Annotated in this window: 61 protein-coding genes (1 of these 61 running past the window's edge); 51 read left to right on the top strand and 10 right to left on the bottom strand. The window is 55.2% G+C overall.

The annotated features are described in order from the left end of the window. Positions 1–1053 carry the 3' portion of an MFS transporter gene (locus C4318_07375; GenBank protein ID MER3454958.1) on the top strand. 243 nt of this gene lie to the left of the window's left edge, so only the last 1053 of its 1296 coding nucleotides appear in the window; the start codon falls outside the window, past its left edge; the stop codon is at positions 1051–1053. 31 nt (positions 1054–1084) lie between these two features. On the opposite strand, the gene C4318_07370 is transcribed toward C4318_07375, so the two are convergent. Next, positions 1085–2110 carry a hypothetical protein gene (locus C4318_07370; GenBank protein MER3454957.1) on the bottom strand — a complete coding sequence of 342 codons (1026 nt, stop codon included), beginning with the start codon at positions 2108–2110 and terminating at the stop codon, positions 1085–1087. A gap of 86 nt (positions 2111–2196) precedes the next feature. Here C4318_07370 and C4318_07365 point away from each other — a divergent pair, with 86 nt between their 5' ends. The 8 genes from C4318_07365 (at position 2197) to C4318_07330 (ending at position 10089) form a co-directional block, all read left to right on the top strand. Continuing rightward, positions 2197–3549, top strand: a complete 1353-nt coding sequence (locus C4318_07365) for a hypothetical protein (GenBank protein ID MER3454956.1) — start codon at positions 2197–2199, stop codon at positions 3547–3549. Positions 3550–3591: 42 nt separating this feature from the next. Further along, the gene (locus tag C4318_07360; GenBank protein MER3454955.1) at positions 3592–4530 is read left to right on the top strand and encodes a hypothetical protein; all 939 of its coding nucleotides are present in this window, start codon (positions 3592–3594) and stop codon (positions 4528–4530) included. A gap of 26 nt (positions 4531–4556) precedes the next feature. After that, positions 4557–5426 carry a hypothetical protein gene (locus tag C4318_07355; protein ID MER3454954.1) on the top strand — a complete coding sequence of 290 codons (870 nt, stop codon included), beginning with the start codon at positions 4557–4559 and terminating at the stop codon, positions 5424–5426. A gap of 125 nt (positions 5427–5551) precedes the next feature. Continuing rightward, positions 5552–5995, top strand: coding sequence for a histidine triad nucleotide-binding protein (locus C4318_07350; GenBank protein ID MER3454953.1), 444 nt, complete (start codon positions 5552–5554; stop codon positions 5993–5995). A 203-nt stretch (positions 5996–6198) separates the two neighbouring features. After that, positions 6199–7161, top strand: coding sequence for a phosphate starvation-inducible protein PhoH (locus C4318_07345; GenBank protein MER3454952.1), 963 nt, complete (start codon positions 6199–6201; stop codon positions 7159–7161). A gap of 12 nt (positions 7162–7173) precedes the next feature. Beyond that, entirely contained in the window at positions 7174–7707 is a 534-nt protein-coding gene (ybeY, locus tag C4318_07340) for an rRNA maturation RNase YbeY (GenBank protein ID MER3454951.1), read from the top strand. A 67-nt stretch (positions 7708–7774) separates the two neighbouring features. Beyond that, entirely contained in the window at positions 7775–9106 is a 1332-nt protein-coding gene (locus C4318_07335; protein MER3454950.1) for a hypothetical protein, read from the top strand. Between the two features lie 2 nt (positions 9107–9108). Beyond that, positions 9109–10089 (top strand): GTPase Era, encoded by a 981-nt coding sequence (locus C4318_07330; protein ID MER3454949.1) that lies wholly within the window; start codon positions 9109–9111, stop codon positions 10087–10089. 19 nt (positions 10090–10108) lie between these two features. Here the strand turns inward: C4318_07330 and C4318_07325 are convergent, their stop codons facing one another. Both C4318_07325 and C4318_07320 read right to left on the bottom strand, forming a co-directional pair. After that, a complete protein-coding gene (locus C4318_07325) occupies positions 10109–10396 on the bottom strand; it encodes a 4a-hydroxytetrahydrobiopterin dehydratase (GenBank protein ID MER3454948.1) in 288 nt (95 codons plus the stop codon). Positions 10397–10413: 17 nt separating this feature from the next. Beyond that, complete coding sequence (locus C4318_07320) at positions 10414–11394, bottom strand: hypothetical protein (GenBank protein ID MER3454947.1); 981 nt, start codon at positions 11392–11394, stop codon at positions 10414–10416. On the opposite strand from C4318_07320, the gene C4318_07315 reads away from it, so the two are divergent. The 7 genes from C4318_07315 (at position 11354) to C4318_07285 (ending at position 19928) form a co-directional block, all read left to right on the top strand. Further along, a complete protein-coding gene (locus C4318_07315) occupies positions 11354–12151 on the top strand; it encodes a DNA repair protein RecO (GenBank protein ID MER3454946.1) in 798 nt (265 codons plus the stop codon). The two genes, C4318_07320 and C4318_07315, sit on opposite strands and share 41 nt — an antisense overlap. 67 nt (positions 12152–12218) lie before the next feature. Continuing rightward, a complete protein-coding gene (locus tag C4318_07310) occupies positions 12219–12560 on the top strand; it encodes a hypothetical protein (GenBank protein ID MER3454945.1) in 342 nt (113 codons plus the stop codon). Between the two features lie 331 nt (positions 12561–12891). Then, positions 12892–13641 (top strand): di-trans,poly-cis-decaprenylcistransferase, encoded by a 750-nt coding sequence (uppS, locus tag C4318_07305; GenBank protein ID MER3454944.1) that lies wholly within the window; start codon positions 12892–12894, stop codon positions 13639–13641. Next, the gene (locus C4318_07300; GenBank protein ID MER3454943.1) at positions 13601–14260 is read left to right on the top strand and encodes a hypothetical protein; all 660 of its coding nucleotides are present in this window, start codon (positions 13601–13603) and stop codon (positions 14258–14260) included. Before uppS ends, C4318_07300 begins: the two co-directional genes overlap by 41 nt. 119 nt (positions 14261–14379) lie before the next feature. Then, entirely contained in the window at positions 14380–15702 is a 1323-nt protein-coding gene (locus C4318_07295) for a glycine--tRNA ligase (protein ID MER3454942.1), read from the top strand. Next, positions 15703–18366: a pyruvate, phosphate dikinase gene (locus tag C4318_07290; GenBank protein MER3454941.1), complete on the top strand. Its 2664-nt coding sequence runs from the start codon at positions 15703–15705 to the stop codon at positions 18364–18366. A gap of 107 nt (positions 18367–18473) precedes the next feature. Beyond that, entirely contained in the window at positions 18474–19928 is a 1455-nt protein-coding gene (locus tag C4318_07285; GenBank protein MER3454940.1) for a hypothetical protein, read from the top strand. Between the two features lie 25 nt (positions 19929–19953). Here C4318_07285 and C4318_07280 read toward each other — a convergent pair whose 3' ends face one another. Both C4318_07280 and C4318_07275 read right to left on the bottom strand, forming a co-directional pair. Continuing rightward, on the bottom strand, positions 19954–22338 hold the full coding sequence (locus tag C4318_07280) for a hypothetical protein (protein ID MER3454939.1): 2385 nt from the start codon (positions 22336–22338) through the stop codon (positions 19954–19956). Positions 22339–22530: 192 nt separating this feature from the next. Beyond that, on the bottom strand, positions 22531–22752 hold the full coding sequence (locus C4318_07275; GenBank protein ID MER3454938.1) for a DUF2905 domain-containing protein: 222 nt from the start codon (positions 22750–22752) through the stop codon (positions 22531–22533). Positions 22753–22854: 102 nt separating this feature from the next. Here C4318_07275 and C4318_07270 point away from each other — a divergent pair, with 102 nt between their 5' ends. The 3 genes from C4318_07270 to C4318_07260 are packed head-to-tail and all read left to right on the top strand — an operon-like array spanning position 22855 to position 25467. Then, on the top strand, positions 22855–24600 hold the full coding sequence (locus tag C4318_07270; GenBank protein MER3454937.1) for a fatty acid--CoA ligase: 1746 nt from the start codon (positions 22855–22857) through the stop codon (positions 24598–24600). Next, complete coding sequence (locus tag C4318_07265; protein MER3454936.1) at positions 24584–25099, top strand: hypothetical protein; 516 nt, start codon at positions 24584–24586, stop codon at positions 25097–25099. Before C4318_07270 ends, C4318_07265 begins: the two co-directional genes overlap by 17 nt. Then, positions 25096–25467 (top strand): hypothetical protein, encoded by a 372-nt coding sequence (locus tag C4318_07260; GenBank protein ID MER3454935.1) that lies wholly within the window; start codon positions 25096–25098, stop codon positions 25465–25467. Before C4318_07265 ends, C4318_07260 begins: the two co-directional genes overlap by 4 nt. An 89-nt stretch (positions 25468–25556) precedes the next feature. Here C4318_07260 and C4318_07255 read toward each other — a convergent pair whose 3' ends face one another. Then, complete coding sequence (locus C4318_07255) at positions 25557–25790, bottom strand: AsnC family transcriptional regulator (GenBank protein MER3454934.1); 234 nt, start codon at positions 25788–25790, stop codon at positions 25557–25559. A 216-nt stretch (positions 25791–26006) separates the two neighbouring features. On the opposite strand from C4318_07255, the gene C4318_07250 reads away from it, so the two are divergent. Then, positions 26007–26699, top strand: coding sequence for a phosphoribosyltransferase (locus C4318_07250; protein MER3454933.1), 693 nt, complete (start codon positions 26007–26009; stop codon positions 26697–26699). Positions 26700–26722: 23 nt separating this feature from the next. On the opposite strand, the gene C4318_07245 is transcribed toward C4318_07250, so the two are convergent. Beyond that, positions 26723–26932 (bottom strand): cold-shock protein, encoded by a 210-nt coding sequence (locus tag C4318_07245; protein MER3454932.1) that lies wholly within the window; start codon positions 26930–26932, stop codon positions 26723–26725. A 103-nt stretch (positions 26933–27035) separates the two neighbouring features. Here C4318_07245 and thiL point away from each other — a divergent pair, with 103 nt between their 5' ends. Then, complete coding sequence (gene thiL, locus C4318_07240; GenBank protein MER3454931.1) at positions 27036–28145, top strand: thiamine-phosphate kinase; 1110 nt, start codon at positions 27036–27038, stop codon at positions 28143–28145. On the opposite strand, the gene rpmB is transcribed toward thiL, so the two are convergent. Beyond that, a complete protein-coding gene (rpmB, locus tag C4318_07235) occupies positions 28142–28336 on the bottom strand; it encodes a 50S ribosomal protein L28 (GenBank protein ID MER3454930.1) in 195 nt (64 codons plus the stop codon). The genes thiL and rpmB overlap by 4 nt on opposite strands. Between rpmB and C4318_07230 the strand changes: the two genes are divergently transcribed. Both C4318_07230 and C4318_07225 read left to right on the top strand, forming a co-directional pair. Beyond that, positions 28277–29083, top strand: coding sequence for a DNA-binding response regulator (locus C4318_07230; protein MER3454929.1), 807 nt, complete (start codon positions 28277–28279; stop codon positions 29081–29083). The genes rpmB and C4318_07230 overlap by 60 nt on opposite strands. A gap of 7 nt (positions 29084–29090) precedes the next feature. Next, entirely contained in the window at positions 29091–31181 is a 2091-nt protein-coding gene (locus C4318_07225; protein MER3454928.1) for a DNA helicase RecG, read from the top strand. On the opposite strand, the gene C4318_07220 is transcribed toward C4318_07225, so the two are convergent. Beyond that, positions 31160–32758: a hypothetical protein gene (locus C4318_07220; protein ID MER3454927.1), complete on the bottom strand. Its 1599-nt coding sequence runs from the start codon at positions 32756–32758 to the stop codon at positions 31160–31162. The two genes, C4318_07225 and C4318_07220, sit on opposite strands and share 22 nt — an antisense overlap. Before the next feature lie 23 nt (positions 32759–32781). On the opposite strand from C4318_07220, the gene C4318_07215 reads away from it, so the two are divergent. The 23 genes from C4318_07215 (at position 32782) to C4318_07105 (ending at position 51716) form a co-directional block, all read left to right on the top strand. Continuing rightward, positions 32782–33006: a hypothetical protein gene (locus C4318_07215; GenBank protein MER3454926.1), complete on the top strand. Its 225-nt coding sequence runs from the start codon at positions 32782–32784 to the stop codon at positions 33004–33006. After that, on the top strand, positions 33007–34155 hold the full coding sequence (locus C4318_07210; GenBank protein MER3454925.1) for a hypothetical protein: 1149 nt from the start codon (positions 33007–33009) through the stop codon (positions 34153–34155). A gap of 152 nt (positions 34156–34307) precedes the next feature. Then, a complete protein-coding gene (locus C4318_07205; protein ID MER3454924.1) occupies positions 34308–34937 on the top strand; it encodes a 16S rRNA (guanine(966)-N(2))-methyltransferase RsmD in 630 nt (209 codons plus the stop codon). Between the two features lie 2 nt (positions 34938–34939). Continuing rightward, on the top strand, positions 34940–35413 hold the full coding sequence (locus C4318_07200; GenBank protein MER3454923.1) for a pantetheine-phosphate adenylyltransferase: 474 nt from the start codon (positions 34940–34942) through the stop codon (positions 35411–35413). An 11-nt stretch (positions 35414–35424) separates the two neighbouring features. After that, positions 35425–36159, top strand: a complete 735-nt coding sequence (locus tag C4318_07195; protein MER3454922.1) for a hypothetical protein — start codon at positions 35425–35427, stop codon at positions 36157–36159. A 101-nt stretch (positions 36160–36260) separates the two neighbouring features. Next, positions 36261–36437, top strand: coding sequence for a 50S ribosomal protein L32 (locus tag C4318_07190; GenBank protein MER3454921.1), 177 nt, complete (start codon positions 36261–36263; stop codon positions 36435–36437). Between the two features lie 17 nt (positions 36438–36454). Beyond that, positions 36455–37618 (top strand): phosphate acyltransferase PlsX, encoded by a 1164-nt coding sequence (gene plsX, locus C4318_07185; GenBank protein ID MER3454920.1) that lies wholly within the window; start codon positions 36455–36457, stop codon positions 37616–37618. After that, the gene (locus C4318_07180) at positions 37608–37916 is read left to right on the top strand and encodes a hypothetical protein (protein MER3454919.1); all 309 of its coding nucleotides are present in this window, start codon (positions 37608–37610) and stop codon (positions 37914–37916) included. The genes plsX and C4318_07180 overlap by 11 nt, the downstream gene beginning before the upstream one ends. After that, complete coding sequence (gene rnc, locus C4318_07175) at positions 37898–38656, top strand: ribonuclease III (protein ID MER3454918.1); 759 nt, start codon at positions 37898–37900, stop codon at positions 38654–38656. Before C4318_07180 ends, rnc begins: the two co-directional genes overlap by 19 nt. Further along, positions 38640–39476: a formamidopyrimidine-DNA glycosylase gene (locus C4318_07170; GenBank protein MER3454917.1), complete on the top strand. Its 837-nt coding sequence runs from the start codon at positions 38640–38642 to the stop codon at positions 39474–39476. Before rnc ends, C4318_07170 begins: the two co-directional genes overlap by 17 nt. Then, a complete protein-coding gene (locus tag C4318_07165; GenBank protein MER3454916.1) occupies positions 39404–39757 on the top strand; it encodes an acylphosphatase in 354 nt (117 codons plus the stop codon). Before C4318_07170 ends, C4318_07165 begins: the two co-directional genes overlap by 73 nt. Beyond that, positions 39754–40842, top strand: coding sequence for a hypothetical protein (locus C4318_07160; GenBank protein ID MER3454915.1), 1089 nt, complete (start codon positions 39754–39756; stop codon positions 40840–40842). Before C4318_07165 ends, C4318_07160 begins: the two co-directional genes overlap by 4 nt. A 118-nt stretch (positions 40843–40960) precedes the next feature. Further along, on the top strand, positions 40961–44539 hold the full coding sequence (gene smc / locus C4318_07155; GenBank protein ID MER3454914.1) for a chromosome segregation protein SMC: 3579 nt from the start codon (positions 40961–40963) through the stop codon (positions 44537–44539). 114 nt (positions 44540–44653) lie between these two features. Beyond that, positions 44654–45829, top strand: a complete 1176-nt coding sequence (locus tag C4318_07150; protein MER3454913.1) for a signal recognition particle-docking protein FtsY — start codon at positions 44654–44656, stop codon at positions 45827–45829. 17 nt (positions 45830–45846) lie between these two features. After that, entirely contained in the window at positions 45847–47289 is a 1443-nt protein-coding gene (locus C4318_07145) for a signal recognition particle protein (protein ID MER3454912.1), read from the top strand. Between the two features lie 111 nt (positions 47290–47400). After that, a complete protein-coding gene (rpsP, locus tag C4318_07140; GenBank protein MER3454911.1) occupies positions 47401–47754 on the top strand; it encodes a 30S ribosomal protein S16 in 354 nt (117 codons plus the stop codon). A 121-nt stretch (positions 47755–47875) separates the two neighbouring features. Then, positions 47876–48193, top strand: a complete 318-nt coding sequence (locus tag C4318_07135) for an RNA-binding protein (GenBank protein ID MER3454910.1) — start codon at positions 47876–47878, stop codon at positions 48191–48193. Positions 48194–48301: 108 nt separating this feature from the next. Continuing rightward, a complete protein-coding gene (locus tag C4318_07130) occupies positions 48302–48859 on the top strand; it encodes a ribosome maturation factor RimM (GenBank protein MER3454909.1) in 558 nt (185 codons plus the stop codon). Next, complete coding sequence (locus C4318_07125) at positions 48856–49674, top strand: tRNA (guanosine(37)-N1)-methyltransferase TrmD (protein ID MER3454908.1); 819 nt, start codon at positions 48856–48858, stop codon at positions 49672–49674. Before C4318_07130 ends, C4318_07125 begins: the two co-directional genes overlap by 4 nt. A gap of 103 nt (positions 49675–49777) precedes the next feature. Next, on the top strand, positions 49778–50125 hold the full coding sequence (locus tag C4318_07120; GenBank protein MER3454907.1) for a 50S ribosomal protein L19: 348 nt from the start codon (positions 49778–49780) through the stop codon (positions 50123–50125). Beyond that, on the top strand, positions 50122–50826 hold the full coding sequence (gene lepB / locus C4318_07115) for a signal peptidase I (GenBank protein MER3454906.1): 705 nt from the start codon (positions 50122–50124) through the stop codon (positions 50824–50826). The genes C4318_07120 and lepB overlap by 4 nt, the downstream gene beginning before the upstream one ends. A 209-nt stretch (positions 50827–51035) precedes the next feature. Beyond that, positions 51036–51326 (top strand): DUF2469 domain-containing protein, encoded by a 291-nt coding sequence (locus tag C4318_07110; protein MER3454905.1) that lies wholly within the window; start codon positions 51036–51038, stop codon positions 51324–51326. Positions 51327–51332: 6 nt separating this feature from the next. After that, the gene (locus C4318_07105; GenBank protein ID MER3454904.1) at positions 51333–51716 is read left to right on the top strand and encodes a YraN family protein; all 384 of its coding nucleotides are present in this window, start codon (positions 51333–51335) and stop codon (positions 51714–51716) included. Positions 51717–51776: 60 nt separating this feature from the next. Here the strand turns inward: C4318_07105 and C4318_07100 are convergent, their stop codons facing one another. Then, entirely contained in the window at positions 51777–52886 is a 1110-nt protein-coding gene (locus tag C4318_07100) for a hypothetical protein (GenBank protein MER3454903.1), read from the bottom strand. Positions 52887–53136: 250 nt separating this feature from the next. On the opposite strand from C4318_07100, the gene C4318_07095 reads away from it, so the two are divergent. The 5 genes from C4318_07095 to C4318_07075 form a co-directional block, all read left to right on the top strand. Next, positions 53137–53541, top strand: a complete 405-nt coding sequence (locus C4318_07095) for a hypothetical protein (GenBank protein ID MER3454902.1) — start codon at positions 53137–53139, stop codon at positions 53539–53541. 5 nt (positions 53542–53546) lie between these two features. Further along, complete coding sequence (locus C4318_07090; GenBank protein ID MER3454901.1) at positions 53547–53837, top strand: hypothetical protein; 291 nt, start codon at positions 53547–53549, stop codon at positions 53835–53837. A 186-nt stretch (positions 53838–54023) separates the two neighbouring features. Beyond that, complete coding sequence (locus tag C4318_07085) at positions 54024–55583, top strand: ATP-dependent protease (protein ID MER3454900.1); 1560 nt, start codon at positions 54024–54026, stop codon at positions 55581–55583. Positions 55584–55596: 13 nt separating this feature from the next. Then, complete coding sequence (locus tag C4318_07080) at positions 55597–56853, top strand: hypothetical protein (GenBank protein ID MER3454899.1); 1257 nt, start codon at positions 55597–55599, stop codon at positions 56851–56853. 36 nt (positions 56854–56889) lie between these two features. Then, a partial coding sequence (locus C4318_07075) for a hypothetical protein (protein ID MER3454898.1) occupies positions 56890–57671 on the top strand: 782 nt, incomplete at its 3' end.

Raw genomic sequence — 57671 nt, 5'->3', positions numbered from 1 at the left:
ATACCGGCGATGGCGCTGGCCCGCTCTTGGGCGTTGCTCGCGGGACTTGTAGTTTCAGAGCGTTTCGGGAAAGCGCTCAGAACGCCTGCCAGAGACGCGATGCTCTCAAAGGCAACTCGTCTTGTTGGAGAGGGATGGGGATTTGGGGTCCACGAGGCTCTTGATCAGATCGGTGCAGTAGCAGGCCCGCTAGGTCTTGCTTTAGTTCTTGCATCTGGAGCGTCGTATCGAACCGGATTTTTATGGCTCTCAATACCTGTAGCCCTAGCTCTGATTGCTTTGGGTGTAGCGCGAAAGCTCGCCGCCAGCGAAGAAGACAGTGAAGCAGATACGGCCAACAGTATGGCGATGGCTGTAGAAGTCGGTAAGGACTGTGGTCGAAGTACAGAGGAGTTGGAGGCTCCTAAAGGATCCTCTCTTGCTCAAGACCAATCTCTAGCCCGCGATCTTCGTGCTCCAGGCGAGGCTTCGGTGCCCATGCGTGCGCTAATCCGTGGGTCCTTTGGGGTTTATCTCTTGGCCACGGCTTTCTCTGCAGCCGGACTTGCAGACTTTGCGCTAATCGCATACCACGCCGAGCAGAAAAATGTTGTCTCTTCTGCCTCGATTCCGCTTGTCTTTGCCGCCGCGATGGCTGTAGACGGAGCTTCGGCTCTTGGTTTCGGGCGCCTTTTCGACAAGATTGGGTTGAAAGCTCTTTGCTTGGCAGTGGTGTTGTCGGCACCTTTTGCTGTAGCTGCATTCGCTCGCGACTCCCGACTGTTCGTCTCCGGTGTCTTGCTCTGGGGGATCGGGCTTGGTGCGCAGGAGTCGATAATGCGCTCCGGAGTAGCAACGCTCACCCCGCAACGACTCCGCGGTTCTGCCTACGGCCTGTTTGGAGCCGTCTTTGGCATCTCGTGGTTTCTGGGTAGCGCCTTGATGGGGTATTTGTACGGGATTAGCATGGTAGCCCTGGTCGTGTTTTCGGTGATGTGTGAGAGCATTGCAGCAAGCATAATCGCAGCTGTTTGGATCTCAAAAGGAGTCAACCGCGGGCCCCTCCGACCTTAGTCTTGCAGTTATGCCGACTTTGAAGCCCGTCTCATTTGATCGCTATAGCATTGGGGGGAGAAGCGATTCCCCCTCTAAGGTTTAGGGGCGCAGACACCAGCATCGCTTCAAACCGACCGTTTTTGGCAGAGTCCTCCGCAAGGCTGTCGAGATACCACATCTCTCCAATTGGGATGCCGAGCATCGGCAAAAGGATAGTATGCAAGAACCCTTCGTGGATTAGTTGTGGGTCGCTCCAGAAGCGAGATCTCTGAGGTTCCTCCAAGGTACTTCCCGGGGGCCATATCTCCAAGGAAGGGTTGTCAGCGGCGACCGCGGCAATGTGCCGATCCCATAGCCAGCGCGCTGTCCCGGTGCCAGGCACCAGCCCCGGGCATGCGAAGTTTGCCATGTTCGAACGCTCAGCCCGTTCTTGCGCCGAAAGCGACTCGTACCACTCGATCCAACCTGTCCGTACTAGCAAGATATCACCCGCTTCGAGAGAAGATCCTTGAGCCTCCAAGGTCGCCTCCAAGTCTTCCACTGTTATGGCATCAGGACTTCCCTGCTCTAGTGGCCGTCCTTGTTGTTGCCGCCATCTAGCCACATCGGCCAGTACAGCGCGCCCAACGATTCCTCTTTCCGCCCATCGGTCGATTCCGAGGAGCCCTTCTCTCTCGCTGCCTCCATAGTGTCCATGGGAGGGGTGACGGATGTGTAAGAACCCGTCCCATTGGCTGGAAGATTGAGTGTTGAACCCGTCGATGTGATCGTCGGCGGATATCGGGGTTTTCGTCACCTTGTGCTGAAGAGTTGTCCTCGCGAAAAGCGGAGGGTCGGGCAGGCTGAGAGTCCAGTTTAACGGGAAGACTTTTCCCTCCTGCACCAAGGAGGCTGCTCGTAGTACTTTTTCAGCTGTCAACAGGTTGAGGGATCCATAGGTGTCGTTTGGTCCCCAAACCTCCCAGCTGCATGGAACCCCGTCGAGCCGGGGTAGCTCATCAAATGCCGGGAGGACGGGAAGATTTTTCGACTTCCGGTCAGCTTCGGCATGAGACGACATTGCTTCCTCGCTCACTGCAGCACTCCTTTAGGTATCTGGGGCTTCTTACTCGAAAAGGGTCGACGCAAAACGCGCGTTCGCTGTTGTAACCATATGGGGCTATGTTATATCCGCAAGAATTTGCTGGGCCGAGCTCGCTGATTCGTATCCAGGAAGGCATCTGGGATGAAGAAGATCAAGGACTCACTACTAGGCCCAGTGTAGCTTGGCATGGAGATGTGTGTAAGGACCAGGTGATGCGCCTTCTACGACTAGATTTCAAAGATCCTTCTTTTCCAATCTCCTTGGTCGAGGCGGACAATCCCCCTATTCCTAACTCGGAGTGGGCATTGTGCAGGGTGATTCGTGGGGGTATATGTGGAAGCGATCTGGGGGTACTAAAGGGAAAAACCGTCAGTCCCCTAATGGCCAATTTCGTGGGTTTTCCCATGGACATGGGACATGAGATTGGCGCTGTGGTAGAGGATCCAGGTTCAGACTTTCCGTTCAAACGAGGGACGAGGATAGCGGTGGACCCCGTCATAGGTTGTGCTGCAAGGGGGATCACACCGGCCTGCCCTTACTGTGCTTCCGGTTCTCCTTCCTGCTGTGAGAATTTGTCTTCTCGGGCTCTAACTCCGGGCTTCGCTTTGGGTTATACGAATGGGCTCGGTGGAGGATGGGCCGAGATGGTGGCGGTTCACTCGTCGATGGCTTACGAGGTACCCCAAGGGGTGCCGGACGAATCCACTTCGCTTGCTGAACCGCTTTCAGTAGCTGTGCATGGAATCCTTGGCTCTCCACCACCCGAAGACGGCCAGGCCTTGGTAGTAGGCTGCGGAATCATCGGTCTTGCCGCTATCGCAGCGCTGAGATATATGTTCCCGGATAACTTTGTTGTTGCCCTCGCTCGTCATCGTCACCAAGCTGAGGCAGCCGAAGCTCTAGGAGCTAACCTGGTTGTATTGGGGCGAGACGATGCAGGCAGTCTCCGGCCCCAGGCAGAGCTTATCGAGGAGCTGGCACAACTCGCCGAGTCGCGCCTTGTAAGGACTGGGAACGACGCGATGCTTGCAGTTGGCTTTCCCTATGTAATTGAGGCAGCTGGAACCCGTGATGCAATCGATACCGCGCTCCGGTGCACATCGCCTAAGGGGACGCTGCTGTTCTTGGGTGTGGCCGGAAAAACAGAGATCGACCTAACACCGGTCTGGCTGAAGGAAATCAGAATTCAAGGGTCTTTTTGTCATGGGTTTCACCCCAGTGCATGGGCGGGGCGTTCGAGCGAGACAGTAGAAAACACTACTTCTTCTCTCGAGCTTGCACTGGAGATGCTGGCAGCCGGAAGGTTGCCCTACAAGATAGTGGTGAGCGCAGAGTTTCCTCTCTCCGAGTACCGGGCCGCACTAGCGACGGCTAAGGATCACGCAACTTCTTCCTCTATTAAGGTTGTCTTCGACCCTCAACTAGGCTGACGCGTTCTGGTTAGTCGCCAAACAGATCTATACTGCGCGCAGATGGATAGAGGCTCGACTAAAGCAAAAGTACATACCAAACCTGCCAAATCTCTCAGGCGCTTCCATTACATTGTCCCGATCTTGGTCGTCACTGCGTCTTTCATCTCAGCGATTGTCGTTCAAAGGTTGTCATCTGGCAACTCTCCACCGGCGAGTAAGGAACCGGTGCCAACTGTGGTAGCGAATGCCGGACCGGTAGCAGTGCGCGCGTATGCCTTTCTTATGTCCAAGGATTTGGCTGGCGAGCCCCTAGATGTTCTAGTGCTTGACTTTGTGGGCCGGCGGTTCGGCATCGATACGCTGCGTAGCTTTACCTCAAGGGCCGTGGAAAATCTAATCGATGAAGAAGGGCCTAACAAGTTGTATGTGAGACTAGTACTGCCCGCCTCCGAGCTTCCCGAGAGGGTCCGCAGTGCGCCTCTTCCTACGCTAGAGGCGGCAGGGTCCATAGTTTACTACCCGGTTGTTGCTCTCAACTGTGATCGATTCCCTTTACAGCCAGCGTTTCTTGACGGCCTACGCTCGGAAGCTCCCAAAGGGGGATACAGAAGTACTCACTCAGCTTTAGCTCTGCTCTGGGGATATGAGCAGGGATGCATCGATCGCACTTCGACCACCGACCTGTACAACGAGCACTTACGAGTGTTGTCAGAAACAATTGCTACCGAATCATTCCCAGGAGATTTATACGTCGAGGCGCTAGCCCTTTACGAGTTCATGAGCGAAGAACCAGTACCTGAGTCGATCCTCGACAGAGTGGCCCAGGTGCAGTTAGAGGACGGATCTATCCCATATTCGCGATCCGAGCCGATGGGTTCCACGCACGCGACAACTTTGGCTCTATGGGGCGCTCTCGAACACAGCGATCCGGAAAGATCGCCTGATGGATGGATCGTGGCCCCGGGGCCGCCAGCCGGTCCTCCTCTGGTACAAAGATGAGCTGCCCTAATTACAAGAGAAGAAGAGTGTTAGAGGTCTTGGCCAATAGTCTACGTCGCGGGCAGGCAGTTTTCACTTGGGTAGTGGTCGTAGCGACCATTCTCCTTTGGTCCTGCCGACCCCAAGTTCCTCTGCGGCCGGTTGTTACGGGTGACGATCCCTCCTCCAAAACAACAGCCTATTTGATATCTAGAGGAAATTACCTTCTGCCGGGTGCTGCTCTGCTTCTCGATTACCCGAGGCGAAAATTCAACCTAGACTGGGCACGCCCTCTGGTCGACACTGTCTTGGCAAAGCTCTCCGACCCGAAAGAATTCGCAACCGTTGGAGTTTTTGCCCGCATGGTAGACCCTGTCCCTGCCAGGGCGCTGAAGCCATCGATCACGCAGACGATCGAGTCTTTTAGGCCGATTCCCACGACGTATGCGGTGCTACAGGGGTTGTACTGCGACTGGGCTCCGCCGCCTGCCGAGTTCCGTACTTTTTTGCTAGAAGACAAGGCAAGTCTCAAGCATTGGCGCGTCTCTTCTCTTGTGGCCTTGGCATACCTCAAGGCGAACGGCTGCCTTCAAGAATCTGATTGGAGCGGGATCGCAACCGAGCTGCTTGTCCGATACCGTGTTTTTCTCGACGAAATCGTCGCCTCCCAAGCTCCTCCTGGAGCGGAGTTCGTCGAGACCGTCGGGGGAATTTTTTTTGCATTAGGTGGGTCTTACGTAAAAGATGCCTGGGCAATGTACCTAATTGAACATCAAAGGCCCGATGGAACATGGAATGAGGCCGGGGCGTCTGGGTCAGATGCGGACGATCTAACCGCCGCATGGGGACTACTCGCCATTCTGGAGTACACACATCCACAGGCTGGCCCGGTGCCGGTGATCCCGTCGGAGGCGTGAGAAAACGTCGCTGCTTTATCGGTCATGGCTGTCGAGTAGTTGTCACGATGATTGTCGTTGCGATTCTTTGGAACGCCTCTAGTTTGTTGCTATCTTTTGCAGCGCCTCTAGTTTAGAGATGGCGTATGATCAGCAAGGGCGGACGGTATGGCTGCGACTCCGGCCTTGCCATCACGAGGGGAACGCGGCCGGTAACAACGGGCAAAAATGGGAGGCTCATCGTGGCAATCGACTGCCTTTTCTGCAAGATCGTCTCTGGCGAGGTGCCTTCCGAGAAGGTTTACGAGTCAGAGCACGTTTTGGCATTTCGTGACATTAACCCTCAAGCCCCCACCCATGTTTTGGTGATTCCCAAGCGACACGTGGGATCAGCAGCTGAGCTTGGGGCGGAGCACGCCGAAGAGCTGAGCGAGATCTTTGACGCATGCAACAAGGTGGCTAAAGAAGAGGGGATCGATGCCTCGGGGTATCGCATTGTCACCAACGTCGGTCGCAACGCTGGGCAGACGGTGTTCCACCTTCACTTCCATCTTCTCGGCGGCCGACCCATGACTTGGCCTCCCGGATGATGCACACTAGTCAAAAGAGATTTTTTCATTCCATGAATCGTCGACGCTTTCAGCATGGATCCTCACTTATAATTTCTTGGAGAGATTTCGTCGTCCTATGAACACTATCGCTGCTCCCACTGTGTAAATCCTGCTCGGCCAGGGTGCCATTGGAAGAACCCGCTCACACACAGGTCAAAGTTGTCGTTCCTGGAGAGCATCTAATGCTCGCTATTCTGGGCGAGCATGACCGTTTTCTCCGCACGATCGAGGACGCCTTCGACGTCGCCGTGGCGGTGCGCGGCAATGAGATCACCATAAAAGGGAATCGCGAAGAAGCCGAGCGGGTCTCGACGCTCTTCGAAGAACTCATCGACCTCGTGAGAGGTGGTCACACGCTAGACCCAGATCAAGTTGGAAAATCTATCCAGCTCGTCAAAGAGCGCCCTGATCTGCAGGCATCCCAGGTCTTTGGAGATAGGGTTTTCAGTGGAAGAGGGCGGCAGGTCAGACCCAAAAGCATCGGGCAAAAGGCGTATGTCGATGCGATAAGAGATAACACCGTCGTCTTCGCTATTGGACCTGCGGGTACAGGTAAGACTTATTTGGCGGTAGCGGCAGCCGTGCAAGCCCTCCAAGACGGCCAAACTCGTCGCATAATTCTGACCAGACCTGCGGTCGAGGCGGGGGAGAAGCTTGGGTACCTTCCTGGTGACATTCTTGCGAAAGTAGATCCATACCTGCGGCCCCTCTACGACTCGCTATACGACATTATGGATCCAGGGGAGGTCCAGAAACTTATCTCCAGAGGAACGATAGAGATCGCGCCGCTCGCTTATATGCGAGGAAGGACTCTAAATGACAGCTTTGTTTTGTTAGACGAGGCACAAAACACCTCTCCTGAACAGATGAAGATGTTCTTGACACGCATAGGTTTCGGCTCTAAAGCGGTAGTAAACGGCGACGTTACCCAGATCGATCTGCCGGCAGGTCACCGCTCTGGGTTGGTTCATGTAGAGGGGGTGTTGGCGGGGGTCCCAGGCATTGCTTTCGTCCATTTAGACGGAAAAGACGTTGTCCGACACGAGATAGTCAAGAGAATCATCGAGGCCTACGACCGCTACGAGGCAGCCGAGAAAGGTAAATTCATGGCTCGCCTGAATGGCGATCCTGAGGTCTCTGCCTGAATTTTGCGGGGAATGCTTGTGCGCGCCGTTGAAGTCTTTGTTGCAAACGAGCAGAGTGACGAGGAAATCGACCTTGAGCGCATCCGTATGCTGGCCGAGGAGGTACTACTTCGCCAGGAGGCTCCCGAGCCGACGGAGGTGTCTGTCATCTGCGTAGACGAAGCATCGATGAGGTCATTGTCGCAACGGTTTTTGGGAATCGACGAAGCCACAGACGTATTAGCTTTTCCGATCGACGGGGAAGTGGAAGAAGAAACTGTGGAGACTGCTCCGGGTGGTCGAGTGCTTTGGCCTGAAGACGGACCTGTCCTATTGGGCGATGTAGTGATTTGTCCCGCCGTCACCAGACGCTACGCAGAGGAGAACCAAAAGAGCTTCCAGAGTGAGATCGACCTAGTGGTGGTGCACGGTCTGTTGCATTTGCTCGGGTACGACCATGCCACCAAAGACGAAGAGGCAGTCATGAACGAGCTACAAAACGCTCTTCTTGACAATTTCTACTCAAAGTTAGAAGAGGCTTCGTCCGAATCGGGGGCGGGGACATGAACAACCTGCCGATTTCGCTGTGCTCATTTCAAGTAGCTTGCGAAAGCATTTCTGAAGCGAGCACGGAATGACATCGGATTTATCAATGCCGTGTTTTCTGGCTGCGGAGGCCGCAATTTCGCTTTCTCCTACTATCACTTGGGTCGTGGTCGTCGCCCTTTTGGTGCTCAACGCATTCTTAGGAATGTCGGAGACGGCTTTGACGAGGGTTTCTTACATCCGAATGCGGGCTATGGAAGAGGAGGGCAATAAATGGGCAGCCCGGGTAAGAAAGCTGCTAGAAGAACCAGCCCGCTTTCTGAACGTAATTCTGCTAACTACCTTGCTGATCCAGCTTTTTTCGGCCTCACTCACCGCAGTGGCTGTGGAGGTGCTTTTTGGAAGGCCGTATGTCACAGTCGCAACCTTCGCCCTCACCCTCGTACTGTTCGTTTTCGCTGAATCTATGCCGAAGACTTATGCGATCCAGCATCCCGAAAAAGTCGCGTTGGTCGTAGCACCAGCTATCGCAGCGTTGACGGCTTTGCTTTATCCACTTGTCAGGGTGCTGGTTGGATTATCCAACGTGATACTTCCGGGTAAAGGCTCCCCAGAGGGCGCTTTCTCTGAACTCGAGATAAGGACCATCGTCGACAAGGCCGCTCCAGATGTCGAAGCCGAAGAAAAGAGGATGATCCATTCGATCTTTGAGTTTGGAGAAACTATCGTGAGAGAAGTCATGACTCCTCGCCTGGATATGGTGGCAGTTCCTGACACAGCGACCCTCGCCGAAGTGCGAGATGTAGTGGTCTCAAAAGGCTACTCGCGGATCCCGGTGTACAACAGAGACCTTGATTCAATAACCGGAATCGTCTACTCCAAGGATGTCCTCAGGAGCATTCACGAGGGCAACTCACAGTTGCTGGCAAAAGACATCTGCAGGCGACCACATTTTGTGCCCGAACAAAAAAGGGTCGCCGAGCTGCTCCACGAGATGCAGCAAGACAAGTTCCATATGGCGATAGTGGTGAACGAGCACGGGGCTACCACGGGGCTGGTCACATTGGAAGATCTTTTAGAGGAGATCGTTGGAGAGATCGCCGATGAGTTCGATGTGGAAGAGCCCAACATAGAAGTAGTGGACGAAGACACAGTGCGGGTGCGAGGTAGGATCTCGATTGACGACTTGAACGATGCCCTAGGTCTGGAGATCAAGGCTGACGGATTCGACACCGTAGGAGGACTGATTTTGAAACAACTCGGACGATTACCAGAAGAGGGCGAGGCAGTGCACTTTGATGGGCTTGAGTTTGTCTCGGAGCGGATTCTCAAACGGCGCATCATGAGCGTCCTCATAAAGGGCGTATCGAAGCGCATCACTAGATACGATGAGGAAAATGACCAGAGCGAAGCCTCTTGAGTATGTCCCGTTTTGGCTATGTCGCAATTGCTGGAAGACCAAACACCGGCAAGTCAACCCTGTTGAACACGGTTGCGGGCCAGAAACTGTCGATCGTGTCGAATGTTCCTCAAACCACTAGACATCCGGTCAGATTCGTAATCAATTTGGGGGATTCGCAAATTGCCCTGGTGGATCTTCCTGGCTTCGCTAAGCCGAAGACGCTCGTTGGGAAGAGGTTGAACGAGGCCGTATCGGGTTGGGTGGCAGACTCGGATGCATGCATCTTGCTCGTAGATGCGGCTGCTGGAGTCGGACGCGGAGATTTATACCTTGCCCGCACTATTCTCACCACACAAGTGCCAGCGGTGTGTGCGGTGAACAAAGTAGATGTGGCTAGCAAAGCTGAGATCGCCCTGGCTCTCGAGAAGATGAGAGAGGTTTCAGAAGAGTGCGAAGCATCCGGAGGGAAGGCTTTTGTAGATTTCGTTCCCATATCTGCAAAGACCGGTTCTGGGATCAGAACTCTCCTGGATACAGTAGCCTCGATTCTTCCCGAGGGTGACCACCTGTACTCGGGCGAAGAATCGCTCGGTCTTGGTGACGACAACGAGTTGCATCGAAGAATTGCCGAGATTATCAGAGAAAAGCTCATTCGAAACGCAAAAGAAGAGTTACCTTATTCGATCGCTGTCATTGTCGAGGATATAAACGTGCGCGAGGCAAAAAAGACAGGTGAGGTAGAGACAGAGAGCGACCAGACCGGTACACAATATGGTAGAAGTCGGGAGCTAATAGAGATTTCTGTAAAAATTTTAGTGGAGAGAGAGTCACAGAAAGCCATAGTCATAGGTTCCAAGGGAGAGGCCCTGAAGAAGGCAGGGACCGAAGCACGCCTGGAATTAGAGGCTTTATTAGGAAGCAGAGTCTTTTTGGACTTGCGAGTCGTTGTTGAAAAAAATTGGCAAAAAAATCCCAAGATCTTGGATAAGTTGGGGCTATGAGAGGCTCATTTTCAGAGCTCTAGCGGGTATGGGCTGCTGCATCAATTGCCTTGGCAAGCTCAATGTCTTTTTCGGTCACGCCTCCCTCTGAATGAGTAGAGAGAACTACTCTCACCGTTGTCCATCGGATATCTATGTCGGGATGATGGTTTTTCTCTTCCGCTATTTCTGCAATGCGCGAGACAAAAGCAATTCCATCCATGAACTTGTCGAATCGGAATGACTTTTCGATTGAAGAGGTGTCGCCATCCCACCCCTCAAGTTCCGCCATAATTGCTTCAAGCTCATCATGTTGTAGAACTGTCATTTAGAAACACCAACCTCCTAAGCGACACGGGCTCCCACTATCTCTATTGCTAAAGGTTTGACTTCTAATTTAGCCGGAAGCGGGCCAATGCGCTCTCCGTCTCCGTAGCAGGCAAAAGGACGAGAAGCTGAAAGTCGGACTCTTTTTGCACGTACCACACGTATCTGGGGATCCTCCACGTGCGTACCTTTGAACACTTTTGGAAATGTCCGCATGAAGTGCCTTCTGCTTATTGGGCCCACTATGCACAAATCGGCAACACCGTCGGTAAAGGACGCTTCTGGCGCTACCCGCATCCCCCCACCATAGCGGGGTCCATTCGCCACTGCGACCAGCCACGCTGTAAACCGCTCGGCTTCATTTTCGTCGAGCACCATCTCAAAAAGAGCCGGCTCGGAGCGGACCAGGGTGGTGAAGACAGCTACGGTATAGCGCAGTGGACCCTTGATCAGTTTGATCTTTTCCGCCGCCTCGGTTACCTCAGAGTCGAAGCCTGCTGCTACTACCGACAGGGAGACGCCAATCTCTCCCGACTCGCACTCTGCCACTAATACATCGATCGCCTCGGCCTTTTCCGACGCTAGAACTCGTACAGACCTCTCGGGGTCTTTGACAGGTAGACCCAGAGAGGCTGCCGTGTCGTTCCCTGACCCGCATGCGATGATTCCCATCGCCGGCCTGGATCCGTTCTCCCTCGTATAAGAGGCGCCTTCACCCCCCAGGAGCCCCCTAGCGACCATGTTGACGGTTCCATCACCGCCCATTGCCACGGGTATGCGCCCGGACTGCCAGGCTTCAAGGGCTATATGGCCAACCGCTTCAGCAGAGGGACTCTGCGCGAACACGACATCCAGGGATGCTCTGTCTATTGCCTTGCGAACAGGGTCAGCGAGGCGACTAGCTTTGTAACGATTGGACGAAGGGTTGAAGATGACCGTGTAAGCTCGACTCGATGTCGTGTTTGCCTCCGTGTGCTTTACGATAATCGGTCGTCGTATGTTGTTCTATTACCATTCGTACGCTATGCGCGTATTCGATCACGAAGCAATCGTAGTATCTGGATCCAGGTTAGGGGAAGCAGACAAGATCTTGACCCTGCTTACTCCCAAGGCGGGGCGGGTAAAGGCAGTCGCCAAGGGTGTTCGCAAGACCAAGTCGCGCTTCGGAGGACGCTTAGAAGCTCTGAACCATCTAGATATTTCCCTGTACCAGGGCAAGAGTTTGTACACGGTGACATCTGCCCACTGCATCGAAGTTTTTCCAAGGATGCGCGCCAGCCTCGCTCGATTGGAAGCGGGTCTGGCGTGCGCGGAAGCAGCGGCGCGCGCTGTCCACGAGGGGCAGCCAGCTGCCCCCCAATTCGCTCATCTTCTCGAGGCTCTGCGAGCTCTGGACAAGTGCGATCCAGGCCCCACTTTTTTTGTCTGGTTTTTGATGGTGCTTTCCAGGATCTCGGGCTTCGCGTTTCACCTCGGCTGCTGTGTGGGCTGTGGAGCCGATAGTCAACTTGAGTTTTTATCCATACCCGATGGCGGTGCAGTCTGCCGCCAGTGTAGAAGTCGGTACTCTTGTTTCAAGATCGATCCACAGGTGCTCGAGGTCATGCGCTCTGCTTCGGATGACGCGGGATCAACGGCGCCTCCTCCCGATGTGGCTCGCGTCGCAACGCATGCATCGATCAAACTCTTCGAATATCATCTAGAGGATCGCCTTCGCTCGTTTCGTGTGGTTAGTGGCTTAGGAATGGCCAAATAAAATTTGTTGCGACTAAGTGTCGGTCAGCAAAGAGGCTGTCCCGACTCGGTCCCGGGAGGTTCGATAGATGCACGCTCAGACCGCCGGCAGGAGGATGGCGAGCGATCCGGGAACCGGCGCTCGCCGTAACTCTGTGTGGATTGTGGCGGCAATTGCCGTATCGATTGCCCTCGCTGCCGTGATTGTGCTTGAGGTTTATGTGAGGACCAGGGCTGCGGTAGCTTTTAGAGGCCTTGAGTACAAGGCAGTATCGGGGTGCAAGGCGCTCCCACACGGCCAGGAGTTGACCACAATTGGGTCGACCTTAGGGCATCCTATAAACGGGCCTTCCGGAATCGACAACCCAGCTGTCATTTACGTGCGGTGCTATCCAAGCGGGTACAAGGAATACCGCACCACTCAGACTTGACAAAAGCGGGCGGCCTACTTTTCTCTGCTAGCCTTCGCAGTGAGAATTGAGGCCCTGGTTTGCCCGCATTTTCTTGGAGGAGTATTTGACCTGCGATCCCGCACTAGAGCAAGGACGTCTCGTGCCTGAAAACGGCAGAGATGTTTCACCCGGGAATTTCGCTGCCAGCATAGAAGACAAGTCCGCTGGGACAGCCTCGACAGTGCATCCGCGCAACGCATCCTCGCTACGAGGTCGCTGGTGGGTAGAACTGGATAACAAGGAGCGACAGGCAAGGGCTAGCCTCCTTCGCATAAATCCCGAGAACATTCCCCGTCATGTCGCAATCGTGATGGACGGGAACGGTCGATGGGCCGAACGAAGGGGACTCCCTCGCACTGAGGGACACCGCGCTGGGGAGCTGGCACTGCTGGATTGCGTGGAGGGCGCGCTCGAGGTCGGCATTCAGTATCTGACCGTATTCGCTTTTTCTACAGAGAACTGGAAGCGTCCCAAAGAAGAGGTGGACTTTTTGATGGCATTCGCCCGGGGAGTTCTCGAGCGGCGCAGAGAAGAATTGGCCCAAAAGGGAGTCCGGATCGTATTTGCGGGGAGGCGAGAGCGGCGAGTGCCGAAGAGGCTCTTAGAAATGATGGATGAGACCATCGAGTACACGAGAAAAAACCGGAACATAGTGTTGCAAATCGCCGTCAACTACGGTGGAAGGGCAGAAATAGTGGACGCAGCGAGAAAGCTGGCGGCCGACGTTGCAACAGGGAAGATATCTCTCGACAAAATAGACGAGCGCAAGTTTCGAAAATACCTTTACAACCCTGACATTCCCGATCCGGATTTAGTAATAAGGACATCCGGAGAGATTCGTATTTCCAACTTCTTGCTGTGGGAAGCTGCTTACTCCGAGTACGTCTTTCTGCCAGTCCTCTGGCCCGACTTCGACAGGAACGTTTTATGGGAAGCGGTTCGAGAGTATCAGAGGCGAGAGAGACGATTTGGGGCAATCGCGCCTAGCAAAGAAAGGGAGGGGCTCGAGCAGAGTAAAGATGGCTCTTCTGACAAGGGAGATCGAAGCGGTGCGATATGAACACCCCTTTGTGGTCACTGCTATTGCAATCTGGGCAGCATCGACGGTCATGGCGATAACCGCTGCTGTCTTGTGGTGGAAGAGTCGAGCCGATCGAGCAAAGAAAACGAACGTTGTTCGTTCTTTTCGCCTCGCTCGTATGTCTCTTTATACGGCTTCTCTTGCACTATTTGGCACGGCTGTAGGGGTGGGCGTGTACCTTGCTGGTCCTGGAGAGATCGGCAACCCGTCCCCGATCATCGAGGAGCCTGCATTACTAGTCTCGCCTGATGCGTCGCCCCTCTTGGTCGGAAAGCAGCCAACGATCAGTGATAGCGCTGATGATGCGGTGGTCACTAAAACGTCCGCGCCCCTGTCGAATTCTCGACTGGATCGAGCGCGAGGCCCGTACAAGATTTCATTCGACTCGATTGGCGACGTACGAGTGGGTGACACCGAGGAATCGATCACCGCAGCCTTTGGAGATCCGACCGGGGTCCGTCCGAATGACTCCCTGGGGAGAACGACCAAGGCCTTTGTGTATGAGGAGCAGAACTTGAGTCTCACTATCTACACTTTCGAGGGTAGGGTCATTGCGTTCAGTGCTGGCTTGTCCAATGATCTTTCGCATAGAGGGTGATCGGATAGTTCGCATAGACGGGGTTGGAGACAGTGGTTGAGGCTCGAAGACTCGAGGAGATAATCGTCGTAAAAGAGCCAGAGGCGGTCGAGTCAGTCGCGGTCTCGGGCGATGAGTTGATGGATAGAGTTGTATCGCTGGCGAAGAGACGAGGGTTCATCTTCCAGTCGTCAGAGATCTATGGCGGACTTCGTTCAAGCTGGGATTACGGCCACTACGGTGTGCTTTTCAAGAACAACGTAAAAGCCGAGTGGTGGAAGTCTATGGTCGGGATGCGGGACGACATTGTCGGCCTCGACTCTGCGATCATCATGTCGCCGAAAGTCTGGGAGGCTTCTGGACACGTCGACTCGTTCACCGATCCGCTTGTTGACTGCCGCGTGTGCAAACAGCGCTTTCGTGCGGATCAACTTGAAGACCCGTCGCTCTGTCCGGCATGCGGCGCCGAAGGCAGCCTAACCCAGCCTCGTCAGTTCAATCTGATGTTCAAGACGTACCTGGGACCCGTAGAGGACGAGGCCTCCATCGCTTACTTGAGGCCCGAGACAGCACAAGGCATTTTTGTCGATTACGAGCTAGTGAGAGAGACCACGCGCAAAAAGCCGCCTTTTGGCATAGCTCAGATTGGCAAGGCATTTCGCAACGAGATAACACCCGGAAATTTCACTTACAGGACCCGGGAGTTCGAACAGATGGAGCTCGAGTACTTCGTCCCCCCAGAAGAAGCGGAAAAGTGGTTCGAATACTGGGTTGAAGAACGCATCGGTTGGTATCGCTCGCTAGGCATCCATCCGGGGCGTCTTAGGACACGTCCCCACGACAAAGAGGAGCTTTCTCACTACTCTGCCGCCACCACCGACATCGAATATATGTTCCCTTGGGGATGGGGAGAGCTCGAGGGAATCGCCAACAGGACGGACTTCGATCTGAGGCAACACTCACAGTACTCGGGTAAGGACCTTCGCTACTACGATCAGGAAAAAGACCAGAAATACTTCTTGTGGGTAATCGAACCATCGGCGGGGGCCGACCGGGCCACCCTAGCATTCTTGATCGACGCCTACCGGGAGGAGCGAGTGAGAGGAGAGCGCCGGGTGGTGCTGGGTTTAGATTCTCGCCTAGCCCCAGTAAAGGTAGCGGTGCTCCCCTTATCTAAAAACCCAGACTTGGCCCCGCCGGCCAGAGAGATCGCCGCATCGTTTAGAGGAAAGATAAGTGTCGAGTACGACGATACGGGATCCATAGGGAGACGGTACCGGCGTCAGGACGAGATCGGTACGCCGCTGTGCGTTACGTTCGACTTCGACTCCCTCAAAGACAGTGCTGTCACTGTCCGATTCAGAGACTCGATGGCCCAGGAGCGGGTTCCCATCTCACTGTTGCACTCTCGAATCCTGACGCTTCTAGAATCGGGCCATTGCGATAACGATACGGAGGCATAGATGGGCACCGGCCACAAATGGGTTTACAAGTTTTCCGAGGGATCCAAAGAAATGAAGGATTTGTTGGGGGGCAAGGGCGCGAATCTCGCGGAGATGACCAACCTCGGACTGCCTGTGCCTCCTGGATTCACTATAACGACCGAGGCATGCATCGCTTACTTGAAGGAAGGATGCTTCCCAGAAGGGTTGTACGATCAGGTGCTCGAGGCTCTGTCGTGGCTGGAGGCCTGTCAAGGAAAAAGGCTGGGAGACCCCGAAGATCCTTTGCTCGTCTCGGTGCGATCTGGCGCAAAGTTCTCTATGCCGGGAATGATGGACACGATCCTAAACCTGGGTCTCAACGATGCCTCCCTACAGGGCTTGGCTGCTCAGACATCTGACCCTCGTTTCGCTCTAGACTCCTACCGACGTTTTATCCAGATGTTCGGCAAAATCGTCCGCGACATTCCCGGAGATAGCTTCGAGGAAATACTTACTGCAGTAAAAGAAGCAAGAGGTGTCGATTCCGATGCAGCCCTGAGCGAAGATGCGCTAGAGGAGATCATAGACGCCTACAAGAGACTGTACGAGAACGAGACATCCGAAAGTTTCCCACAAGATCCCCTTGCACAGCTTGAAGCCGCTATCAAAGCGGTTTTTGAATCTTGGAACAACGAGCGAGCAAAGGTCTACAGGCGCAAAGAGCGTATCCCCGACGACCTCGGCACAGCAGTGAACGTACAGGTGATGGTATTTGGGAACAAAGGAGAGACTTCTGGCACCGGGGTCGCCTTCACTCGTGATCCAGCGACTGGGGAGCGAGGTCTCTACGGTGACTTCTTGCCTAATGCGCAGGGGGAGGATGTCGTTGCTGGGATCCGCAACACCATACCCCTTTCTGAGCTAGCTAGTATTCAGCCGGAAGTTTATCGCCAACTCGAAGAGATTATTGACCTCCTCGAAAAGCACTATCGAGACATGTGCGACATCGAGTTCACAATCGAGCAGGGCCGCTTGTACATGCTTCAGACCCGGGTAGGGAAGCGGACCGCCAAAGCAGCCCTCAAGATTGCTGCCGACATGGTTTCTGAGGGGTTAATTGAGAAGTGGGAAGCGGTTTTGCGGATAGAACCCGAGACTTTGGATCAGCTCCTCCATCCGCAGTTTGACCGGTCGGCCTCCTATGAGGTGGTGGCAAAAGGAGTCCCGGCGTCTCCGGGTGCAGCAGTCGGTGAAGTTGTATTTAGCAGCGAGGAGGCGGTGCGCAAGGCCGCAGCGGGGAAAAAGATAATTTTAGTGAGGCGCATGACAGACCCCGACGACCTGGCCGGGATGATCGCTGCCGCAGGGGTGCTGACGTCTCAGGGGGGGAAGACTTCTCATGCAGCGGTGGTATCCCGAGGAATGGGAAAGCCGTGTGTGGTTGGGTGCGACCAGATAAAAGTGGAGGAAGAGCAGAGGCGTTTCTTTGTTGGGGAGCACGTAGTCGTAGAAGGTGAGGTCGTCTCTATCGACGGTGCAACAGGAGAAGTTGTACTAGGAGCGGTTCCGCTAGTGGAGCCCGAGCTTTCCGGTGAACTAGAGGTTGTCCTTGGATGGGCCGACGAGTTCCGCCGAATGGGAGTGCGGGCGAACGCCGACACCCCCGGAGATGCCGAACTAGCACGACGCTTCGGGGCTGAAGGGATAGGGCTGTGCCGCACCGAGCACATGTTTTTAGGCGACCGACTTCCCATAGTCCAACGCTTCATTCTCGCCGAAAGCGAAGAGGAGGAGGCCGCTGCACTGGCGGATCTCTTGGAGGTACAGCGGGAAGACTTTGTAAAAATCTTTGCCGCAATGGATGGGCTTCCGGTCACGGTGCGGCTTCTCGATCCTCCTCTTCACGAGTTCTTGCCCAAAAGGAAAGAGCTAGAGGGGGCCTTAGCCCTTCTGGAAAAGGAAGGCAAGGCCAACTCGCCTGAGTACGCTCAAAAGAAGGCTTTTTTACACGCCCTCGATCACTGGGAAGAGGCCAACCCAATGCTTGGGATCCGAGGTTGCAGGCTAGGTCTCCTAAAGCCTGGGCTGTACGGTATGCAAGTGCGGGCAATTGTAGAGGCGGCCTGTGCTCGCATTGCTGCAGGGGGAAAGCCTGTCGTAGAGATCATGATCCCACTAGTGGCCGATGCTTCTGAACTATCGGTACTTCGGAAGGAGGTCGACAAGGCCGCAGCACAAGCTATCTCCGCTGCCGGAAGGGACTCGCTGAAATACACGATCGGAACGATGATAGAGGTCCCCAGGGCCGCACTCACGTCTGCTGAGATTGCATCGGTCGCGGATTTCTTCAGCTTCGGCACCAACGACTTGACCCAGATGACCTGGGCGTTTTCTAGAGATGATGTAGAAGCGAAACTGCTGCCCCGCTACATAGACGGCGGAATTTTGAAGGAAAGTCCCTTTGAGGCGCTGGATGTGAGTGGGGTGGGACGACTCGTGGAACTCGCTGTAAAAGAAGGCAAGCAAGCTTCGCCCAACCTCAAGACTGGTGTGTGTGGAGAGCACGGTGGCGATCCGAGGTCGATTGCGTTTTTCCAGCGTGTTGGAGTCGACTATGTGAGCGCGTCTCCATATAGAGTTCCTGTGGCTAGACTCGCTGCTGCACAGGCAAGCCTTGGTTACCAGGGGGATGCCAGTAAATAAGCAGTATTTCTGCAGAAATAACAATCCGCGATTAGGGCAATTGGTTCTGCCAACTCGGCGTTATGACCAGCACATAAAATCCGTGACGAGGCAAAAAAGGAGTACAAATGCCGATAGCAGCTGAGAGAAAACTGTTGGGATATGGGGAGGGTTTTTACGGCCCGCCTCATTCTTGGGAAGACCGCCACTACATAGTAGATGTTCTAGCTTCAGAAGGACTAAACGCTTATGTATATGCGCCGAAAAACGACCCCTACCACAGGGACCGCTGGCGCGAGCCGTACCCAGTAGAAGAGCTCGATCAATTTCGCCACTTAAAGCAGAAGGCCGAGTCTCAAGGAGTATCCTTTTGTTTTTCCATTTCCCCGATGGGAATGGTGTTTTCTTCCGAAGATGATTTTGCATTGCTACAGGAAAAGATTCGCCCCTTTTTGGATATGGGAATATCGGATATGGCGGTTCTGTTCGATGATGTTCCCGAGGTACTCCTAGTACAAGACGAGGGTAAGTTCAAGAGTTTAGGGCAGGCGCACGGGGCAACCGGAGCTAAGATATTCGAATTTATATCTGTACACGGCGCCAGGCTTGCGATCGCGCCTACAGAGTACACAGGCAACTACATTACTCCCTACCTCCAAGACCTAGCCGCCGAGCTACCTTCTGAAGTCCCGATTGCCTGGACGGGACTGTATGTCCTTTCGCCTGAAATTACTGCAGAACAAGTTGCCGAACGGGAGGCAAGCCTTCAGCATCCAATTCTCGTGTGGGACAACTTTCCGGTCAACGACGGGCCTATGGGGGTGTGGTGTCATTTGGGTCCTTGGCAGGGGAGGGACTGGCGTTTGATACAGTCCGCCGCCGGTCTTTTTGTAAACGGTATGCAACAGGCGCGGGCATCCATGGTAGGCCTTCGTCAGTTAGGTCAGCTAATACGAGACAAAGAGGATTACGATCCAATGAGCGCTTGGGTGAGGGCTTGTTTGGAGACTGGTAGGGGAGCTCCCGAGGCATTCAGGATAGTGGCGGAGCAGATGTCAGACTCCGTTTGCCAGCCTATTCCATCACCTACCCTCTGGACTCTTTTGGACGAACTAGAGATTGCCTCCGATGAGCACGTAGACGACCTTCGCTCTAGGATCGTGTCGGAACTGGAACGCCAATCAAAAGCACTTGCGGAAGTTCGTAAATGCCTAGAGGACAAGAGCCTACTAAAGGAGTTAGATCCTTGGCTCGATCAGATGGGTCGCAATCTTACGGCAATGTACACTCTTGCCAAAGCATGGGAGGCAGCTAAACCCGAAAGATCATCGGGTATCATGACCCCCCAGCATATGTTTTCAGTCATCGCTGCAATACTACAGAGAACACAGCCGGGCGGAACGGGAAAGGTAGTCCACGGCGCATCTTTGGGATTCAGGGCAGTAGTCGAGACAGTTGGAGACGGCTGGCGCGTCCATCCAGGAGCCATCGTAGAAAACCGCTCTGCTGTCGACCGCTTTTTTGCTTTGGTTCTAAAGCGTGTGTGCCGAGACAGGGATAGCGAGATACAAGGGACTGACTAAAGCGGCCATCATGGGGTCTTCGGATTTACTCGGTCTTGAGCTCCAGTCTGGCCTCTGCTGAGCCTTCTACTGCGCGCCTAGTAAAAAGCTGTGGATGGTAGATACCGGCACAGTACAGCTCGGCTAAGTCTTTGTAGTGAGGGCTCTCTGGCTGTCCCGACTGTCCGGGATGATTCACCGAGAGCGAAGTGTCGAAGTCGGCCATGTTCACTATGTGTCGGTACGAAGCACAGGCTAGCTGGCGGAATCCGAATCGCATTAGATAACCAGTGTTGTTGACCGTGTGGATATCGCCGCCCATCTCGAACGGCCCTATATCGAACAGCTCTCTCAATACGGGTGTTCGGGCTGCACTGTGTCGATAGTAAAGCGTATGGAGACGGCCCCATCGCCACTGAGCAATATCACTGCCTAGCGTTTTCCGCAGAAATTGCATTGCCTCCTCCGTGGCTCTCGTTAGGGCTATGTCGCGTCCTAGAACAGGATTGTCGCTGTCAAACTTGGAGAACCAGTATTCGTTGGGGGCCGCTAAAAGATCGAGAAGCGACGTCCACGGACCCTTGGAACCCTCCAGCCAGTGCGCGAAGTCGACTCTTTTGAACTTGTCCTCAAAGATCAGCAGTACGGCTCGTCTCAGAGTCGCCTCATAGACTGCTGCGGCAGCCGAATGCGAGTCGAGCCTGTAGTTCCACTCGGAGAGGAGCTTCTGGGCAAGGCGAACATCGTCAGGAGGCTCTCGGAGCGCCAACACATAAGGAACGAATTCCCGGGCTGGCAGAGATTCGACGTCGGTTTGGAGTCGAATCATGTCTTCTATTCCAACCTTACGTCGTATAGCCAGAAAAGCCCGGATGCGGTTTGCTCTGAATCCCGGATCCCAATCTCTGGAAACTACGTGGGGCGAGGTGTCTGTGGTTATCCGCTCGTTAGCCGAGAGAATAACATGGTTCCGCTTTCCCAACTCTTTGGGCATTTCTTCGGGCCCAGTGAGCCCATCCCAGTCATAAGCGGAATTCCACCCGGGTTGAGGAAGTAGCCCATCCCCGGTTTTTCTAATTGGAACCCGACCGGCAGTTACTCGTCTTATGCGTCCGGAACGATCACAAAAGGTGAAGTTGAGAGCCGGGGCGCACCATCCCTCCTCTAAGATTTCCTGAAACTCTTCGACAGTGCTGGCTGTTGCGTAGCGAAGGGCTGCGGCGAAGGTGGACTCTTGTGGCCGGGCGTGGTGTGCAGTCCATGCGACCGACAGTCCGAATTTGTTGTCGGAACTTTGGTAAACAATTGGCCCGTGGCAGGTAAGCTTTACTTCAAGCTTGTGGGGCTCGGAAGCGCCTCTTATTGGTATCTCATGAACCTCGACCTCTAGCAGCTCCCGCGTTCCGTTCCTGATGTACGCCGTCTTGTCGTGGGGGTCAAGCTTTTCGACGTACACATCTTGTACGTGAGCAGAGGCGTTAGTCATGCCCCATGCGAGGTGCTCGTTGTGACCCATGACAATTCCAGGGGTACCAGGTGTAGTGCAGCCTATCGCGTTGTATCGCCCACCGCTGAGGTGGACTTCGTACCATGTCGATGGATTGGAAACAGCCATGTGCGGATCTGTGCAGTGAATCGGGGTTCCTGTTTTGGAAAGGTGTGAGTCCACTACCCAGGAGTTCGATCCGATGTAAGCCGTTTCGAGTATCTGGTCGGTGTATCCCGCAAAGCGATAGTGGCCGAAAACCGCCTCCGGCCCTATCCAGGAGTAGTCGAGCCCGACTGGAATATGGAGCGGATCTGCAGGGTCCTTGGGATCTATGTCCTTTAGTCGCTCGGGACCGAAGTGCTCTAGAAGGCGTGCTCTCAATACGATTCCGGGCCAGAACCCCGCCTGGTTGTAAGCCATCCCGTATCCGATGAGGTCGTAGGGGTCGAAAGGCTCCGGCTCAAGCATTGTTAGGGAGTACTCGATAGGCAGTCTGTCAGTATGGGACTCAATGAACGCATTCACTCCTTCTGAGTAGCGGCTGTATGCCATTTGAGATTCAGGGTCCAACGCTTCGAATGCCTCTCGGATGCGCCGCTTGAGGCCTATGGTTCTCACGAAGATATCGAGTGCCAGGGCGCCAGGCCCAAATGCCTCGGCGAGGCGGCCCCACTCCATTCGGCGCCTCACTTCCATCTGCCACAATCGGTCTTGGGCGGTCACGAATCCTTGGGCGAAAAAGAGGTCCTCTTCGTTTTTGGCGAAGATGTGCGGGACCCCCCAGCGGTCTCTCAGGACTTCTACGTTTGCAATCAGCCCCTTTAGTACCACGGTCCCATCGGTGCGCGCTAGAACACGGCGAGCCTCTCCTCGAAGTGAGTCTATGTCGGTAATGTCGAGGACGGGAAAGACGAACTTTTTGTCACGTTTTTGATCAAACATTGCTACCCCGGATTTTGTGTTGCTATTTGGCTCTGGGTTTGGGCGACGGAGCTGGATTGAAGTCGCGTGCTATTCATTCACAACTACGGGCGAGGCATATTGTGCCCTATTTGTGAAGGCCCATGCTGCAAGCGAGGTCTACCGGATTTCAAGGTAGAGCGAGGTTGCCGGCTCTTTCGACCTCTAGAGGACTTAGAAAAGCCGTCGCAACAAATTAAGGACGAGGGTTAGAAAGACAGAGAGAAGCAGCATAGAAGCGAGCGGGATGTAAATCTTCGTGTTCTCGGTTTCTATGCGAATGTCTCCGGGCAGCCTGCCAATGAAAGACAGCCACCCAAAGTAAATGGAAGCACCGAGCACTACTGCCACGATCCCTATAGTTACGAGGAAAGTGCCAAGCGCTTTCGAGTCCAATCTCACACCTCCATCTCAACATCGGGATCTTTTTCTACCTCAAGTTATTATGAAGTGGCCGAGAGGGGAGGTGAGGTGAGTCAAAGCCCCGATCCTATTTCCATGCTCACAGGGCCGGGTGGCCCATTCGAGGTTGTAACCGAAAAGGTTAGGGGAATACCTACCCGCGTCTACAAGAACAGAATGAAGAGCCTGCGACAAGTACTCGAAGGCTCAAAGGGCCACGGCGACAAGGTTTTTATCGTCCAAGGCGAGAGGAGGATCAGTTTTGCCGAGCACTTTTCGCTCGTGTCTTCGGCGGCCCAGACGCTCCGGCATCAGGTGGGGGTGCGCACCGGTGACCGTATTGCGATCCTGTCTGCCAATAACCCCGAATGGTCGGTGGCGTTCTGGACTGCCCAGGCATTGGGGGCAGTGGCAGTGCCTCTTAACGCCTGGTGGAAAGCTAAAGAGCTCGAGTACGCGCTTACCAACTCGGCGACCTCGGTACTCGTCTGTGACCTGCGGCGCTTGGCGGTAGTCGAACCAATCTTGGCGCGGCTGGATTCACTGCGCGCCATCTACGTTATCGGAGCTAGCGAAGAGTCTCTCGAACACGCTCGCTCGTTGGCGCGCCCTCAACAGCGAGTCGCTTCCTTTTCCGAGCTGGTCTCTGAAGAGGAAGCCTCTCTGCCCGATGTCTCTGTAGAAGAGGACGACTACGCGGCGATCTTTTACACCTCCGGCACTACGGGCAAGCCGAAGGGATCGATTGCCACGCAGCGCAACGTCATCGCCAACTTGCAGAACCTTATGTTGATCGGACTGCTCAATCGCATGCTCGATGCCCGAGTAGGGGAAAAAAGCGGTTCTGCTGGGCAAGATGGCCAGATGGTCAACCTGTTGGTAGTCCCGTTTTTTCATGTAACGGGCTGCTTTGCGGTGCTTGTCGTGTATTTCGCTACCGGCAATCGCATCGTGCTGATGGAACCTGGAAAGTTCGATCCCTTGGCGGCATTGGAGCTCATAGAGAGGGAACGAGTCACGTCATTTGGGGGAGTTCCCACCGTCGTCCAACGGGTTGTCGACCACCCAAAATTTTCCGAGTTCGACACCTCCAGTGTGACGCAAATAGCGTTCGGGGGTTCACCACCCCCTGCGGAATTGGCAACTAAGATCCGGGAAAAGTTCCCCAATGTCGCACTACGCGGCGGAGCGGGTCAAGCGTATGGGCTCACAGAAACGTCCTCAGTGGCCACCATCAACGTCGGCGAGGACTATCTCAGACGGCCGAACTCCGCTGGAAAGGCCGTTCCGACGGTAGAAATCAAGATAGTCGATGCGGAGGGAAATGAGCTCGCTCCTGGCCAGCGCGGCGAGATCTGGCTGAAGGGTCCGATTGTCTCTCCTGGATACTGGAACGATCCCGATGCGACCGCTGCCTCCTACACAGACGGATGGCTTCACACCGGAGACATTGGCTACTTGGACGAAGACGGCTTTTTGTACGTCGTAGACAGGGCCAAGGATATGATCATTCGAGGTGGCGAGAACATATACTCGATCGAGGTAGAAGACGTCATTTACTCTCATCCCGCAGTTTCTGAGTGCGCAGTTGTTGGCGTGCCCGATCCAGACTGGGGAGAAGTGGTCAAAGCTTTTGTTGTCCCAAAAGATGGAGCGAGCGTAACTCCCGAGGAGATCAAAAGGTACTGTGCCGAGCGCTTGGCCGACTATAAGGTTCCTCAGCAAGTCGAGGTGCGGACAGAGCCGCTTCCTAGAAACCCGGCTGGCAAGGTGCTAAAGCCAGCTCTCAGGGGATCGAATACGTCGTTTTCGATAGACGCTGACAGTGACTCTGCGCTCTGAAAAGCCCAAGCGTAAGCGCCGGAAAAAAGCGGAAGAAGCACACCCTGAAGCGTCCGAACCAAGGCTACGACGCAAAGGGTCTTTGGCGATAGCAGGAATTGCTTTGGGAATCGCTACTACAGCGGTCTCGTTTTCGTTTTACCGCTATTTTTGGGTTGACAGTCCCGCACGGGCTCTGGAGCGGTGGGCAGAGGCAACAAGAGAAGGGGACTGCGACGCGAGCTACGAGGGCTTGTCGGCCTCCGTGAAAGACTCCAGTGTGCTCGGAGAGAAGGACAACTGGTGCCAGGTCATTGGAAGCCGCAATTTCATCGGTACCCTCAGCGTGGAAAAGACGTTGCGAGAAGGGACCAAGGCCTGCGTGGTGAGCGAGATTCACAACCCGGACTCATCGGTCAAAAGGAAGGCCTTTATTTTGGTGTACGAAGAGAGGTCTTGGAAGGTCGATCTGGGAGCCGACCCCGTCTCTGTGGGCATTCGGGGGTGTCCTGAGGCATGATTTCGGCGATTCATAGAGCGCACATTTTCGTGGCGTTTTTACTCACTGGGGCTTGTGCGGTCGGCGGTATATGGTCAGCCTACTGTTGGGCAAAGAAGAAGAATCCTGCGCGGCTACTGCGGGTCTGGTACGTAGGTTGTTACGCATTGGTCTACTGCCAGGTGGCGCTGGGAGCGATCCTCTATGGCCGTGGTTTGCGGCCGGGAGATGTAACCCATGTGTTGTATGGCATAACGCCAGCAGTGGTGATCCTGGTGCTACAGGCTTCGAAGAAATCGATCGAGCCTAGGATGGCTTCGGTCATGACCATCGTGATGTTCGCTTTCGCGGGCATGGGGGTGCGTGGGATCATCACTGGTTTTGGCTAAAAATGCCCCACCGCACACCTCGTCGACCTAAAAGCGCCCGTTATTCTGCTCGCCAGCTGCACGACTTGGCTTTGATAGCTCGGATAGGATCAGAGGTGCACTACTGGGCAGGTGAGCGTTCTCGTAATACCTTCCACCAGCTGGATCTTCGAGACAACCAGTTTGCCTAGATCGTCCAAGGTGTCGGCCTCTGCCTGCACGATCACGTCGTAGGGGCCGGTGACGTCATCTGCAGAAGTAACCCCTTCGATCTTTTTTACATCCTCTGCAACTTGTGCAGCCTTTCCTACTTCTGTCTGGATCAACACGAACGCCCTAGCCAAGTGTTCACCTCCGTGCTCAGGTCTTTCCAACAGGCAGCCCAGCAATACTAAAGGGCAGCCGTCTCAATTCTAAGAATCGCCGCTCGCCTCGTGCCTACTTCATTGCGGAAGCTTTGTGGTTTCCTCATCCTTTTCCAACTAATCGCGCCCTACGAATCACCGCTCGTCTGGTACCAACATTCGGCATCGGCGCCGTTTACCTGAAAAAATTGACGTATGTCATTGCACACACCCAGATACTCCGCTCTTCCATTTGCCGGGCGCAAAGAGGCCGGTCGCCTTTTGGGCGAGTATCTGAAGGGATACCTTCGACAGTTTGGACCTTCCCCCTCAGACTTAGTCGTGTTGGGGCTTCCTAGGGGCGGTGTAGTTGTTGCTTCGGAAGTCGCAAAAGTCATTGGGGCTGATCTTGACGTATTACCCAGCCGCAAACTAGGAGCTCCTTCCAACCCCGAGCTAGCAATAGGCGCCGTGTCAGTTGCAGGTGATCCATATCTGTCGCCGTCGGCATTCCGCTTTGCCTCCGAAGAGTGGATAAGGCGAGAGACCGAGGCCCAAAGAGCCCGTGTAGCCCAGCAGATACGCCTGTTCCGAAAAAGCGACGAGTATTTGTACCTCACCGACAAAGTATGCGTGGTTGTAGACGACGGAACGGCCACAGGGGCCACGGCGTTGGCCGCTTGTAATGCCTTGGTTCAGCTGGGAGCTGCTGAGGTGTGGGTGGCCGTGCCGGTGGCTCCTCCGGAGGCTCTAGGACTTCTCGACGAGGTGGCAGATGAGGTCTTTTGCCTAGCAGTCAGAGCCGACTTCCAAGCCGTGGGAATGTGGTATGTCGACTTTGGTCAGACAGGTGACGACGAGGTACGAGCTATCCTCGAAGAGTTCAGACGAGGGGACGAGGCGCAGTGAAAAAAAAGGACACACCTGGTTCCTCAGCGACCGTCTTGACCCAGCCTCAGTCTCGTCGCTGTTTTTACCCCGTTGACTTCGGTGAGATCGAAGACGACCCTCTGACCCTGCCGAAGTGTCCTAAAGATGGAGCCTTCGAGGGCGTCGGGAGCGAGAGGAATCTCTTCCCCGTTGTCCGCGAGAACCTCACCCTGTCGGGTCGCTGGATCGTAGGCTTTTATCGTTCCTTGCATTCGACCTCCTTCTGGTCGTCTAGCTGCACGCTCTCGAGTGGCCAGATGCAATCTACATTTCTCGCGCACCCGGCGCTACATCGATGGGTTCCCAAATCGAGGAGTGCGCGTTGCCCGTGGGACAATTGCCCGATTCGTTAGGGACGTCGAGATGAGTCTTTCCTCAGAAAAACTCTCCGATATAGGCGAAGCCTTACTCGTTGAGCAAATCATACGCTCCCTACCTCGTTGCGGGGATCCAGGAGAGTGTCCTGGAGACGATGCGGCGGTGGTCTATACAGAATCGGGATCCACCCTTCTTTTTTGTATCGATACTTTGGTCGAAGGCGTTCATTTCCGCCTCGACATCTCCAGCTTTTTCGACGTGGGATGGAAGGCGGTGGCCGTCAACTTTAGTGACATTGCCGCCATGGGAGGCTATCCCTCCAAGGCAGTGCTTTCGGTATCGGCTCCAGGCAATACAGACGTAGCCGCCGTGGGCGAGTTGGTAAAGGGTGCGAGCGAGTGCGCGAGTCGATACCAAGCAGCGGTCGTTGGCGGTGACACAGGAGAGGCTCCACTGCTTGTCGTAACTGTAGCGGCGCTTGGATCGATGCCGCCTAAAACAAGGCCGGTGCTGCGAACCGGCGCGCGGCCGGGGGATCGGGTGGTAGTGACCGGTTGTCTCGGTGCAGCCCAGCTAGGCCTGGAAGCGGCTTTAGCGGGAAAGAACAAAGAAGACGCCTTCGTTATGGCCCATCGTCGCCCGACTCCTCGTATCAAAGAGGGGACTACGGCTGCCTCAAGAAGAGCCGCGTCGATGATCGACGTCTCCGACGGCCTTGTACTCGATGCATCCCGCCTCGCTGCGGCGTCCGGTGTCTCCATTGCGCTCGATCTGTCGACGCTTCCGCTAGCCTTGAACCCATCGCAAAAGACTTCTCATGAGCCGCGCGAGTCATCTGAGCTGTATCGATTGGCTCTCCGAGCTGCTCTGTTGGGGGGAGATGACTACGAGCTGTTGTTCACAATCCCAGAGCAGGATCTGGATCGCTTGTTCGAGGCATGGAGCGAGGAGCTCGCTCCTCTCTCCGTAATAGGAACCGTCGATACTGGATCTGGAGTGCGATTGCAGCCTGTCGATCTTGTCCCAGAAGATTTAGAAACGGGAGGTTGGCAGCACTTTTATGGTACTTTTACGGCCCGAAGTCCCCATTCAACGGGCATAGACTAGACCCTTCTAGCTTCTACCTTTCCTGCCTTCAAACAACCAGTACACACGTAGAGTCTTTTGGGAGTTCCCTCGACTACAACTCTACGCTTTTGGACGTTTGTCCCAAATTGCCGTCTGTTGCGACGGTGGGAATGGCTAACTCGCATTCCGAAGCCGGGCCCTTTTCCGCAGATATCGCACACCGCTGCCATGATGAAAATACTCCTGCCAGTTCGCTAAGCCCTTCTCAGTCTCGACACTTCCACTCGGAAGCACCGACCTGGCGAGCGCCTAGTCTAACATCGGATCGGCGACGAAAAGAGGGTATTGCAGTGAGAGTAGTGATCGCTGACGACCACGGGATCGTACGAGATGGAGTCAGGATGCGTCTCGAGTTGTTTCCTGATATCGAGGTAGTTGGCGAGGCGCGCAATGGAAAAGAGGCCATCGAAGTAGTGAGGCAAACTGAGCCCGATGTGGTCCTTATGGATGTGAGGATGCCCGGCGTAGACGGAATCGAGGCAACCAAAGAGATTAGAACTAGCTATCCAGACACTGCAGTAGTGGTGCTGTCTACCTACGACGACAGAGATCTCGTGAAGACTGCCCTTGACGCTGGTGCGGCGGGTTATCTCCTAAAGACCGCTTCTGCCGACGAGATTGTAGATGCAATTAGGAATGCGGCCTCAGGAAAGGTTTCTTTACACCCAGAAGCAGCTAAGGCTCTCCTAGATGCCCTCTCGGAGCGCCCTCCCGCCGAACGATTTGGACTATCTCCAAGGGAGGTGGAAGTGTTGCGCAACCTGTGTCAGGGAAAATCGAACAAGCAAATTGCTGCCTCCCTTCACATCTCACCGCTGACCGTAAAGACGCACCTGCAATCCATTTTTGCCAAACTCGGAGCTAAGGACAGGTCCCAGGCTGTAGCGATCGCACTGAGGTCCCGAATTGTCGAGTAAAGGAGGAATGGGATGGTACACGTTGGCCTCCAAATCTGTGGGGGCGCTTAGGAGGGTTGGCTTCAACGGCCAGCGTCGTCTTCGCTCTATGGGTCTCGAGACAGTAAAGGACCTACTGCAACACTATCCTAGAAAGTACATCGACAGGTCGTCACTTCTCCCTATCCGCCGGCTGAGGGTGGGCGAAGAGGCAACCATTGTGGCAACTGTTGAAAAAGTCACGGTGAAGCGTCCCCGGCCCAAACTTTCGATTCTTACCGTTACCGTCTCCGACGACTCCGGCGTAGCAGAGTGCATTTGGTTCAACCAAGACTTCAGAGCCTCCGACTTTTCTGAGGGCGATGAAGTAGCTTTCTCTGGGAAAGTGGAGCGCTTTGGCTACCGCCTTCAACTGTCGAATCCCTCGTACGATGTTCTCAGCTACAAGGGGATTTCCGACTCATTGGAGGTCGGCAGAATAGTCCCTGTGTATCCCGCTTCCTTGAAAGCGCGCGTCTCTTCCGGGTATCTCAGGCGTCTCATCTGGGAGGCTCTAGAAACCTTTGCGGACCTTGAAGACCCACTCCCTGAGGCGATGCGAAAGGAGCTCGCTCTTCTAGATCGTGCCAGAGCCCTTAGAGGTATTCACTTTCCAGACTCCTTCGAGCACCTCGCCCAAGCCCGCCGCAGACTCGTGGTGGACGAGGTTTTTTCGCTTCAGGTTGCATTACGGCTCCTACGAAACACAGCAGAAGAGGACAAAACCGCGATACGACACCCCTACCCATCCGAGCTTGCCCAGCGGTTCTTGCTGGGACTTCCATACAGGCTCACCTCCGACCAATCAAAGGCGCTAGCAGAGATCGCTAGTGACATGGCTGCAGGACGTCCCATGCACAGATTGCTGCAAGGAGAGGTGGGGTCGGGAAAGACCGTAGTTGCGGCCGCAGCTATCTGCATTGCGGTATCGGGTGGGCACCAGGCGGCGTTTATGGCTCCGACCGAGGTGCTTGCAGGCCAGCACTACTTCGGACTGCGGCCCTATCTGGAGTCTCAGGGCTTGAGAGTTCGGCTTCTCACCTCTGGGATTGGTGCTCCGCGTAGAAAAGCTGTGCTTGAAGAGATTCGCTCGGGCCGCGTGGATGTTGTTGTAGGGACCCACTCACTGTTTCAGGAAGACGTGGAGTTCGCATCTTTGGGACTTGTGATCGTCGACGAGCAGCATCGCTTCGGGGTTCATCAGCGCCTTAGACTGAGGGAAAAAGCCCCCAGAGGTATTGTTCCTGACGTGTTGATCATGACGGCTACTCCGATCCCTCGAACGGCTGCTCTGACCTTCTATGGAGATCTGGACGTATCGACGATCGAAGAACTCCCCCAGGGGCGAAAGCCAGTGGATACAAAAATCTTGGAGGAGCCCCACGCCGACGAAGCGTACTTGGCGATACGTGAAGAAGTCTCACGGGGTAGACAAGCTTACGTTGTGTGTCCTCTCATAGAGGAGTCCGACAAGCTAGAGGCCTCCGCCGCGGAGGAGGTGTACGATCAGCTCGCATATGGTCCTTTAGCCGGACTGCGCCTGGGGCTTTTGCACGGGAGGATGCCCCCAGCCGAAAGAGAGGCCCAGATGGCAGCGTTTCGGGCTGGCGAAGTTGATGTACTCGTCGCCACCACCATTGTCGAAGTGGGCGTTGACGTTCCGAATGCGACCGTAATGGCCATCATGAGCGCGGAGCGTTTCGGGCTAGCTCAGCTACACCAGCTTAGAGGAAGGGTTGGAAGAGGCTCGGTGGAAGGCAAATGCTATCTAATCGCCTCTAATGCTGATGCGGCTCGCTCCGAGCGTTTGAGAGCTCTGGTCCACTCGTCCAGCGGAATGGAACTGGCCGAGGAGGATCTTCGTATCCGGGGAGAGGGGACCGTTTTCGGTGCTAGGCAGACTGGTCGTACCGACCTCAAGCTCACTCGTCTCGTAAAAGATGCCCCGCTCATTGCCAGATGCAAAGAGTGGGCGGTTCGCCTGCTCGAAGAAGACCCTCTTCTAGAAGCGCATCCAGCTCTAAAAAGGGAGATCGAAAGCATCTACGGAGAAGATCTTCAGGTAGCGTCTGGCTCGTGAGTGTTCGATCTTCCTCCTCCGCCCACGGGAAGGATCAGCTCCACCCTCGTTCCCTGCCCCGGGGCGGATCGAATTTCTACCCGTCCGCCCGCCATCTTGGCCCGCTCGCGCATCCCGGCCAAACCAAAGTGGCCGGGTGGGGCCTGATCCTCAGCTCGGAACCCTTTGCCATCGTCTTTTACCTCGACTCGCAGCGTGTCCGAGGACTTCCACATCCGCACCGAGATCGTCGACGCGGAAGAGTGCTTTACTGCGTTGGCTATAGCTTCTTGGCAGAAGCGATAGATAACCGCCTCCTTGTCCTGGGGGATTTCGAGTCCCTCCGCGACCTCGAGAGTGCAACGCACTTGCCCTATCTCCGCCGCCTCTCTCAATCTGTTTTCGAGCGACGAAAGCAAACCACCTCTGTCCAGGGTAGGTGGGCGCAGATCAAACAAGATCCGGCGCAGCTCGTCGGTGGCGTCTCTAAGCCTTTTGGTCAATTCGGACAGAGATTGTGCTGCGTCCTCTACTCGCCCTCGGCGTATCAGCATTTCGAGGTACTCGGCTTGCATCGCGGCACTGTGCAGTGACTGGATTGTGGAGTCGTGAAGCTCGGTGGCCAATCTTCTTCTCTCTTCATCTACAGCGCCGACCGTTTGCTCTAGCAATCGGCGATTCTCGTCCACCTGTTTTTCCAGCTCAGCGGATGCCCGTGCTAGGTCCGAAACTGCCTCGGCAAGAGCGACTCTGTTCGATTGAACTGCTTCGGCCATACGATTGAAAGCCTCGCCTAATGCGGCGATCTCGTCTCGTCCCTCTACATCTACTCGGTAGCTAAGGTCTCCTTCCCCAAGGCGTTTGGCAGCCTCGGCGAGCTTTTCGAGGCGTCGAGTAAACCCTCGGGACACGACAACCAAAAAAATGAGTGTGGCGACGGCTGCAACACCGAGAAGTATCGCTACCCCTCGGCCTGCAGTTATCGTTTCATCCAGGGTAGCAATGACAACCACGTAGGCCTCTCGAGAGTCGTCGACCTCGGTTACGGCGACGGCAGCTATTTGACTTCCGATGTTTCTGGCATCTGAAAACCTTGGCGGTTGGGGCAGGGGAAGTAAATCGAGCCGGACTTCGCCTGAAGCAAGAAGCGAAGTTGGCTCACCTACCGAAGCTACGACGTCGCCGGTTCTGGTTTTGTCTCCGGCCGAGTCCAGGCCCTCTATGGGTGGGCGAGGTATGACGAGTGCCGTTTGGAGAACGTAGCTCGAGACCGTTTGGGCTCTCAACAGTGCTGTCTGGATAGCAGTGGCGGCTGCGGCATCGCCAGACGAAAGTGTCCGTCGCTCTGGCATTGCCGAGATACCTATCGCAGCTGCAGTGGCTGCGCTCTCGGCTTGTGCTCTGACGGTGTCGATCGCTCTCCTTCGCTCTTGAAAGAAGGAGAAGCCCTGGAGCCCCAGGATGGATACGATCGCCATCACAAGTATGAACGTGAGCTTGGTACGGGCGTTCAAAAAGAAGTAATTCCTGCTACTCCATTTGGGGGATCTAATTATCTCCGATCGTCGGATGGTCCTCGCTTCTAGGTTCTCCGACACTAAGAAGTGTAAATCTCTCTGAAGTGCGTCGGGTCATAAAGGTCCAAGACAGCCAAGAGCGAGGAGGGCTGAACTTGATCTGGTTCACCAGCGTCCTCGGAACTCATCGCCGAGGAAGGAGCGACGACGAAGACGGTTTCTCGATCGTGGAGTTGTTAGCATCGCTCACTGTCTTGGCTATTGGAATCGTAGCTCTATTGGGGACCCTCGTTGTGGCCGCGAGGGCCGCTGGTACTCAAAGAGGCTGAATGAACGCAGTGTTTGCTGCAAATCGCGCTTTCGAGGACGTGAGAGCTCGCCCTTACAACCAGATAGCCTTGTGGCAGAACGATCCCAATTTTGCACTCAGGCCGCTCTCAAGTACAGCCACCGAGACTGTAACGACTGACACTGCCCAATACGCTGTGCCCGTTCGTAGGGAACCTATCGTGCTGGCCGGTGTCTCGTATCAAATTTTCCAGAACATACTATGTGCCTCTCACCGACACACTGACCGGCCAAAGGTATTCGAGAGCCTACAAATTGGTAGTAGTCAAGGTCTTGTGGTCGGACCACGTGGGCAATCACCAGATACAGCCGATAGTAGGCAGGGGGGAGAGCCAGTGTGCCCACCACAAGAACCCATTTTGGGAGCAGCGGGCCAGTTGAGGTGCGCAAGTACTGCGTGGGCGGAAATTCCCATGGTTATTTTTCCTCCCGATGGACAACAGTTTAGATGTGGGGTCGAGGGAGGTAACGTGCAGCGGGCTCCTGCTCCCTTTACGGTAGATCAGCAGCAACCGCCCCCGAGTGCACAACCGTTGCCGTCATGCGGATCTATAAATGCTACTTGTACGTTGAGCCCAGCTGATTTTGCAGCATTGCAAGGCGGTGTCACCTATAGGGTTCAGAACTTAACTCTGGGGAGCAGTACCGATCAATCTTTGTGCAGCGCTGCAAATATCAGCCAGAGCAATCCGGTGGTTATTTACGTCACGGGAAGCCTCACGATCCAGGGAGGGGCACTTATAAATGTCAGAGATAGTGGTAACACTCAGGGCTGTATCAATAGGCCATTCGTAGGTCCAGTTATCGATGGATGGGGGCCCACTACCCAGCCTGGGGGATTGCGAATCGTGAGGACTTGCCCCAGTAATCCTCAAGCGATAGATGTTGGAAGTGGAAGCCACATACCTCGGGCTTCGATGGTGTTGGATGCAATGTGTTCTAAGGTGGTTGTCAATGGCGGCCCCCACTTCTATCTCTTCGGTGCAGCCTTGTTGGATCAGTACACCGACAACGGCTCTCTTAGGGTGCTCGCTTACGACCGTCAGCTAGCACAGATTACGACCCGGAAGTTTCGAATCAAGGATTGGAGGGAAATTCCGCCTGTACCTGATCCAACCACAGCTCCATGACAGCCTGATACAGTTCCCGATCGTTTGCGAGGAGCAATCCTCCTCGAAACGTGAGGGTGTTCGCACCCGGACCCACCCACGCAGAGCCCCGCCTTCTATGGCGGGGCTCTGTATTCTTGGCCAGTAAGGTAAGAGATAAGAGCGAAAGTTCAATGCGCGTAATTGCAGGCAAGGCCAAGGGTACACCACTGGCAGCGCCCAAGTTAGCTTCTGTGAGGCCCATGACCGACCGGGCAAAAGAGGCGCTGTTTTCGCATTTGGGTGACCGCTTGCACCAAGCAAAGGTACTCGATTTATTTACAGGAAGCGGGTCGCTCGCAATCGAGGCTCTCTCTAGGGGAGCTTCAAGCGCTGTCATGGTAGACGCTTCAAAGTCGGCTATCAGAGTAGCTAGAGACAACGCGATACGCTGTGGGTTCGACAACAAAGCAAGTTTTTTCTGTGACGATGTCTGGCGCTTCGTTTGCCGATTAGAGTCCTCTTACAATTTCGATGTTGTATTCGTCGACCCTCCTTATGCGATAGAAGACAAGAGGATAGCCAAGCTTCTCGAGGATCTTGGTTCTCGGCTTCGGCACGGGGCTACCGTATGCTTGCATAGGGAGCGAGCGCGGCTCGGGCCTCCGAGACAATATGTCGGAGCGAGGTCGAGAGGCGCCGGCCGACGCGACGGATCGGAGCCGAGGTTGCTTCCCTGGCCGGCGCGTTATCGAGTACTCTTCGAGCGCGCTTACGGCGGTTCTGTACTTGGTGTTGGAGAGATAACTTACGAAGGATCTTGACGATGACCAAAGCGCTCTGTCCGGGGTCGTTCGATCCTGTCACGATCGGGCACGTCGACATTATCGAAAGGGCTTCGGCACGCTTCGACAGCTTGGTAGTAGCGGTCGTTACAAATCCATCCAAAGCACCTCTGTTCAACACCGAAGAAAGGATGGGCCTTCTCGAAGAAGCCGTAGGCCACTTACCGAATGTCGAGATTTCAAGCTTCGATGGCCTACTAGTAGACTTCGCCAAATCGATAGGTGTAGATGTAATTGTCAAAGGGCTGAGAGCGGTTTCTGATTTCGACTACGAGATACAGATGGCTCAGATGAACAACAAGTTATCTGGGATCGAGACATTCTTTATGGCAGCGAGCCCGGTCACGTCGTACCTCTCTTCATCATTGGTAAAAGAAATCGCACGGTTCGGTGGAGATGTGTCATCCCTTGTGCCGCGCGGAGTCGCCGAACGACTCAAAGCGAAATTTTCTTAGGACATGAGGCGATGAGTTTGGCTGAAACCCCACCCGACTCGGACCGGAACCGAAGCGCTGCCGGATCGGGAATTCCCGATGTTGTTTCCGAGGGATCTTCCCAAGAGAGGAGCTTTATCGAGGCGTCGATTCCTACCACTCCCGAAGAGGATATCGAGTCTAAGATTCGAAGAATCGAGGAGATGGTTCACAACGCCAAATCCATGCCCCTCTCGTCTTCGGTGCTAGTACCCAAAGACGAACTTCTCATGTATCTTGCAGATGTCAGGGAGTCGCTTCCCCAGGAGCTACGTCACGCACGCTGGATTTTAAGGGAGAGAGACGAGTTCATTGCCAGGGCTCGTCGGGAGGCTGAGTTGATCGTCGAGGAGGCTCAATCAGAGGCGTCCCGTATCGTAAGCGAGACCGAGATCATGCGAGAGGCCGAGTGGAAGGCCGGTTTGGTCCTGAGCGAGGCAGAAGAGCGAGCGCGATCTCTCAAGGCTGAGACCGATGGCTACATCGACTCCAAACTGGCGTCTTTCGAGATGCTGCTCAGGCGGATGCTCGAGACAATTGTGGCGGGACGAGAGAGGCTTAGAGCCGTCCCTGAAGTAGAGACTTCTCCGTCCAGAGATGCTGGTGAGGTCGACGATGTGGCCAACCAGGGCCAAGATTTTGCGGTTCGACAACCCCAACGACGCTCTGGGCTCGTCGAAACGGAAGAAGAGTACAGCAGCGATTTCTTCGATCAAGACCAAACCTGAGGGTTTCGAATGCTCGAGGGGGTATCCTGGCACCTGTTCGGTAGTCGTCTATAACCCAAAAAAGTCTGCCTCTCATTACTGGGATTCTGAGGAGCCGCGCTATGGCAGTACCAAAGCAGAAGAAGTCCCGATCCAACACAAGGCATCGTAGATCTCAGTGGAAGGCGCATCTAGCCCCGTACGCGGAGTGCCCTCACTGTCATAAGCCCAAGCTCCCGCACAGAATGTGCACGAACTGCGGGAAGTACGCTGGCAGGACGGTCGTAGAGACAGAGTAGACGCAGAAAAGTACTGAATGTCTGGAGCCAACTCGGTCGGGGGTGAAAGGGCGCGGTCTCCGGTTGCGCTAGATGGGATGGGTGGTGACCACGCCCCGGAGGCCACAGTAGAAGGAGCCTTGAAGGCCGTGGCCAGCGGCGCGCACGTGGTTATCACTGGGCCGGAGGGCGAGATACGTCGTCATCTCGAATCCTGCGCTAAAAAGCTCGATCTAGACTTGGATTCCATGATTTCTTATCCTTCGGGCGCGTCGGAGATTTCGGGGGGCTCTACGGAGCCAGCAAACTCTGAGGCTTGGGCCAAAACCAACAGGGGATCTCTACGCATCGAGGACGCCCCAGATACTGTGGGAATGGGAGAGGAACCCGCGCGAGCCGTGCGTTCGAAACCCCGATCTTCGATAGCTGTTGCGTGCTCTCTGGTGGCCGAGGGCAAAGCATCAGCCGTCGTATCGGCTGGATCTACCGGAGCTGCTGTTGCGGGCGCCGTGTTTAAATTCGGTCGGATAAAGGGAATTTCGCGGCCTGCATTAGCGACTGTTGTACCGTTTCCCGCTCACCCGATCATCCTTATCGACTCCGGAGCGAATGCCGATTGCAAGCCGGGGCAGTTTTTAGATTTCGCCGTTATGGGATCTGTTTTTGCTGAAGCAGCCTTGGGACACTCCCCGCCTCGAGTAGGTCTTCTCAACATAGGTGAGGAAGAATCCAAAGGGTCGGCCTTGTATAAGACCGCGTTCAATATATTGCGGTCTGTAGCGTCGCTCAGTGAGTGCCCCTTCGAGTTCGTAGGGAACGTCGAGGGTTATGATCTTCCCCATGGAAAAGCGGACGTTGTAGTAACCGACGGGTTCACCGGAAATGTCGTGCTAAAACTCTCCGAGGGAATAGCTCGAAGCCTCATTCAAGAGATTGTATCCGCAATTGCCTCTAAGACTACGGGGGAGACTCAAGCCCAGGCCGTAGGAGCGTTGCTGGAGTTACGTCAGAAGGTTAACGCTGACGGAAGGGGAGGCGCATGCCTTCTTGGAGTGAATGGCTTGACAGTCATAGCGCACGGTTCTTCTAACTCGGAGTCGATATGCAGGGCCATACTCTTCGCAAGCAGTGAGCGAGCAGCTGGAATTCAGCAGAGAATCGCCGAAGTAGCCCCCTGGACTGCAGCTGCAGATGCCATCTGAGACGCTCTCACATGGGCCAGCCCGCTCGTACGAGTCGCTCGTAGAGGCGGTACTCGTAGCCTTCGAGAGCGCTGGCCTTTCTGCCGGGGGATTTATCGATCTCCATACTCGTCTCGATGCTTTGGAAATCGACGACGTCGACTTGTTGGATCTCGCCGAGATGGTTGCAGAAGATCTCGGGGAGAGAGGCCTTGCTCATCTTGACGGCTCCGAGCTAGCAGAGTGCGAAACAGTTGGGGACTTTGTATTGTTGCTGGCTGTCGCTGCTGGTCTGGATAGATCGAAAGGAGAGTCGTGACAGCTCCAGAGCCCGACTCTTCTGACCATGAGATCGAAGAGGCGATCGGGTACAGATTCGCCCGAAGGGAGCTTCTCAGGCAGGCACTGTCCCATCGCTCTTTTGCTTCCGAAGCCAGCCAGCAAAAGGACTCTCCCATTCCCTCCAATGAACGTCTCGAGTTTCTAGGAGACGCGGTCCTTCAGCTAGCTGTAACTGTTCACATTTACAAGACATACGACGCACTTACCGAGGGGATGCTCGCAAAGGTGCGCGCATCTGTTGTGTCCTCCTCGTCGCTAGCGGAGGTCGCAGACGAGCTCGGATTGGGAGAACACGTCCTTTTGGGCAAGGGCGAAGAGGCCTCTGGCGGACGAGAAAAGCCGTCAATTTTGGCGGATGCGATGGAGGCCCTCATAGGTGCGGTGTATTTGGATGGCGGCTGGAAGCCGGCTAACGCACTAGTTATGAGACTGCTGGGTCAGCGAATCCGTGAGGCTGCCGAGGGTCCTGGAGGCAGCGATTACAAGACACGTCTTCAGGAGCTGGCTTTGGCAAATGGCTGGGGACTGCCGAAGTACTCGATCGAAGAGGAGGGGCCAGACCACGCCAAGAAGTTTTACGCTACGGTTTGGGTAGGCAGGTCCGGCACTGGTTCGGGGGAAGGGCGCTCCAAAAAACAAGCTGAGCAAGAAGCGGCACGTGCGGCTCTCGAGTCGCTTGGATCAGAGGGACAGCAACAAGATGCCCGAACTTCCTGAAGTAGAAGTGATCCGTAGAGACCTAGAGCGCGAGGTCGTTGGTCGAAAAATCGCTGACGTCGAGGTCTACAGAATGCGGACCATTAGGCGCCATCCGAACAAAACGCGCTTTAAAACTGCTTTAGTGGGAAGAAAAATCATCTCAGTAGGCCGTCGGGGTAAGTACCTGGTCCTCAGACTCGACAACGAGAGTGCTCTAGTTATTCATCTAGGAATGTCGGGGAGGTTGTTGCGGGAAAAGTCGAAAAAATCCGCGACCCTTCCCCATACTCAGGTTGTCATTACTTTTACTCAAGGTGGCAAGCTCTGCTTTGTCGACCCTCGTCAATTCGGAGAGATGTTCGTGACCTCTCTGGACGAGTTGGACAACATTCCCGAGCTTCAACATCTAGGATTTGATCCGATCGAAGATCCGATCTCATGGATCGACTTCGGCAGGCGCATCTCGGAGAGAAAGGCAAAGTTGAAGTCCCTACTAATGGACCAGGAGTTCATCTCCGGGATCGGAAACATTTACTCTGACGAGATTCTATTCGAGGCCGGACTTCGGTATGACAGGCGCTCGGACTCGCTAACTTCCCAAGAGGTCAGACGTCTCTCCAGAGCTATCCAAGAGGTTCTACACGAAGCAATCAAGCACCGTGGCACCACTGCCGAGGACGAGCAGTACGTAGATCTCTTTGGAGAGCCAGGCAGTTTCCAGACGGTCGCTCAGGTCTATCAACGGACGGGAAAGCCCTGCCCTCGATGCCGAACGCCTATCGAGAGAGCCAAGTTCGGTGGACGGCACACTTGGTACTGCCCACAGTGCCAGTCGTGAGCCAGGAGACAAAGATAGCAAGACGGATCAGGATAGAAGGGCGAGTTCAGGGCGTATTCTTTAGGGACAGTATTCGATCGCTCGCCTCACGACTCGGGGTATATGGGTGGGTCCGGAATCTGCCAGACGGAGCGGTCTTGGCTCATCTCGAAGGATCTCCGGAGCCGGTGGGCAAGGTGATCGACTTCTGTCACGAGGGCCCGCCGGCTGCCCGTGTCGACAGGATCTTAGTAGAGGACGCCGAGGTCTATGGTCACACTGATTTCAGGATTCTAGGATGAAACGCGCTGTAACGGCGTTTTTCTTCAAGGTCGTAACACCGTCTTTAGCGGGTCTACTAACCTTCGCTGTGCTCTTCAACGCAGTTACAGCCAAAGCACAGCTCGACCCAGAACGGGCGATCGAGGTGAAGAAAGTAGAGGGCTCCTTCGTTAGCGGTTCGGGGGTTCGCACTCACTACATAAAGCAAGGAGACGGCGATACCGTAATTGTCTTTATTCACGGATTCGGCGGCTCTACCTACTCTTGGCGAGAGAACTTGGAAGATCTAGCACACAAGTACACCGTTATCTCCCTAGACGTGCGCGGATTTGGCTATACCTCAAGGGACCCCGCAGCAGAGTACAGCCCGAGGGGATACGCCACCCACGTGTCGACGTTTCTCGACATTCTCGGCGTGCGCCGCCCAATCCTTGTGGGCCACTCGTTGGGGGGCGAGGTCGCTATGAGAATTGCGCTTCAGCGTCCCAACGATATAGCGGGACTCGTGCTCATTGATTCTGCGGGACTTCCAATGGAGCGTCGTTTCCAGGTTCCTCCCGTTCCGCAGCCCCTGCAGACGATGCTGTTGCGGCTCGCTACCTCGAAAAGAATTGTGCGAGCGGGCCTGAGTCAGGCCTTCTACGACCGCAGCCTGGTGAACGATGCGATGATCGCAGCTTATAGGGATCCATTGGATGTCGAAAGAGCCGAAGAAATGTTGTGGCGAATGATTAGAACAACAGCTCCCCAGCTCAACAGGTCCGAGCTCCAGCAGATATCTATTCCTACGCTTATTCTCTGGGGAAAATATGACCGACTGATTCCTCTTCGAAACGGCGAGGAGCTTGCATCCCTCATAAAAGGGGCACGTCTTGTGGTCTTGGACAGGGCTGGGCACATACCTCAAGATGAAAGAGCCGACGACGTAAACGCTCTAATAGACTCGTTCGCATCGGTTGCTGGAAAGCCTCTTCCTGGACAACCAAAACCAATTACTCCTCCTCCGAGAGCGGGGCCATCTCCGCTACCCAGCGCCTCGCCGTCTCCGTCGCCCACGGGACGTGGAGTAGCTCCAGGCCCTACTGGAGGTTTGCTTTCTCGGTGAGGCGTCGAGACCGAAATACCAAGGCACGGGTGCATCGTTTGCTAGCATCCCACGATGAGGTTGCATTTTCGCCGCATCGATGGTTTCCAAGATATAGCTTGTCGGAGGAGGCTTTCGTTTGCTCCTTAAGTCCTTGGAAATAAAGGGCTTCAAGTCTTTCGCCGACCCTGTCACGATCGAGTTCGAGCCCGGCATAACCGTCATCGTGGGACCGAACGGGTCGGGCAAGTCCAACATCGTCGATGCCATCTGCTGGGCTATGGGTACCCAGGCAATCTCGACACTGAGAACGGGCTCCATGCAAGAGGTCATCTTCGCCGGCTCTGGAGTCCGCAAGCCTTTGGGGCGGGCTAAAGTCACGATTACTATCGACAACTCCGACGGGACGCTTCCCGTCGACTTTAGTGAGGTTGCCATCTCGCGAACTCTGTACAGAAACGGGGAGAGCGAGTACGCGATCAATGGAGCTTCCTGCAGGCTCGTGGATATCCAGGAGCTGCTGTCGGACACTGGTGTGGGCCGCCAATTACACACGATTGTGGGCCAGGGGCAACTCGACGCCGTGTTGACGGCAACCCCCGAGGATCGCAGGTCAATGATCGAAGAGGCAGCAGGGATCCTCAAGTACAAGAAAAGAAAAGAGCGTGCCTCGAGACGCCTCGCTACTACGGAGGAAAACTTATCTCGGATCTACGACATCATGGGAGAAATCAAACGTCAAATACGTCCTCTCCAGCGGCAAGCCGCTGCCGTACAGCGTTATAGGGAGGTGAGCGCAGAGGCGGCTCTGCTCCGTAAGCTTCTCGCCTGGAGAAGACTGGCTGCAGCAAGAGAAGCACGCAGGCAGGCTCAAGAGCGGCTAGAAGCGGTGCGCAAGGAAGTCGAAAGGTTGGAGTCGCTCTCATCTTCCTTGAGCGAAGAGATAGAGTCTGTAGCGTCCGACCGAAACAAAGTCTCCTCGGTGCGCCGCAGTGGCGACGAGGCGTTATCAAAACTGCGCGACCTTCGCCAGGCATGCGGATCTTTGGGTGACATAGCCCGGGAGAAGAAGAAATTCTTCGAAGCCGTCTCCCTGCGGTCTGCCGCCCAGCACCTCGACCTTCTTGGTGCTGAAAAAGATCAGCTGGACGAGAAACTCGCGGAAATCGAGGCAGTTCTTCCGGTTCTTAGAGAGGAGTTAGAAGCAGCTATCACGGAAGAGCGCCGGCTAGCTGCCGAGGCCGAGTCATTGAGGATGGAGATGGCTGCTGGTAGCGAAGCGGCGTTACGGGCTGCTGAGGCCGCCGGAGAGCGGTCCTCTCTAGAGTCTTCCATAGCCCGGGCGGAAATCGAGGTTTCTCAAGTGGTAGAAAGGGCACGGGCACTTGACCAAAGGCGGCTGGAATTGGTCGAAGAGCGAAACCGGCTCGACGAAGAGATCCGGCGTCTCGACGCTCGCTCCCAGCCTCTCAGTGAAGAGGTGTCTCGCCTCGTGGATCTTAGAGAGGTTGCCCAAAGAGAGATCGAGGAACTCGAGCGGGAGCGGGAGGAGGCTCAGGCAGAGCTGTCTATTTGGAATGGGAGACTAGAAGCCCTCAAAGAGCTGGCTGCACAGTATTCGTCGACTGAAGGCCCGTCTCGGATAGCGGAAGCATCTCCTGATGGCTTCATAGGTACTTTCTGGGATTTGCTGGAGGTAGAGCGGGGGAGCGAGGTTGCTGTTGAGGCCGCCCTCGGTGACTTTAGCCGAGCTGTTGTTGTGAACGGAACCTCAGGTGTTCTTTCTGCTGCAGCGGTGCTTCAAGACGGAGAAGAAGCGGCCTGGCTTCTGGACGCGCAATCAGTCGAGAACGACAGGGGAATCAAGGTGCGATTCCGAATTGGGCCAGTTACCCAGGTTCCCCCTTCCTCAGAGGCCCGCCCTCTTGTCACGGCTGTAAAGGTTCGCGGGGGCGACGAGCGAATATACGCCCTGGTTCAGATCTTACTCTCTAGGTCATATCTGGTCGCCAACTGGAAGTCAGCTGTGGAGTTAGCCGAAAGATATCCAGAGTTGACCTTTGTGACCCCCCAGGGCGGTATCGCCGGCGCTGGCGTCTATAGGGTGGGAGCCCAGGCTTCAGGTCCCTTCTCTCAACTCGCGCTTCTCACGGATGTAGCTACAAAGGCCAGGGCAGCGGAGAACCGTCTGCGGGCTGTCACTGCGAATTTAGCTCGCCGGCGCAAAGATCTGCACTCCTTGGAGCGAGATCTTGAAGCGACCCGATCCGCTCTCGCCGAGTGCGATGCCGCTCTTACCGCGGCAGCAAACGAGCTTGGGCGTGTCGATCCCGAACTCTCGAGGGTCGACGCGGAGCGGGCTACGCTCAAAAAGGCTGAATTGAGCCTTGTCGCCCGCATTCAAAAGGACCGCCAGAAGTTAGAGGAGATCGAAAAGCTCTTAGAACAACTTAAGGCAGGGGCGCCATCCCAGGAGAGCCACGCATACAGCCTGGCCGGCGCCGACGAACCCCGGCTGTCGGAGGTAGAAGAAGCCCTGGCGTCGTCAAGGGAGAAGCGACGCGAACTCGAGAAGGCATTGACAGGGGCTGAGGAGCGCCATTCGATGCTGGCATCCAGGCGTGAGCAGATCGCCAAGAAGCTTCAATCAGAGCAACAACGGCTCGCTGCCGAAGACAGAAAAAGGCATTTAGCATCTTATTTAGCGAGGAAGGCACAGGCTATTGAAGAGGCCGCGGGCGGCTTGTTGGCGTCAATATCTGCACTAGAGAAAGACGCCTATTCGGTGTGTGACATTGTGAGGCCAGTGGACGACACATGCTCACGCCGTCTCGGAGTTTTGCGAAAGCGGCTCGAGGAGACGTCTCAGAGCTTGGCGGCGGCAGCAGAATCCCTCCAGGCGGCCGAGATTGAAGCGGTACGCACGGCGACAGTACTAGAACAGGTTGAATCGGAGTACAAGAGCGTTACCGGCGAAGAGGCCCCATCAAGTCGCGATTATTTGCAGGCTGGAACAGGGGCACCAATTTTCCCACCGGAGCTAGATGAGCTCGACGATCAAACGGTCCAGGCCCAGTTGAACGCAGTAGAGAGAGATCTCGAGAAGATGGGTCCCATAAATCAGCTCGCGTTAAAGGATTACGAGGAGGCCTCTTCTCGGTTGGAGTTTTACGCTGCTCAGGCGCAAGACTTGGAGGAGTCCAAGCGGGAGCTGCAAAAGGTCATCGCAGCCGTCGATAGCCAGATTGAACTGCTATTCCGCAATGCCTTCGACGACATTGCCCGCTCTTTCGAGACGACCTTCCAGATGCTTTTCGAAGGGGGTTCTGGACGACTATACCTTCAAAATCCTTCGGATCCACTCACCTCGGGTGTCGAGGTGGAAGCAAAGCCTGCTGGGAAAGCGGTCAAGCGGTTGTCCCTTCTTTCTGGTGGAGAGCGATCTCTCGCTGCTCTTGCTTTTTTGTTCTCGATCTACAGGGCGCGTCCCTCACCTTTTTACATTCTCGACGAGGTAGAGGCTGCACTTGACGACACTAATCTAGAGAGGTTTTTGAGACTCCTACGGGACTTCCGTGATCACGGCCAAGTTGTGATAGTCACCCACCAGAAGCGAACGGTAGAGATTGCGGATTGTCTATATGGGGTATCGATGCAAAGCGAAGGTGTATCAAAAGTCGTCTCCTATAAAGTATCCGAGTCCTTGAGTTACAGCTGATCGTCCTAGGGGCCGATCTATGCTCGCCGAGATAGAGCGGTTACTCTTCGAATGAACGTACTGTTTTTAGTTTTAGGGATCGCTGTCGTACTAGCCATCGCGATAGTCGCTGTGATGATCTATGCCAGGACGCGCGTAACGCGTGTTTCTAGCGGAAGCCTGCTTGCACCACCGGCGACTTCCACGCCTCAAAAGGCTTTTCAATCTCGGGATGACGTCGAAAGCTTCGACGCTTCAGCTGAGGCGGGTGTCTCTGTGAGGAATGCCGATGTCGGGCTCGAGGAAGCCCTCTCCAATTCCGCCACCCTTTCTTCGGGCGAGGGTGGTGAGAACCTAAAGAAACCTGGCTCTGGTCGAGGAGTCGCAGCATCAGCCGATAGGCTGTGGAAGGCCAAGCTAAAGAAGGCTCGCGATGCCTTGGGAGCCGCTCTAGCTGGGGTGGCGCGAAGACAAAAGATTGATGCCGGAACATGGGATGCCCTAGAAGAGGCCCTCCTAGCCGCGGATGTAGGCGTGAAGATGACCATGGATTTGGTTTCTAGAGTCGAAAAACGCGCGCGGGCTGAGAACCTGTCTACTTCCGAAGATCTCATTAGGTTAGTAAAGAGCGAGACAGTTTCCGTTCTACAGGGAAAGGACAGAACCCTCGTTCGATCAAAGACTCCTCCCACTGTGTACCTGTTCGCAGGCGTCAACGGCACGGGCAAAACTACCTCGATCGCCAAACTTGCCAAGCGTTTTGGCGATGCTGGCCAAACAGTGGTCATAGCAGCCGCCGATACATTTAGAGCTGCTGCAACCGAGCAGTTGGAGATATGGGCAAAGCGCGTTGGGGCTCATGTTGTCAAAGGCTCAGAAGGGGCCGATCCGGGCGCGGTTGTCTTCGATGCCATAGGGTATGCGCGTGCACATGGAGCGGATTATCTTTTGGTGGACACAGCTGGCAGGCTCCACACTAATCAGAATCTGATGGAGGAATTGAAAAAAATTGCTCGGGTAGCATCGAAGGCTGGGGCGGCTCCAGCAGAGACCTTGTTGGTTATCGATGCGACCACCGGCCAGAACGGTCTCTCTCAAGCAGCCCGGTTCAAAGAGGCAGTGCAGATAACGGGTATTTTTCTCACCAAGCTCGACGGATCAGCAAGAGGCGGGATAGTAGTGGCAATAGAAGACGAGTTGGGTGTTCCGGTAAAGCTTGTAGGAGTCGGCGAGTCAGCCGACGACCTTGTCACCTTTGATCCAGAAGAATTTGCCGAGGCTCTCTTCAACGAGAGCATTCGGCCGGTCTGACGCCAGGGAGCGGTACCTTGTTCGAGGCCCTCAGCGATCGCCTCGAAGCTGCGTTTCGACGTCTTCGCTCGCGTGGCCGGTTGAGCGAGGCGGACGTAGACGAAGCCTTGCGAGAGATTCGTGTAGCGCTATTAGAAGGCGATGTCAATTACAAAGTCGCAAAAGATTTGATATCGCGGGTCAGAGAGAGGGCTATTGGTGCCGAAGTCCAAACGAGTCTCCAGCCTGGACACCAAGTTGTCAAGATCGTCCACGAAGAACTCATCAGGACTTTGGGGCAAGACCCTGTCAAGCTCCGCCTTGCCTCTATTCCTCCCACGATCATTTTTATGGTTGGACTTCAAGGTTCGGGCAAAACAACCACTGCCGGTAAGCTGGCCTACTACCTAAAGCGCCAGGGCAAGAAACCCATCTTAGCGGCGTGTGATCTGCAAAGGCCCGCAGCCGTCGAGCAGTTGGTCAAGGTCGGTGACCGAGCCGGTGTGCCCGTGTACTCCGAGGTTCCTCCTCAGAATCCTGTTGATGTAGCGATGAGGGCTTTGGAGTACACGCGGACCACCGACCACGACGTGATGATCGTAGACACAGCTGGCCGGCTTGCCGTCGACGAAGAGCTGATGCAAGAGCTGAGCAGGCTCCGCCAGAGTCTCGCTCCTCATCTGGTGCTTCTTGTTGTAGATGCAATGACAGGCCAGGATGCGGTAAGCGTAGCTCAGAATTTCGTTGAGCGCGTCGGGGTAGACGGAGTGATCCTTTCGAAGCTTGACGGAGACGCCCGGGGCGGAGCAGCGATATCGGTGCGGGAGGTGACCGGTGCACCTATCTACTTTGCCGGTACAGGCGAGGGTCTTGCAGATCTGGAGCCTTTCTATCCCGATCGGATGGCTGGGCGGATCCTGGGAATGGGTGACGTCCTCACTCTTATTGACAAGGCAGGGCAGGCAATCGATCGAGAGCAGGCTCTCACTCTCCAGGAGAAGATCGCAGCAGGAGGATTCGACTTAGAAGACTTTCTTCAGCAAATGCGCCAGCTAAAGAAGGCGGGACCGCTCACAAAACTGCTCTCCTTGCTCCCGGGAATTCCCGGAGTCGGAAAGATTAAAGAAGAGGACCTCGACGACAAAGAGTTGTCCCGGGTGGAGGCTATCATCCTTTCGATGACACCCGAGGAACGGCGCAATCCAAAAGTGATCGATGGATCTAGGAGACGGCGTATCGCTCGGGGTTCTGGTACTAGCCCTCAAGATGTGAATGCCCTGCTGCGCCAGTTTGGAGAGGTGCAAAAGATGATGCGACAGCTCGCCTCGGTGGCATCTCCTATAAAGGCGATGAAGATGGCGAGGGGAGACGGCATCGACATTTTGGCCCGCCCGACTCCCACAGGCCTTCCTTCCGCTTTTACTGGCCGATCCAGGCACAAGTCCAGTCGCAGCCAGAGAAAAAAACGACGCAAGAGATAAGGGTGCGGATTCGAGTAGCGAATTTGGTACTAACGCGGCGCTCCCTTCAGTATCCTGATCCACGTCACATACCGAGAGAAACACCTATGTAGACAAACAGGAGAGCGAGGCATGGCGGTCCGAATAAGGCTCTCGCGAACTGGAAGAAGCAAGGTTCCTACCTACAGGGTGGTAGTTGCCGATGCTAGAAGCCCGCGAGACGGAAAATTCATCGATATTTTGGGGCGTTACGATCCGAGGCCAGACCCGTCGGTAGTGGAAATCGACAACGAGAAGGCCGTGGGATGGCTTATGAAGGGGGCCCAGCCATCGGAGGCTGTTCGGAAACTGCTAGAGATTTCGGGAGCCTTTGACGAGTTTGAGAGTGCTCGGGACAAATCTTCGGGTACTACAAAATCCAAGGGCGCCACTCGGGCCGACTCCAGGGCGCGGACCAAAGCAACAAACGACGAAAAAAGCGCGTAATCCTAGAAGGGTAAGGGCCGAATAGGCCAGAGTGACCAAGGCAGCGGTGAACAAGAGTGCTGAGGCCTCGGGCAATCCGTAACGAGGACTTCTGGAACAATGCATAGAGAAAGGCAAGAAGTTGCGGGCAGACGACTACGAAGACTACGACGAAATGGACGACTTTGATGAGGTTGCTCCAGAGGGCAATCGTCTCCCTGGCGCTACTGCCCGGGCAGTGCTGCACTATGCGGCCTGCGCGATCGCAGACAAGCCCGAGGAAGTATTCGTGGAGGTCCTCGAGGGACCGAACGGAATAGTTCTAGAGCTGCACGCTGCTCAGGAAGACGTAGGCCGAATCATAGGGCGCAACGGGCGGGTCGCATCCGCTCTCCGGCAGCTCGCCAGGGCTGCTGCATACCTCGACAAAACCGAGGCCACTGTAGAGATAATCGACTGAAACCTACATATCTTGCAGCAGTAAATGTCTGTGAAGGACGGGGTCTCGCCCGGCGAAGACGTCGACAGGATCTCGACAACTGCTCTCAGATAGGATTGGTGGCCCAGAATGAGCAGGGAATCGCACGTCTCCATTCCAGACGGCCTCTTGCTGGTGGCATTAGTGCACAGGCCTCACGGAGTGAAAGGGGAGGTTTCGGTCGAGCTTGTGGGAGAGAACCCTGGTCGACTCTCGCCGGGTTCTCGGCTGGTAGCAGTGAGGGAAAACGTCATTTATCTCGAAGAGGTTGTCGTTTCCGCATCCAGAATACACAGGGGTCGTTACATAGTCCGCTTTTCGGGATTCGAGACGAGAGACGAAGCCGAGACTTTGAGAGGAGTTGCGCTTTGTATCTCGGAAAAAGACACACGTCCCCACGATCACCAGGTATGGATCAAGGATCTATATGGTCTAACTGTGGTGGATACGAAGGGGAGAGTGTTGGGCGAGGTCGTCGAGGTTCTTACCTATCCAGCTCAGGACGTTTTAGAAATCAATACTCCCGCAGGCCGGAGGCTGCTGCCCTTTGTCGAGCAACTAGTGCCCAATGTAGATCTGGATGCTGGGCGGATAGTTGTAAATCCTCCCCTTGGCGTATTCGATGAGTCCGGAGAAGACGAGGACTGAGGGACTTGAATCCTCGTTTCACCCTCAACATCGTGTCTATTTTTCCTCAATACTTCGATGGACCCCTTGACGTTTCCCTAGTAGGCAGAGCGAGGGAGCGGGGAGTAGTTCATGTCTCGATCTTGAACCCCAAGGATTTCGTCGAGGCGGGGCAGCGCGTCGACGACTATCCATATGGAGGAGGCGCTGGCATGGTTGTCCGCGCAGAGCCGGTGATTCGGGCGGTGGAGAGCATCCCTTCTTCGAGACGGGGTCGAATTCTGGCTATGTCAGCGGCGGGAAGGCCTTTTCGGCAGTCCGAGGCTGAAGAACTGAGTAGATCGAGCGCGGTGACAATTATCTGCGGAAGGTACGAGGGAATCGACCAACGAGCTTTCGAGCTATTAGGGGCCGAAGAGTTTTCCGTTGTGGACTGTGTTCTTGCGGGCGGGGAAGCGGCAGCTCTCGTGGTCGCGGAAGCCACAATAAGGCTGATTCCAGGAGTCATGGGCAACCTCGAATCCGCAGAAGACGAGTCGCATGTCACCGGAGTTCTCGAGTATCCCCACTATACGCGTCCTCGGGTTATACGCGGTCTTGAGGTTCCTCCGGTTCTCGTATCGGGTGACCACGACGCGGTGGCTCGTTGGCGTCGTGAGCAGTCTCTACTGAAGACAGCGCGGTACCGAATGGACCTTCTTTCAAAGGCGATCAAAGCGGGATTGGTTTCCCCGGACGAAGCGAAGTGGCTTGAAGAGCAAGGGATTAGGTTAGCGGGCCCAGCCTGTTTATCGGAGGCTCATGGCAAGGAGCGAGTAGAGCGGTCAAAACCCTAGGATTGCAGGATACAGGTAGATTAGACTTCGATACCGCCCAGTCTGGGCTGTCTTGCTGTTTCCAGTCACCGTAACGGACTACCTAAGAAGGGGCTTTCAAGCCATGCAAAAGCTCGACTTCATCGAGAAGCCTTATCTGCGCGAAGACATTCCACAGTTCGGACCTGGCGACACTGTAAAGGTATCGGTAAGAATCCGCGAAGGAAACAGGGAACGCCTGCAAGCATTCCAAGGGGTAGTCATTTCCCGGAGAGGATCGGGGACAAAAGAAACTTTTACAGTGCGCAAGGTTAGTTTTGGAGTCGGTGTCGAGAAGATCTTCCCCTTACATTCTCCCTCCATCGCCTCAATAGAAGTCGTTACGCGAGGGGACGTGCGCAGAGCGAAGCTGTATTATCTGCGCTCCCGGGTCGGCAAAGCCGCAAAAGTAAAGGAAAAGCGGCCCCATTGAAATCCGCCGACACCAGCGGAGCAGTTCAAGCGCCTGAACAAAAAACACAGGTATCCCTACACGAGGAGGCTGAAAAACCCACAGCGCCGGAGAGTACGCACCTTCCTTTTTGGGTCGAATTACCTGTATTGATTTTGGTCGCACTCGCTCTCGCCGTGGCCGTCAAGGCATTCGCTTTTCAGGTGTTCAAAATTCCATCCGCTTCTATGTATCCCGCTCTGCAAGTGGGGGACCGGGTGGTCGTGGCTAAGCTGTTTTTCGATCCATCCACGCTACACCGAGGAGACATAGTTGTATTTGTCGATCCTGGAGAGCGGGGAAAGCAAGACACGAGATCTTATCTTGAAAAAGTGCGCGATGGACTCGCAGAGGCGCTGGGGGGCGAAGGGCGCAATCGCCATCTCATAAAACGGGTTATTGGCTGCCCGGGCCAGCTTGTGCAGGGCAGGTCCGGCCAAATTTTCATTGACGGAAAGCGCATTGACGAACCTTATCTGCCTTTGGGAATCACTACCAGCTGGGAAGGAACCGTTAAGCTGGGCCCTGACGAGATCTTTGTCATGGGGGACAACAGGAACGCCTCGGCAGACAGTCGGGTTTTTGGACCCGTGAAGTTGAACGAGGTCGTGGGTCGCGCTTCTTTGAGAATCTGGCCCCCCTCGGCGTTCGGTGGACTCCCAGGGGGTCAGGGCACCTGCTAGTAGGCGAATCGGGGCGCAGCACTTCAAAATTGTTTGGTGCGTATAAAGTGTGTAGGAATTCACACGGCTATCGTCCGCTGCGGACATATCATTATGGCGTGAAGGCGTCTCGTTCTCTCCTGGGCGATGTCTGCTGCGCCTATGCGGCTGGCCGGTCGTGTATCCGGGCGATTTCTTCCCGCTTCTGCAATCGCACCCTGGAGGTCTAATTGTCCGCTGAAGACCTTGAACGCTACGAGACCGAGATCGAGCTCCAGCTTTATAAGGAGTATCGGGATGTACTCCCGATGTTTAGGTATGTCGTAGAGACGGAGCGTCGTTTTTACCTCGCCAACAACGTAGATTTGCAGGTGAAGCACGCCGATGGGCGCACTTACTTTGAGGTCGATCTCGAAGATGCGTGGGTGTGGGATATGTATAGGCCTGCGCGCTTCGTCAACAAAGTACGGGTCGTGACTTTCAAAGACGTCAACATAGAAGAGCTCGCAAAAGAGCCCTGATTAGCTGTGACGGCTTCAGGTGCCTCGGGTCGTGCACTAGCTCGGTCTGGCGAGCAATTGGTCGCTTTACGCTACGAGTCAGCGGGATACCGAATTCTTGCGCGCAATTGGCGGTGTTGCCGCGGTGAACTAGATATCGTCGCGTCCCGCGGCGACGAGGTTGTTTTTTGTGAGGTGAAGACCAGATCGTCTTTGGCTGTTGGATATCCCGAAGAAGCTGTAGGGATGGCCAAGCAAAAAAAGCTGAGAGAGTTAGCGAGCGAGTTTTTGTCTAACGTGGAACGATCGAAAGCGCCGCGTGGCGAGTTTCAAGTTCGATTCGACGTCGCTTGCGTGATCGTTCCTAGAGACGGTCCTCCAGAAGTGACCATTTTGGAGGATGCGTTCTGAGCTGAGCAGCAATGGGGACGGCTTCTGCATAAAATCCTTGGCTATAAGCGTTGCGAATGATCAGATTCCGAGCATCCTAGCTAGATCTGGAGGGACCGGACCTCCAGGTGTCCAAACCGCTGCGATCTCCCGGATCCTCTCGTAGCTTCGATCGCCATACCCAACTATCAGGGCGAACTGAGATGCTTTCCTGAGCTTTGCAACGTACTCGAACGGATTGTGGGATAGTTCGTCTAAGGCCGTTATTATCACGTCTGCGTTAGTGTCGAGGAGGCCTAAAAGGGCTCCTTCTTCTGAGTCGGTTTCTAGGACGATAGATAGCCCAATTCCAGCCAACATCGAGGAAATGTGGCGTCTGTGGTCAGGGTCAGGATGGACCACCGCCACCTGGATAGACCCGCCTACTTCGGAAGGCTTTGCGGGAACCTGTCCCGATGGCTTGTCTGCCAGAAGCGAATCTATTTGGCTCCTTGTATCTGCGCTGCTTCGGGAGGGAGTACCGATTCCAACCAGATCGTCGATGCTGCTGGCTCCCTCCAGCGACGCTGCATCGGTCGGCACAGCCTTGACTGGCATTCCTAGGTTGACAGGCTGCTCCAGCTGGGCCCGCAACTGTTCTTGGGTCAGCTCTTCGTCTCCTGAAGTACCCTGTGGTGGGGCTACTCCCTCTTGAGACTGTTTCGCCTGGGCCATTGCCTTTTCCATCCAGGCTGGTAATTTGTCGCCCGCCACAGTTGGGGATGTCTGCTCAGGTTGGAGAGATGACCCGGTGGAAGCCTGGCCATGGGCGGCTGGCTGGGCGCTGGCGGCTGGAGGTAGCGAAGTTTTGAAAGCGGTACGCTCGCGGCGACCTGCTACTCCTGGAGATACTTGCGGTCCGGCAGACGGCTGGGCACCGATCGCCCTTATGACAGGTTGGGGACGAGTCTCGACTTCCTCTTCTTTTTTCTCTTGTCTCTTCTTTTTCGGTCGGGACGCTGAGCCCGAAATCACCGGTCCCGCCGGTCCATACTCTTTAGCCAGGAGCTGCTTTTCGTAAAGGCCGATACCAAACCCGGCGATGCCTGCTGCGGCGCCTGCGATCAGCGGTTTGGTGAAGAGATCGAAGCCTTTGTCACCAGGAACTAGCAAAACCATAACGAACGCAGCAGAGAACTCTATTGCGAACATTTGGATGGGTCTAGTTATAACCGGGCTCTTCATTGGTACTCTACGCGGCGCCCTCGTCTTGCTTTGAACACCCACTCGCTAATTCTGAGTGGGTATCTTACTGCAATGCCCACACGACCAGTGCTGCTACTATGATAAGCCCGCCTACTGCGAAGAAAAGGTCGGACCGCCGTTTTATGCGACGGGAGAACGGATTGAATCCCATAGATCTTATGCTATCAGAGTTCTCAACATTCTAGGGAGGCAAGGTATGGCCGCGTTTTTGACGGATGAATGGATTGAGCTTGCTAGATCTATTTACGAAGAGGTAGATGAGGTGCCAGAGGAGCTCCGACAGCTTTCGGCGATAGTGTCGGTGAGGGTAAATGGGTGTCCCCACGGCGATCCACACCAGCGCTTTTTTGTAATCGTTGACGAGGGGCTTGTAATAGACATGGGCCGGGGAGACCCGCCTGTGGAGGCAGACGCTGTGGTCGAGGGAGACTTTCAGACGGCTAAGGAGCTGCTTTTGGGGGAGATCTCTGCTGAGGCAGTGATAACTCAGGGGAGAGTGAAGATCGAGGGCGACATAGCAAAGCTGGTCGCTTTTGCCACTCAGCAAAAGCACCCGGTTGTGCAAGAGCTCACGGCCAAGATCAGAGCACAGACCGACTGAGCGAATTGCTTCTTCAACTCGGAGTCAATTACGCGATCGTCGGCGCTTACGCTAATGCGTTCGGATTGGCTGGGTACGCAGAGGTTGTGTCGGAGATAAGGCGCCGTTGGGATGCAGGGGACCGAAAGGGAGCTTTGGACTCTGTGCCCTTGGAGATCTGCACCGATTTAGCTTGTTTCGGCTCGGCCGAAGACGTGGCCTCAAGAGTGCGCCAGTACCTGGATGCTGGTGCCGAGGTATCGGCGATTCACGCTCGATACGGTGCGTTTTGCTTCGAGTGCTGTCCAGGCGGATGACGAAACGATATAGTCTTGGCCGGGCGCGTTTTGTCATACCTCCAGAGTAGTCTTGGCTGAGAGGATTCGACCTTAGGCTCGCTTGATTCGACTGCCGTCTTCGCTGTGAAGGTCTCAGACTTTCGACGGAGTCGCTATCGATTTGGATGAAGGCAGCGTCTTTTCGAGTGACTAAAGAGGGGGGACATGTCAACTCTTGCCAAGGTGCAGACTGTTACGGTCCTTGGCATCCAGGCGTACCCTGCTACCGTAGAGGTTCACATAGGTAGAGGACTCCCACAGGCCTCAGTTGTCGGCTTGGCCGATACAGCCGTTCGAGAGGCCCGGGATCGGGTCAAAGCTGCCTTTGAGTCTTCTGGACTTCAATGGCCACGGGGAAAGATCGTTATAAACCTCGCTCCCGCGGATCTTCCCAAGGCGGGAGCGGCTTTCGATTTACCGATCGCAGCAGCAATAGCGGTTGCCTCGGGAATTGCTCCACCCACTTTTTTAGAGGGTGCTGTGGTGGTTGGGGAGCTGGGGCTCGACGGCGGTCTCAAGCGATGTCGAGACATCTTGCCGATTGCAGCTTACTGTCGGCAGTTGAGATCGAAGCTTGTCTTTCCCGTTCACAACTCCTGGGAGGTGGCTCTAGTGGAGGAGGTAGAGGCTGTTCCCGTGGAAGACCTCTCCGGCCTCGTTTCTTTGATGAAGGGCGAGTCTAGGCCTTCGCTTCTCATGCCTTCGGATAACCGCGAACCTCTGCCTAAGCCATCGGGGGAAGAGCGAGTCGGCGAAGCCGAGATCGCGTCGGTCATGGTCGAGGCCCCTCTAGGACGGGGAATCGCTGCTGCGGCAGCGGGAATGCTGAACATCTTCTTGTGGGGGCCGCCGGGATCTGGCAAGACACTCATCGGAAGAGGATTCTGCGCGCTTCTCCCGGACTTAGACACCAACGCTTCTCTGCAAGTGCGCATGATACATAGCCTAGTATCCGATCGATTCGATAACCAGCTCCCAAAAAGGCCGCCCTTTAGAGGGCCGCATCACACGGTGTCTCCGGCTGCTCTCGTTGGAGGTGGAGGTGGAGTGCCTAGACCCGGGGAAGTGAGCTTGGCACATCATGGGGTGCTATTCCTGGATGAGCTGGCGCTGTTTTCATCTCCGGCCCTAGACGCACTCAGACAACCGCTCGAAGACGGAGTCGTTCGAATCGCCAGGGCGAAGATGACGGTTGAGTACCCGGCACGCCCAATGGTAGTTGCTGCGACAAACACCTGTCCTTGTGGGGCCTCTAGGCGGTCTCAGAGAAACGGGGATCAGTCATGTCGCTGTAGTGAGCAGGAAAGAGTGAGATTTCTGCGCAAGATAAGCGGCCCTTTTATTGACCGCTTCGACTTAGCGTTACACATGCATCCGCCTGATCCCGCTGAGCTGCTGCAGTCTAAATCGGAGTTTGATCGCCGTTCGATGGCTTCCATGATCGAAGAGGCCCGTGCACTGCTAGCAGCCCGCACCGGCTCCACGACTCCGTTGGCGTGGTTTCCAGCTAGGGCCTTACGAGAATTGTTGCCGCTTCGGGCAACCGCCCGGAGCCTCTTGGAGAGGTGGGCGGTTCTGCAGAGAGTTTCAGCAAGGCGCATTCACAAGATGATGCGACTGTCATGGGCACTCTCAGCATTGGACGGTGCAGAAGAGCCCGAGCTCTGCCACGTAGAAGAGGCATTGAGCATGTTCGTCCTGCCGGCTGAGCTTTCGGAAAGCTAGCGGGAGCTAGACGGTGGAGGCTCGCATTTTTTCGCCCCCTTCAAAGGAGTCGGTAAACACAGATATCGAACTGTGCGCGCTAGCGCTTATGTCATGCCCACACCTAGGCACCGCCCGTCTTCGACGGGCCGTCGAATTCTTCAAGGGTCCTGCCGGCGCGGTCGATGCTTTGGCGGCGGGGGAAGCAGTGGCCCTTTCAACTAGGCGGGACCGAGTCACTCCATCTCAGGCTAAGCGCGTCGCCAGCTACCTGGCGGGCTATGACTATGAACGCGCGAGAACAGCATTGGCCGAGCTTGGGGGGAGGGTGATCTTCCAGGGAGGACCAGCCTACCCTGAATTCCTCGCATCTTCTCCGGTTGCTCCACCGTTTTTAGTTCTCGCAGGCAACGGTGAGCTTCCCAACGTCGGCTGCGTGGCTGTCGTGGGTACGAGGCGGGCTAGCGTGACCGGCCTCGAGGTTGCCTTTCGGCTAGGACTAGGGCTCGCAGAGCGCGGGATCACAGTGGTGTCGGGGATGGCGAGAGGGATCGACGCGGCGGCTCACTTGGGAGCCTTGGAGGTCGAGTCCCACGCTGGTACAGCTCTGTCAGTTGCCGTGCTCGGGTGCGGAATAGACGTTGTCTATCCCAAGTGCAATAGCAAGTTATATCGCTCTCTCCTGAATAAAGGTGTTGTGGTCAGTCAGTACGGGCTAGGGGCCCCGCCGGAAAAGTGGCGATTTCCCGAGCGAAATCGAACGATAGCCGGATTCTCCGTTGGAGTGGTCGTAGTGGAATCCTTTTTGTCGGGTGGTGCACTTTCAACCGTAGCCGCTGCCAACGAGATCGGAAGAGAGGTGATGGCGGTTCCAGGTTCGGTGCTCAGTCCGGCCGCCTCGGGAACCAACCAGTTGATCTGGGAGGGCGCCGCACCTGTGCGCTCTGCCGAAGATGTAGTGGAATGCCTTTCTGCGCTAGCGCTACCTTCGCACGCCGAACTCCTCGATAATGCGACATGTCAAAACGTGCCGGCCAGCTGTAGGGCAAATGACCAACGAATTGAGTCTTTGAATCTGACGCAGGCGCAATCGGAAATTTTATTCCTCTTAGGGGACGGGGAGCCTAGAACCTTGGCCGAGTTATCAGCCAGGTGTGAAATGACCCCGGCATCGGTGATAGACGCGCTAGCCGGTTTGAGTCGAGCGGGTCTCGTCGTTCCTTACGGCGGGGAGCGTTTTGTCGCTTCTAGTTCCCCCCATGCTAGAGCGCAACCCTCATACTGGAGGTAAGTACAGAGAAAGCTATGTAAGAGAGCGTAAGACACAATGGAGGACATCGGGGCTGCCGAGGCCATCTTTGAGGCCTACCTGACATGGCTATATGTAGAGCAAAACCGGTCTTGGAACACCCGAGAGGCATACCGACGTGACCTTAGTAACTTCCTGGGCTATCTCCGAAAAGCCAATAGATCGTTGGAAGACCTTGACCGGCGCCTTGTTCGCAGCTACCTCTCTCTTTTGGGCACTCTGGGCTTGTCTACGGCCACGATTGCACGGCGGGCATATGTGCTTCGAAGCTTCTTTCGGTACTGCCACAAAAGAGGAATCATTGTCCAGGATCCATCATCATTAGTGGAGGCCCCTAAGGTTCCTCGCAGGCTTCCCAAGGTACCTGCGGCTAGGAACCTCTTGAAGGCCCTCGACGAACTGATACCCCCAGAAGACGATGCGGTTGAAAGAGCCTTGATGCTTCGAGATATTGCTCTTTTTGAGCTCTTGTACGGAAGCGGACTTCGAGTATCCGAAGCTCTCTCCTTTACTTTGTCCGCTTGGAACAAGGTTTCCGATTCCGCCCGCGTAAGAGGAAAGGGCGGAAAAGAGCGGCTGGTTCCCATTAGTTATCCATCTCGAATGGTGGTAGAGGCCTATCTGAGGGAAGGGAGGCCAGTTTTGGAAATGTTGAGCCGTTCGAAACGGATACAAAGTGGCAAGGAGATCTCCGGCTCGGATCCTCTTTTTCTCAACAAGCGAGGTAACCCCATGACGCGCCGCGATGTTGCTCGATCGTGCAAGCGGCTCGAGGTCAAACTGGGCAAGGTCACTCCCCA

This window comes from Acidimicrobiia bacterium (assembly GCA_040289475.1).
Classification (GTDB): domain Bacteria; phylum Actinomycetota; class Acidimicrobiia; order ATN3; family PSLF01; genus PSLF01.
Note: the sequence above shows the minus strand (reverse complement) of the source record. Positions and strands in the feature narration are given on the sequence as shown.

Coding starts and splice junctions, on each gene's coding strand:
- C4318_07365 (MER3454956.1), top strand. CDS start 2,197: ATGTTATATCCGCAAGAATTTGCTGGGCCGAGCTCGCTGATTCGTATC.
- C4318_07360 (MER3454955.1), top strand. CDS start 3,592: ATGGATAGAGGCTCGACTAAAGCAAAAGTACATACCAAACCTGCCAAA.
- C4318_07350 (MER3454953.1), top strand. CDS start 5,552: ATGATCAGCAAGGGCGGACGGTATGGCTGCGACTCCGGCCTTGCCATC.
- C4318_07345 (MER3454952.1), top strand. CDS start 6,199: ATGCTCGCTATTCTGGGCGAGCATGACCGTTTTCTCCGCACGATCGAG.
- ybeY (MER3454951.1), top strand. CDS start 7,174: ATGCTTGTGCGCGCCGTTGAAGTCTTTGTTGCAAACGAGCAGAGTGAC.
- C4318_07335 (MER3454950.1), top strand. CDS start 7,775: ATGACATCGGATTTATCAATGCCGTGTTTTCTGGCTGCGGAGGCCGCA.
- C4318_07330 (MER3454949.1), top strand. CDS start 9,109: ATGTCCCGTTTTGGCTATGTCGCAATTGCTGGAAGACCAAACACCGGC.
- C4318_07325 (MER3454948.1), bottom strand. CDS start 10,396: ATGACAGTTCTACAACATGATGAGCTTGAAGCAATTATGGCGGAACTT.
- C4318_07310 (MER3454945.1), top strand. CDS start 12,219: ATGCACGCTCAGACCGCCGGCAGGAGGATGGCGAGCGATCCGGGAACC.
- uppS (MER3454944.1), top strand. CDS start 12,892: ATGGACGGGAACGGTCGATGGGCCGAACGAAGGGGACTCCCTCGCACT.
- C4318_07300 (MER3454943.1), top strand. CDS start 13,601: ATGGCTCTTCTGACAAGGGAGATCGAAGCGGTGCGATATGAACACCCC.
- C4318_07295 (MER3454942.1), top strand. CDS start 14,380: ATGGATAGAGTTGTATCGCTGGCGAAGAGACGAGGGTTCATCTTCCAG.
- C4318_07290 (MER3454941.1), top strand. CDS start 15,703: ATGGGCACCGGCCACAAATGGGTTTACAAGTTTTCCGAGGGATCCAAA.
- C4318_07285 (MER3454940.1), top strand. CDS start 18,474: ATGCCGATAGCAGCTGAGAGAAAACTGTTGGGATATGGGGAGGGTTTT.
- C4318_07280 (MER3454939.1), bottom strand. CDS start 22,338: ATGTTTGATCAAAAACGTGACAAAAAGTTCGTCTTTCCCGTCCTCGAC.
- C4318_07270 (MER3454937.1), top strand. CDS start 22,855: ATGCTCACAGGGCCGGGTGGCCCATTCGAGGTTGTAACCGAAAAGGTT.
- C4318_07260 (MER3454935.1), top strand. CDS start 25,096: ATGATTTCGGCGATTCATAGAGCGCACATTTTCGTGGCGTTTTTACTC.
- C4318_07250 (MER3454933.1), top strand. CDS start 26,007: ATGTCATTGCACACACCCAGATACTCCGCTCTTCCATTTGCCGGGCGC.
- C4318_07245 (MER3454932.1), bottom strand. CDS start 26,932: ATGCAAGGAACGATAAAAGCCTACGATCCAGCGACCCGACAGGGTGAG.
- C4318_07230 (MER3454929.1), top strand. CDS start 28,277: ATGGCTAACTCGCATTCCGAAGCCGGGCCCTTTTCCGCAGATATCGCA.
- rpmB (MER3454930.1), bottom strand. CDS start 28,336: ATGGCAGCGGTGTGCGATATCTGCGGAAAAGGGCCCGGCTTCGGAATG.
- C4318_07225 (MER3454928.1), top strand. CDS start 29,091: ATGGGATGGTACACGTTGGCCTCCAAATCTGTGGGGGCGCTTAGGAGG.
- C4318_07210 (MER3454925.1), top strand. CDS start 33,007: ATGAACGCAGTGTTTGCTGCAAATCGCGCTTTCGAGGACGTGAGAGCT.
- C4318_07205 (MER3454924.1), top strand. CDS start 34,308: ATGCGCGTAATTGCAGGCAAGGCCAAGGGTACACCACTGGCAGCGCCC.
- C4318_07200 (MER3454923.1), top strand. CDS start 34,940: ATGACCAAAGCGCTCTGTCCGGGGTCGTTCGATCCTGTCACGATCGGG.
- C4318_07195 (MER3454922.1), top strand. CDS start 35,425: ATGAGTTTGGCTGAAACCCCACCCGACTCGGACCGGAACCGAAGCGCT.
- C4318_07190 (MER3454921.1), top strand. CDS start 36,261: ATGGCAGTACCAAAGCAGAAGAAGTCCCGATCCAACACAAGGCATCGT.
- plsX (MER3454920.1), top strand. CDS start 36,455: ATGTCTGGAGCCAACTCGGTCGGGGGTGAAAGGGCGCGGTCTCCGGTT.
- C4318_07180 (MER3454919.1), top strand. CDS start 37,608: ATGCCATCTGAGACGCTCTCACATGGGCCAGCCCGCTCGTACGAGTCG.
- C4318_07170 (MER3454917.1), top strand. CDS start 38,640: ATGCCCGAACTTCCTGAAGTAGAAGTGATCCGTAGAGACCTAGAGCGC.
- C4318_07165 (MER3454916.1), top strand. CDS start 39,404: ATGCCGAACGCCTATCGAGAGAGCCAAGTTCGGTGGACGGCACACTTG.
- C4318_07160 (MER3454915.1), top strand. CDS start 39,754: ATGAAACGCGCTGTAACGGCGTTTTTCTTCAAGGTCGTAACACCGTCT.
- C4318_07150 (MER3454913.1), top strand. CDS start 44,654: ATGATCTATGCCAGGACGCGCGTAACGCGTGTTTCTAGCGGAAGCCTG.
- rpsP (MER3454911.1), top strand. CDS start 47,401: ATGGCGGTCCGAATAAGGCTCTCGCGAACTGGAAGAAGCAAGGTTCCT.
- C4318_07130 (MER3454909.1), top strand. CDS start 48,302: ATGAGCAGGGAATCGCACGTCTCCATTCCAGACGGCCTCTTGCTGGTG.
- C4318_07120 (MER3454907.1), top strand. CDS start 49,778: ATGCAAAAGCTCGACTTCATCGAGAAGCCTTATCTGCGCGAAGACATT.
- C4318_07100 (MER3454903.1), bottom strand. CDS start 52,886: ATGTTCGCAATAGAGTTCTCTGCTGCGTTCGTTATGGTTTTGCTAGTT.
- C4318_07095 (MER3454902.1), top strand. CDS start 53,137: ATGGCCGCGTTTTTGACGGATGAATGGATTGAGCTTGCTAGATCTATT.
- C4318_07085 (MER3454900.1), top strand. CDS start 54,024: ATGTCAACTCTTGCCAAGGTGCAGACTGTTACGGTCCTTGGCATCCAG.